Below are 56749 nucleotides of genomic sequence, written 5' to 3' on the forward strand. Positions count from 1 at the left end.
TACGTCGAGCGGTCCGGATACATCTCTTCGAGGAAGCGGATGCGTTCCTGCATCGGCGTCACCGGCGCGGTGCGGCGGCCCGGCAGGGCCTTGATCGCCTCGCCGCGCGGTGTGCCGCTCTTGCGCAGCGTCTCGATCGCAACCGCGAGCTTCTCGGCGGTGGGCGCTTCGAACAGCACGCGCAGCGGCACCGTCACGTCGAACTCACGGCTCAGCAGTGTCGCAAGCCGGGCTGCAAGCAGCGAATGGCCGCCGAGCGAGAAGAAGTCGTCATGGACGCCGAGGCCGGGCAGGTTGAGCACCTGCTCCATGTGGCCGAGCACCGCCTTTTCGCCTTCGTTGCGCGGCGCGACGCGCTCCACCGTGGTTTCGCGCACAGCGGCCGGCTTGGGCAGCGCCTTGCGATCGACCTTGCCGTTGGGCAGGAAGGGGATCGCGTCCAGCGTCACCACATGCTGCGGAAGCATGTACTGCGGCAGCCGCTCGCGCAGCCGGCGATCCAGTTCGTGCAAATCGATGCTTGCGCCCGATGAGGGGCTCACATAGGCCACCAGGCGCACATCGCCCGGCTGGTCTTCGCGCGTGATCACCACGCTGTTGCCGACGCCCGGGGCTTCGTTGCAGGCGGCTTCGATTTCACCGAGCTCGATGCGGTAGCCGCGAACCTTCACCTGGAAGTCGAAGCGGCCCATGTGTTCGAGCAGACCGTCGTTGCCCCAGCGACCACGGTCGCCGGTGCGGTAGAGGTACGCACCGGTCTCGCCCCACGGGTCGGCCACGAAGCGCTCGGCGGTGAGTTCGGGGCGGTCGAGGTAACCCAGCGTCACGCCGTCGCCGCCGATCACGATCTCGCCCGGCACGCCGATCGGGCAGCGCTGGCCGTTCGCGTCGAGCACCCAGACGGTGGTGTTGGCAATGGGCTTGCCGATCGACACGCCGCGCTGCGCGACGCGCGACGGCTCCACGCGCCAGAGGGTGGACCAGATCGTGGTTTCGGTCGGGCCGTACATGTTCCAGAGCTCGCCGCAGCGCTGCAGCAGCGACTGGGCGAGATCCGAAGGCAATCCTTCACCGCCGACCAGCGCCTTGAACTTCGGCGAACCCGGCCATTGCGCATCGAGCAGCAGGCGCCAGCCGCCGGGCGTCGCCTGCATCATGGTTGCGCCGCTCTGTTCGATCAGGGCGCGCAGCGCGTTGCCGTCCATCGTCGTGTCGCGCGAGACCAGGATCACTTCGGCGCCAACGGTCAGCGGCAGCATGAGTTCGAGCACCGCGATGTCGAAGGACAGCGTGGTGACGGCGGCCAGGCGATCGTCGGCCGTGATGCCGGGCGCCTCGCGCATGCTCATCAGGAAGTTCGCGACCGCGCCGTGCGGCACGCACACGCCCTTGGGCTTGCCGGTGGAGCCGGAGGTGTAGATCACATAGGCCGCATCGGCGGCCTGTGCATCCTGCGCGGAAGGCGCGAGTGCGGTGGCGGGCTTGCTCTGCCAGTCGGTGTCGCGGTCGAGCGTGAGCACGCGTTGCGCTGCGTCGGCGCACCAGTTCGCGGGCACCGCGGCGACGGTGGAGCTCGTCAGAAGCAGGCCGAGCTGCGCGTCTTCCGCGTAGTAGTCGAGCCGTGCTTGAGGGAAGGCGGGGTCGAGCGGCACGTACGCGGCGCCGGACTTCAGCACCGCCAGCAGCGCGACCATCATGTCGGCGCCGCGATCGAGGCACAGGCCGACGCGCTGGCCGCGGCCGATGCCGCGTTCGCGCAAGGCTTGGGCGAGGCGGTTCGATTGCTCGTCCAGTTCAAGGTAGCTCAGGCTGCGCGTGCCGTCGCGCAGCGCGGCGCGATCGGGCGTCTTCGCGGCCTGCGCGGCAAAGCCCGCATGCATCAGCGGCTGGCCGGCAAGCGGCGTCGGCGCCGGCTGCAAAGCGGTGATCGCCTTCGCTTCGGACTCGTCGAGGATGTTGAGCTTGCCGAGCGCCATCGAAGGATCGGCCGCGACCGAGCGCAGCAGGCATTCGTACATGCCGAGCCAGCGCTTGACGGTTGCGTCGTCGTACAGGTCGGCGTTGTATTGCGCCTCGATCTGCATGCCCTTCGCGACCGGCGCGATGTTGACGAACAGTTCGAAGTTCTCGTAGCGGCGCGGGATCGAGCTCTGCTCCGATTCGATCTCGGGGAAATTGCTCGTGACCAGCGCGCCGCTGTCCAGATTGAAGAGCACGTTCACCAGCGGCAGGCGGCTCGGGTCGCGCGGCACAGGCAGCTTGCGCAGCAGTGCGCCGTAGGTCAGCGTCTGGTGCTCAAAGGCATCCAGCAGTGACGTGCCCGAAGCGGCCGCAAAGGCCTCGAAGGACATCTGCGGCTCGACCGCGACGCGGATCGGCAGCGTGTTGACGCAGTGGCCCACCAGCGAAGGCATGTCGCTCGGCATCTGGCCGGCCGCGGCAATGCCGATCACCAGGTCGTCCTGTGCGGTCAGCCGGTGCAGCGTGGCCGCGAAGGCGCTGAACATCGTCGCGAACAGACTCGTGCCCGAGGCAGCGCCAACCTTGCGCAGCGAATCGATCAGGTCCCGGCCCAGCACGTGGTCGACACGGCGCGAGCTGAAGGTGCGCACCGCAGGACGCGGCCTGTCGACCGGGAGTTCGAGCACCGGCAGGCTGCCGCCGGCGAAGCGCGAGAGCCAGTAGTCGATATGACCCTGCATCTCGGGGCTGGACGCTTCTTGCGTCTCCCAGGCCGCATAGTCCGAGTACTGCGAGGGCGCTTCGAGCGCCGGGCCGAGGCCGATCTGCTCGGCATAGAGCAGGCCGAGGTCCTGGCTGATCACGCCCCACGACCAGCCGTCGCAGATCGCGTGGTGTGCGGTCATCACCAGCACATGTTCGAGCTCGGAGATCTTGTAGAGGCCGGCCCGGAAGAGCGGACCTTTCTCGAGATAGAACGGGTCGAGCACCGCTGCGAGGCTCTCGTCCTCGAGCCGGCGCTTCTGCGCCGCGGGCTCGAGCTGGCTCAAGTCGTGTTGCGCCATGTTCACCGACGCCGCTTCGCCTATCAGCATCTGCGTTCCGTCCGGAGAGATGGTCGCGCGAAGCGATTCGTGCCGCGCGACCAGCCGGTCGAGTGCGCCGGCGAGCGCGCCCGTATCCAGTGCACCCTTGAGTCGCATCCGCAGCGACTCGTTGTAGGCCAGCGAAGCTTCCGGACTCAGCCGATCGCCCAGCCAGACCTCTCGCTGCGCCTCCGTCGTCGGGACGATCCGCTCGATGAGGCCCGACGCGAAGGGATCGAAGTCGTCGGCGGGCGCGTTGTCGGCGGGGGTGAGGACGGCTTCAGTCATGCTTGGAACTTCGTGAATTTGCCTTGGGCGTTCGGATCAGGCACGAACCAGGCGGGCTGCCCATCCTTGTCGCGCCCGAGCCGGGCGTTGGGAACGGGCGGGTGCGATGCGTCGAAGGTCGACTGCACGACAGCACGGCGCGGAAGCAGTTCGGCTTCCTGCATCTCGGCGATCGATTCCTTGAATGCGGACTTGATCGTCGCGATGTCCTGCTGCGAATGCGCGGTCGTCATGAAGCAGGGGAAGTTGTCGAGGATGTGCACGCCGCGGCTGCGCATCATGGCGAACAGGAGGTCCTGCAGCGGATGGTCTTCGAGCCAGGTCACACGCCACAGCGACGAGAAGTAGCGGATCTCCAGCGGCGCGCCGACTTCGCGGCAGAACGCGGTCAGCTCGTCGGCCATCGCGGCGGTGTGCAGGTTGAGCTGGGTCTGCAGCTTGTTGTTGTCCTGCTTCAGGTGCTCCAGCGCGGCCTTCGACGCCGCGAGTGCGAGCGGATGGCGCACGAAGGTGCCCGCGAAGTAGGTGACGCCGACGGTCGGCACCGAGTCGTCGCCGTATTGCCATGCGCCGCCATCCAGCGCGTCCATGTAGGTGCGCTTGCCGGCGATCACGCCGACCGGGAAGCCGCCGCCGAGCACCTTGCCGTAGGTGGCCAGGTCCGCGCGGACGCCGAAGATCGCCTGCGCGCCGCCGAGGTCGCTGCGGAAGCCGGTGATGACCTCGTCGAAGATCAGGCAGGTTTCCGACTTCTCGGTGATCGCGCGCAGCTCGCGCAGGAATTCGCGCGGCTGGAAGTCGGGGCGACGGCTCTGCACCGGCTCCACGAGCACGGCGGCGAGGTCTTCCGCGTTGGCGCGGATGAATTCGAGCGACTCGGGCGTGCCGTAGTCGAGCACACGCACTTCGCCGAACATCGTCTGCAGCACGCCGGGTGCGGCGGACATGCCCTTGGCATTGCGGCCGGCGCGCACCAGCACTTCATCGAAGGTGCCGTGATAGGAGCCGGTGAACAGCACCACGGTGTTGCGGCCGGTCACGGTGCGCGCGATGCGCAGCGCGGCCATCACCGCTTCGGAACCGGTGTTGCACAGGCCAGCGCGGTCGAAGCCGGTGAGCTCGCACAGCAGCTTGGTCACTTCGGCTGCGAGCGGATGCTGCGGGCCGATCTCATAGCCCTGGTCGAGCTGCTTGTGCACCGCTTCGTTGATGAAGTCCGGCGTCCATCCGAAGAGGTTCATGCCGAAGCCGTTGAGCGTGTCGACGTACTCGTTGCCGTCGATGTCCCAGAGGCGCGAGCCCTTGGAGCGGTCGATGACGATCTGGTAGGTGATCTCCTTCGTCGCCGGGCGGAAGCCATTCACCACGCGCGGATCGGCCATGTGCGGGCGGTTCTGTGCGGTGAATTCCTTGCTCTTCTTCGTGCGCTCGGTGTAGCGGCGCATGAAGGCGGCGAGTCGTGCCTTCTGTCGCTCGGTCGGTTCCTTGGCCTGCGTGTGGATGCGGGCGATGGCGCCGAATGCCTTCTTGACGTCGTACTTGACTTCACTGGCGGGCGCTTCCGCGTCGGTCGCGGATGCGGCGGCTGCGGGCTGCGCGGCTTGCGCAGGTTGCGAATTGGACGCCGTGGCCGCGACGGAGGCCTTGGACGTGGGTTGCTCCACCACCGGTGCCGGCAGCGCGGGGCTGGCCGGCATCGATGGTGCCGCCGACAGCAATGCGAGTTGCTGTTGCATCAATTGCATCTGTTGCGCGATGAGCTGCTGCACCAGGGTGCCGGCGCCAGCAGGCAGGGCCATGGGCTGCATCGCGGGCATCACCTGCTGCACGGGCGTGATCACCGGTGCTGCGGCTTGCGGTGCTACCGCAGTGATCGTGGCCGCAGGCGCTGCGACCGGAGTGGCCGGTGCGGCAGCGGCAGGCTCGGCCGGCAGCGTCGCGTCGAGGAACTCGGCGAGCGCGTCGAAGCTGCGATAGCTTTCCATCAACTGGCGGAAGGTCAGGTTGACCTTGAAGGTCTTCTTGACCTGCAGCGCAGCCTGCGTGAGCGTGAGCGAATCGAGCCCGATCTCGACAAAGGGCGCCGAGCCGTCGACGCCGGCCATGTCGACGCCGGACAGGTTCTCGAACAACTCGCGAAGCCGGGTGACGAGAGATGCGCGGCGCGCGGGCGGTGCGGAAGTGGCTGCGACGGTCATTGTCAACTCCGGAAGCGAATTGGAAAGAAGAGGGGCGGAAGCGACGGAAGCCACCACGGGCGCGACCGTCGCGGCGGGTGCCGCTGCGATGTCGACCCAGAAGCGCTTGCGCTCGAAGGGATAGGTCGGCAGACGCACACGGTGCTTGCGTGCGCGCGTGTCGAGTGCGTTCAGGTCGAGCTCGATGCCTTGCGCCCAGAGGCGACCGGCGGCAAGACGCCAGGCGGCGTTCTCGCCTTGCGGCTGGTCCAACAGCAGCGAGACGGCGGGCGCGGGCACGGCCTTGGTCGCATGCTGGCGCACCAGCGTGGCGAGCGTGTTGCGCGGGCCGATCTCGATGAAGAGCGGGTGCGCGAGCTGCGCGAGCACTTCGCGCACGGCTGGCGAGAAGCGCACGGTTTCGCGCAGGTGGCGCGCCCAGTAGTGCGGGTCGGTCGCTTCTTCTTCGGTGAGGAGGCGGCCGGTGAGCGTCGAGTAGATCGGGAGCGTGGGCTGCGAGAGCTTCGTCTCGCGCACCAGCGCTTCGAAGGGCTCGACCGCCGGTTCCATCATGGCCGAATGGAAAGCGTGCGAAGTCTGGAGTGCCTTCGCGACGATGCCCTTGGCTTCTAGCGCAACGCGCAGGTTCTCGATCGCATCGCTCGGGCCGGCGGCCACGCACACGTTGGGGCCGTTATCGGCGGCGAGCGAGATGCCTTCGGGAAGGAGCGGCACCAGGTCGGCGGCAGGCATGCGGACCGAGAGCATCGTGCCCGCGGGCAGCGCCTGCATCAGTGCGCCGCGGCGTGCCACGAGGCGCGCGGCATCTTCGAGGCGCATGACGCCGGCCAGCACCGCAGCGGCGAATTCGCCGACGCTGTGGCCGACCATCGCGGCGGGCTGCACCCCAAGCGCCATGAGCTGGCGTGCCAATGAATATTCGAGCGCGAAAGTCGCAGGCTGCGTGACCGACGTGGGCGCGAGCGCCGAAGCGTCGTCCGAGAACATGCGCTCGCGCAGATCGAAGCCGAGCACACCGTCGAAGGCGCGCAGGCAATCGTCGAAAGCGGCGCGGAAGACGGCATCGTTCTCGTACAGCGTGCGGCCCATGCCGGCGTATTGCGCGCCCTGGCCCGGGAACGCGAACACCGGCTGCGGCACCCAGGCGTTGAGAGAAGCGCCTGCACGCGCGGGCGAATCGGCCGTGCGCAGCGCGGCAATGGCTTCATCGATCGAGCTGGCGACCACGCAGGCGCGGTGCGTGAAAGCCTTCCGGCCGACGCGGAGCGTGTGCGCGACATCGGCGAGCGACACGTCGCGATGTGCATCGAGGTGATCTGCCAGTCGCGTCGCGGCAGCGGCCAGTGCGGCGGGCGAACGTGCCGAGAGCGTCAGGAGATGCGGCCCGGACATCGGATCGGACGGCTCGCGCACCGGTGCTTCCTCGATGACCACGTGCGCGTTGGTGCCGCCCACGCCGAAACTGCTGACGCCCGCCCGGCGCGGTGCCACTTCGCGCGGCCACGGCAGGAGCTGGCTGTTCACGCGGAACGGCGTCGCCTCGAAATCGATCGCCGGGTTCGGCGATTCGTAGTGCAGGCTGGCCGGGATCGCTTCGGTATGCAACGACAGGGCGGCCTTGATGAGCCCCGCCGCGCCGGCGGCCGTGACCATGTGGCCCACGTTGCTCTTGAGCGAGCCGATCGCGCAGAAGCCCTTGTCGGCCGTGTGCGCGGCAAAGGCGCGTGTGAGGCCTTCGACCTCGATCGGATCGCCCATCGGCGTCGCAGTGCCGTGGGTCTCGATGTACGAGATGCTGCGCGCTTCGACGCCAGACGACGCGAGCGCGGCTTCGATCACAGCGGCCTGGCCGTCCACGCTCGGCGCGGTGAAGCTGGCCTTCGCGCCGCCGTCGTTGTTGACTGCCGCGCCGCGCAGCACGGCATAGATGGTGTCGCCGTCGGCGATCGCGTCGGAGAGCCGCTTGAGCAGTACCACTGCCGCGCCGTCGCTGAAGACGGTGCCCTTGGCCTTGGCATCGAAGCTGCGCGTGTGCCCGTCGGGCGAGAGCATCGAGCCCTCGTTGTAGAGATAGCCGCTGCGAGGCGGGCAGGTCACCGACGCGCCGCCCGCGAGCGCCATGCGGCATTGGCCGGTGCGCAGGGCATGGAAGGCCTGTGCGATCGCGACGAGCGATGTCGAGCACGCGGTATGCACGCTGACGGCCGGGCCGGTGAGGCTCAGCTTGTTCGCCACGCGGGTGGTGATGTAGTCCTTCTCGTTGGCCAGCATCACCTGGAACTCGCCGATCATCTCGACCAGGTCCGGACGCGTCGACACGTGCCGCTGGAAGTAGGTCGGGTTGTACATGCCGCCGTAGACGCCGACCGGGCCGGGCGCCTGGTCGGGCACGTAGCCGCCGCGTTCGAGGCATTCCCAGCAGATCTCGAGGAACACGCGATGCTGCGGGTCCATCAGCTCGGCTTCCTTCGGATTGATGCCGAAGAAGGCGGCGTCGAACTGTTCGATGTCGTCGATGACGCCGCGCGCACGCACGTAGAGCGGGTCCGCGCGAAGGGCAGCACTCACGCCGGCGTCGAGCGTCGCATCGTCGAAGAAGCTGATCGATTCGCGGCCGGCGAGGAGGTTGTCCCAGAACTGTTCGACATCCGCCGCACCGGGGAAGCGGCCGGCCATGGCGACCAGCGCGACGGGCTCCATCTCGGCGCCGATGCGGGACGCAGGCTTGGCGGCTTCACGCTTCGGCGAGACAGGCTCGTCGGCCTGCAGGCTTGCGGCGAGCGCGGCAGGCGTGGGCTGGCGGAAGAAGAGGTTGGTCGAAAGACGGCGTTCGCTTCCGCGCTGCAGGTCCTTCATCACCTTCAGCACCAGCAGCGAGTCGCCACCGAGGTCGAAGAAGTTGTCGTTGCGGCCGACCTGGTCGATGCCGAGTGCACGCGCGAAGGCCGCGCACACCGTGCGTTCGGCGTCGGTGCGCGCTTCTTCGAAGGCCTGTGCGAGATCAGGCCGCTGGCGCGGCGGCTCGGGCAGTGCGCGGCGGTCGAGCTTGCCGTTGGTCGTCACCGGCAGTTGGGGGAGCCACACCTGCGCCGAAGGCAGCATCGCCTCGGGCAGATGGTCGGCAAGGTGATGGCGCAACGTGGTCCACGGCACTTCGGCTGCGCGCGCGACGAGGTACGCCACGAGGCTCAACCGGCCCGAGGCGTCCTTGCGCGCGACGACGGCGCAGGACTTGACGCCCGGGTGCGTGAGCAGCGCCGCCTCGACTTCGCCGGTCTCGATGCGATGGCCGCGGATCTTGACCTGGCCGTCCACGCGGCCGATGTATTCGATGGTGCCGTCGGGCAGCCAGCGCACCTGGTCGCCGGTTCGATAGAGACGATCGCCGGGGCCACCGTACGGGTCGGCGACGAAGCGCTCGGCGGTCAGGTCGGGGCGCTGCAGGTAGCCACGCGCCAGTCCGCGTCCGCCGATGCACAGCTCGCCGACGAGGCCGGCGGGCAGCATTGCCATCGTCGGGCTCAGGACACGGAGCGTGGTGTCGTTGATCGGGCGGCCGATCGGCACCGAGCGCGCATCGGCCGGCAGGTCGCGCGGAATGCGGTGCGTGGCCGAGAAGGTCGTGCACTCGGTCGGGCCGTAGCCGTTGATGAGCGTCGTCTCTGGCAGCGCAGCCATCGCGCGGCGGATATGCGACACCGACAGCGCTTCGCCGCCCGCCAGCAACTGGCGCAGGCCCTTGAGCTGAAGCGGGTCGTCGTCGACCACCGCGTTGAAGAGGGCGGCGGTAAGCCATGCGGTGCGCACGGAATGTCGCTCGATGGCGCGCGCGAGTCCGGCGCCCGTCGGCACCTGCTCGTCGAGGACCACACAGATGCCGCCATTGAGCAGCGGGCCCCAGATTTCCAGCGTCGAGGCATCGAAGCCCAGCGGTGCCGCATGGAGCATCGCCTCGCCGGCCGGCAGGTCCACGTAATGCGCGTCGGTCACCAGCCGCAGGATCGACCGGTGGCAGATCTCGATGCCCTTGGGCGTACCGGTCGATCCCGAGGTGTACATCACGTAGGCGACCGATTCGCCATCGGCTTCGGCGGGTGCGAAAGGCGGGAGCGCGGTTTCCTCGGCCGCGCGCCCGTCATCGATTGAAAGCACCGGCCGCTCGCTGGGAACGAGCTGCCGGTGCGCGGCCTGGGTAACGACGAGACCGACGTCGGCGTGTGACAGCATGAACGCGATGCGCTCGGCGGGGAAGTCGGGCTGTACTGGCACATAGGCCGCGCCCGTTTTGAGGATGCCGAGCAGGGTGACGACGGCGGCGCTGGAGCGGTCGAGCATCACGCCCACCGCATGGCCAGCGCGAACGCCGCGCGATTGCAGCCGGCGCGCCATCACTTCGGCACGGCGCGCGACTTCGTTGTAGCTCAGGGGGCCGTCTTCGCCGACCAACGCCACGGCCTCTCCGCGCGCGGCGACCTGGCGGTCGAACATCGCGTGGACCGTCAGCGAGCGGTCATAGGGCGTGGGCGGGACGTTCCATGCGTCCGACTGGCGCTGGCGGTCTTCGGCGGTCAGGGTGCGGATGTCGCGCAGGTTGGCACCGGGGCGATCGAGAAGATCCGACGCGGTGTCGGCGATGGCGGTCAAGACCGTTGCTGCGAGGTTCGCGTCGAGCAAGGCGGCGGGGCCGCGCAGGCTCAGCACCGAGGTCGCTGGCGAGAAGGTCAGGTGGAACGCGTCGCCTTCACCGGCTGTGCTCTGGGTTTGGGCGAGCCAGTCGTTCGCGGTCGCGTCAGCTGGAATCGCGGTGCCGAGCCAGCGCGCCTGCAGCAGCGCCCATGCGGCCGCAAACAAGGTATCTGTGGAGAGCGTCGATTCGGATGCCTTGGCGGCCCAGCGCGCCGCGAGGTCCGCAACCTGCAGGTCGTATGTGGCCGGTTCCGGGGAAGATGCCGCGCCAGTGCGGGCCACGAAGAGATCCACTAGCGAAAGCGTTGCAGCCTCAACAGGGGAACTGGGTACAGGTGGTTGTTCCATGGACTGATAACTCCGCTGACGAGTGGCTGTGAACCTTCTGGTAACCCCTGGTTTGTTTCAGGATCGGCGCGCGGTTTGGCAACACATGTATCCGTTACGAACAGTAATCACAAAGCGTTCACTTTCCCGACTGGCTCGATATTGCCCTCTCAAAGACCTTTGTGCCACCCTCCGAAAGCCATGCTGAGCAGCCTATGCCGTTTTGGGGGGCTGCAACATTCGAAGCAATTCGTTGCTTTTGTCGTGTTGACAAAAGTTTCACACGGTCACGATTGTGCCAACGTTTACCAGAAATGAGTACGAAAAGCTGACGTCGGTCGTCAGATCCGACGAAAAGTGCATAGGAAAGTACTGTTTTTGCGACTCGACGGTCGCGGCGCCTCAGACGGTGGTTTCGTCGAGCACGTCGTCGCTGAGATGCCGGATGTCCGCCCAGCCGACGAGCGTGAAGCCCTGGGGGGTCCAGAGCAGGCGGTTGATGGCCGCATTGCCCAGTTCCCAGGTGCGCGGGGCCTGCAGGCCCTGACCGGTCGCGGCGCGGTAAAGCACGTCCATCACACCGCCGTGGGCCACCATCACGACCAGTTCACCGGGGTGCTGGGCTGCCAGCCGGGCCGCCGTGCTCGTGATCCGCTCGCGGAATGTGAGCAATGACTCTCCGCCTTCCGGCGTGAATTCGGGATCGCGCGTGCGCCAGAGGCGCGCCTGGTCCGGCAGCACCGCATCGATGTCCGCGAAGGTCCGGCCTTCGAAGTGCCCGAAAGCCCGTTCGCGCAGGCCGGTGTCGGTGGTTACTTCGATCTGGCGCAGGTCCGCGATCTCCCTGGCGGTCTGCCACGCACGGGCGAGGTCGCTGGCATAGATCGCCGCGATGGGTTCCTCGACCAACGCCTTGGCGACCCGGCGCGCCTGCCAGAGGCCGGTGTCGTTCAGTTCGATGTCGAGCTGTCCCTGGATGCGGGTATCGACGTTCCAAGCGGTTTCGCCGTGGCGGACTGCAATGACGCGGGTGGACTCCATCGGCGAAATTCTAGGGGGAACCCCTAGGCCGCCGCTGTCGGAGGGGGGCTCAATTGCGGGCGGTCGGGACTTCCAGGTTCACCCGCCGTTCGCCCTTGGGGGGATTCGGGAAGCCCTGGAGCGCCGCCTGGAACATCACCGGCAGGATCGCGCCGCTGTCGTTGTACGGCCCGTCGTTGCGCGCCCTTGTCTCGTAGACCACCCGGTTGGAAGGCAACTCGCGCAGCACGATGCTGACTTCCCGCGAATACCAGGGGTTGTAGGCCGGCGGTGGTCCCCACCAGCCCGGCCCGTACCAGCCGCGGCCGTAGCCCCATGCGCCTCGGTAGGGCCCCCACGGCCCCGGGCCACCCCAGGGACCGGGACCGTACCAGGGGCTGCCGAACCACGGATCGACCCACGACGAGAGCTCTGACGTCACGCGCGCGCCGATCTGCGCGGTGTAGTGCGGCGAGGCATCGTCGCGGCGCAGGCCGACGCCCTCGAGCGCCGGGCCGGCCATCGCTTCGAGCTGGAGCTGCGCAGCCTCGTCATATTGCTGGGAGGGCAGGCGTTCGAAGCGATAGGTTGCTTCGGCCGGTACGGTGCCGATCTCGGAGAAGGTCCGCACGTCGCTGTCGACCACCCAGCGCGTCGCGCAACCCGTGAGGCTCACGGTGAAGAGGAGGGCAGCCAGCAGCGATTTCATTGGGATCAGATCTGCACGATGCTGAGCGGCGACGCGGCCACCGGGAACTCGGGCGCGTCGAATGCCTTGTCGCCATCGTCGTCAGCCACGCCCGTCGCTTTCAGATCCTTGAAGTCGTACAGCGTTCCGTCGTGCAGATGCGAGGGAACCACGTTCTGGAGCGCGTTGAACATGTTCTCGATGCGGCCCGGATGCTTGCGCTCCCATTCGCGCAGCATCTCGCCGACCTGCTTGCGCTGGAGGTTCTCCTGGCTGCCGCAGAGCGTGCACGGGATGATCGGGAACTGCCGGTGCTGCGCCCAACGCACGAGGTCCTTTTCAGGCACGTAGGCCAGGGGGCGGATCACCACGTGCTTGCCGTCGTCGCTCACCAGCTTGGGCGGCATCGACTTGAGCTTGCCGCCGAAGAACATGTTGAGGAAGAAGGTCTGCAGCATGTCGTCGCGGTGATGGCCCAGCGCCACCTTGGTCGCGCCGAGTTCGTCCGCCACGCGGTAGAGGATGCCGCGGCGCAACCGGCTGCAAAGGCCGCAGGTGGTCTTGCCTTCGGGGATCACGCGCTTGACGATCGAGTAGGTGTCCTGCTCCTCGATGTGGAATGGGATGCCGAGCGCCTTCAGGTAGGTCGGCAGCACCTCTTCAGGGAAGCCGGGCTGCTTCTGGTCGAGATTGACCGCGACGATGTCGAAGTGGATCGGCGCACGGGCACGCAGCTTGAGCAGGATGTCCAGCATCCCGTAGCTGTCCTTGCCGCCCGAGAGGCACACCATGACCTTGTCGCCCGCCTCGATCATGTTGTAGTCGAAGATCGCGCGGCCCACTTCGCGGCACAGGCGCTTCTCGAGCTTGTGCGTCTCGCGTTCGATCTTCAGGCTGTTGGTGGACGAAGGCTGCTCGTCAATCCATACGGCACTCATTTACTTGCTCCTGAAAACTTCCACGCCCACTGCGTCGCAGTCGGGGTAGACGTCGGGTTTGGCGGTCGAGACGCGCGCGGCGTGCACCTTGGGGTGCGTCAGCACCTGCGTCAGGATGTCGTCGCACAGCGTTTCCTGCAAGTGGATGTGGCCCTTGCTCAGCCTCGTCGCGACGGTGCGGCGGATGAAGTCGTAGTCCACGACTTCGTCGAGGTCGTCCGCCTTGGGCGTCGACTGGTCCAGCGGCACGTAGAGGTCGACGTTGATGATCACGCGCTGCTCGGCGCGCTTCTCGAATTCGTGCACGCCGATGTTGATCCACACCTCGTAGTTGCGCAGGAAGACGCGACGGCAGTTGGTCAGAAGGGGATCGATGGAAGAGTGGCTCATGGCGCGGATGCTTTCAGCAGGTCGTCGACGACGAACATGATGTCGCGCGGCAAGGGCACCAGGTGCTGCCCGTTGTCGACGCAGAGAGTTGTGCCGGTCACGCTTGGCGTGCTGGCGAGGAAGACGCAGCTGCGGGCCACGTCGGCCGGGTCGATCGGCCGTCGCAGCAGGTTCGCGTGCGAGGCCTTGGCGAAATTCGCCTCGTTCTGCGGCCCGCTCGGATAGAGGATGCCCGGCGCGACGCCGCAGATCCGCACCGCCGGCGCGAGCGCCTGCGCCTGCAGGGCCACGGCCCGCTCCAGCGCGAGCTTGGAGACCGTGTACGAGAAATAGTCGGGGTTGAGGTTGTAGACCTTCTGGTCGAGCACGTGGATCGCCGAGCGGTCGATGCCGTCGTCCGGCTGGCCGGTCTTGGCCAGCAACCGCGCGAACGACAACGGCGCCACCAGGTTCACGCCGATCTGGCGCAGTGCCGCTTCGGCATCGAAATCGAGCGCGGTGTCGGGCTCGAAGGCCGAGGCGTTGTTGACGATGCACGCCAGCGGGCCATGGGCGGCGATTCGTGCGATCAGCGCACGCCGGCTGTCTTCGGTGCCGATGTCAGCTTCGACCGCAGTCGCGTCGTGCCCTTCGTCGCGCAGGCGCGCGCACAATGCGAGCGCCTGTTCGCGCGATGCGCGGTACTGGCACCACACCCGCCAGCCCGCGCGAGCGAAAGCCTCGCAGACCGCGGCGCCGAGCCTTTGGCCGCCGCCTGTCACGAGCACGCCCGGGCGTGGGGACGTTGGAGCCATCCTGATAGATTTCCTGTATGAACTTGGAGCAAGGCGCGCAGCGCGCCAACCCTTTGACCCGGATTATCGATGCCGCGCTGCAGCGGGACGGTGGCTGGCTGCCTTTCGACCGCTTCATGGCGCTGGCTTTGTACGCACCCGGACTGGGCTACTACGCCAATGCGAGCCGCAAGTTCGGCCGCATGCCCTCGTCGGGCAGCGACTTCGTGACGGCGCCTGAACTCACGCCACTTTTCGGTCGAGCGCTCGCCGTGCAGGTTGCCGAAGCGCTCGAAAAGACCGGTACCGACGAGGTCTGGGAATTCGGCGCCGGTTCCGGCGCGCTCGCGCTGCAGTTGCTCGATGCGCTCGGAGATCGGGTGGCGCGCTACCGCATCGTCGATCTCTCGGGCACGCTGCGCGAGCGCCAGCAGCAGACGCTGGCGAAGCACGCGGCCAAGGTCGAATGGCTGTCCGAACTGCCCGAATCCATGAATGGCGTCGTCGTCGGAAACGAAGTGCTCGATGCGATGCCGGTGCAGCTGTTGGCACGCTCGGGTGGCCAGTGGTTCGAGCGCGGCGTGGTTGCGCAAGGCGACGGCTTCGCGTGGAGCGACCGGCCGACCGACCTCCGCCCGCCCGTCGAGATCGAAGGCGAGCACGACTACCTCACCGAAATCCACCCGCAGGCCGAAGCCTTCATCGCCACACTGGCCGACCGGCTGGGGCGTGGCGCCGCCTTCTTCTTCGACTACGGTTTCCCGGAATCGGAGTACTACCACCCGCAACGCCACATGGGCACCGTGATGTGCCACCGCGGCCACCAGGCGGACGGCGATCCGCTCTCGGACGTGGGCGAAAAGGACATCACCGCCCACGTCAACTTCACCGGCGTCGCGCTCGCAGGCCAGAACGCCGGGCTCGAAGTGCTGGGCTACTGCAACCAGGCGAGGTTCCTGCTCAACGCCGGCATCCTGCCCATGATGGAACAGGCCACGCTGGCCGAGCGCAGCATGGCCGCGCGGCTCATTCATGAGCATGAGATGGGCGAGTTGTTCAAGGTCGTCGGATTCGCTGCGGGCGAGCCGTGGGACGCGATCGGCTTCGCCGAGGGCGATCGCAGCCACACGCTCTGAGTGCACATAAGCTAGCAACCAACGAATGGTTGGAAATCCATGGGGAGCGCCCTAAAGTGACTGGAATGACCGCTTCGATCGCTTCCGAATCCGCCACCCGCGACGCACCTCCCCAGTCATTCGACATCCGCCGCTTCGATGCGCCGGTCGGCGCCGAAGTCGTCGGGCTCGACATCTCCAAGCCCATCAACGATGCCGATTTCGCGCGAATCCATCGCGCGCATCTGGACCATCACGTGCTGGTTTTCCGCGACCAGGAGGTCTCGCCCGCAGACCATGTTGAGTTCAGTCGCCGCTTCGGCCCTCTTGAAATCCATGTGCTGCATCAGTTCCAGCTCAAGGGGCATCCGGAAATCCTGATCGTTTCCAACATCAAGGAAGACGGCGAGCCCATCGGCCTCGGCGATGCGGGCGTCTACTGGCATTCCGATATCTCGTACAAGGAAAAGCCCAGCCTCGGCTCTCTCCTGCACGCGCAGGAACTTCCGAGCGAAGGGGGTGACACGCTTTTCGCCGACCAGCACCTCGCATGGGAGGCGCTCGACCCGGCGCTGCAGCAGCGCATTCTTCCGCTCAAGGCCGAGCACAGCTATCTCGCCAAATACGAGGAATTGCGCGCCAAGAACCCGTGGCGCCCCAAGCTCTCGCAGGCGCAGATCGACCAGGTCGCGCCTGCCGTGCAGCCCGTAGTGCGCACGCATCCGGAGACCGGCCGCAAGGCGCTCTTCGTCAGCGAGCACTTCACGACTCGGATCGTCGGCCTGCCGCAAGAAGAGAGCGACGCGCTGCTGGCCGAACTCTTCGCGCACAGCGTGAAGCCCGAATTCGTCTACCGGCACACGTGGGCGCCGCACGACCTCGTGTTCTGGGACAACCGTTCCCTCATGCACCTGGCCGCAGGAACACCGGACCATCTGCGTCGCAAGCTCTATCGCACCACGATCCAGGGGGACACACCCTTCTGACGTCGGGTCTAATCGGGCTTTTCCTCCGCTGAAAAGCCCATGAGTTCCTCCTTCACGCCCGAAGACGACCTGCGCGTTGCCCACGCGCTCGCGGATGCGGCGGCCGCGCATTCGATGCGCCTGTTTCGTACGCCGCTCGACATCATCGCCAAGGCCGATGAGAGCCCCGTCACCCGGGCCGATCGCGAAGCCGAACAGGCCATGCGCGACATCCTGTCCGCCGAGCGACCCGCCGACGGCATCTTCGGTGAGGAGCACGGTCTGGAGCGCGTCGAAGCCGAACGCGTCTGGGTGCTCGACCCGATCGACGGCACCCGCAGCTTCATCACCGGATCGCCGCTCTGGGGCACGCTGATCGCGCTCGTGCGCGGCGGCCGGGTCGAACTCGGCATGGTCGACATGCCGGTGCTCGGCGAGCGCTGGATCGGCCAGCCCGGCGTCGGCGCACAGCGCAACGGGCAGGCAGTGCGCGTGCGCGGCTGCACCGCCATTGCCGAAGCCCGCATCGTCACGACCTCGCCCGATATCTTCAATGCCGCCGACTGGCAGGCATTCGACCGCCTGAGCCGCAAATGCGCGATGCGCCGCTTCGGCGGTGACTGCTACGGCTATGCGCAACTCGCGGGCGGCACCATCGACCTGGTCGTTGAAACCGGCCTGCAGCCTTACGACTACCTCGGCCCGACCGGCCTCATCGAGGCGGCTGGCGGCATCGTCACGGATTGGGAGGGTCGTCCGCTCGGCCTGCAATCCGACGGCCGCGTGGTTGCGGCCGCAACGCGAGAACTTCACCGACAGGCGCTCGCGCTTCTTGCGGCCTAAACTGCAACGATGATTCGCTGGCTGATCGTCGTCGTCCTCGCGCTCGTTCTGATGAGCGGGCTTACCGAGTGGCTGCGGCGCTTCGGCTTCGGGCGGCTGCCCGGCGATTTCGAGTTCCGTGCGTTCGGGCGCGAATGGCAACTGCCCATCGCGAGCACGGTGGTTCTCAGCATGATCGCGGCCCTGGTCGCACGATGGATCTGAATCGATGAAAGCCTGCGTCGACCTCGGCGGAACCAAGGTGGCGGTGAGCCTTGCCGCGAACAGCACCTCACCCCTCATCGGTCGCCGCAGCGAGCCGACCGCCAAGACCGGCGACAACGACGCGGTCGCGGTGCAGATCATTCGGCTCATCGACGACATCTGCGCCGAGCAGGGCATCGATCCCGGCACCATCGACCGCGTCGGCGTCTCGACCGCCGGGCCGTTCGAACTGCATGACGGCATGGTGGAGTTGGCCACGCCCAACATCTGCGGCGGTATCGCCGGGCCGGCGCGGGGGTTGCCCAACGAATGGATGACGGCCTTGCTCGAAGCCCCCTTGCGCAAGCGCTTCACGCAGGTGCGCGTCGAGAACGACGCGGTCGCCGCGCTGGAAGCGGAACGCCGCTGGGGTGCGCTCAAGGGCTTCGATCATTGCGCTTATGTCACCTGGAGCACCGGTGTCGGCGTCGGGCTTTGCGTCGATGGGCATGTGCTGCATGGCAAGAACGGCAATGCCGGCCATGCGGGTCACAGCTTCGTTTCGGACGACGACAACAACGCGCTGTGCGGCTGCGGCAATCGCGGCGACGTGGAGGCGCTCGCGGCGGGCAACGGGATCGCGCGGCGCTTCGGAGAACCCGCCGCCGACCTCTTCGCAGCCGCGGCTCGGGGCGAATCGAAGGCGCTTGCGACCACCGACGCGCTGTGCCGCGTCATGGGCCGCATGCTCTTCAACCTGATCGCCACGCTCGACCTGCAGCGCATCAGCCTTGGCGGCAGCGTGTTCTGGAACAACCGCGACTTCCTGCTGCCGCGCCTGCAGGCGCAGATCGACGGCAAGCTCGAAGCGCTCACGCGCGGCGCGCTGCTGGTGCCGGCCGGGCTCGGCGACAAGGTGGGCGACTACGGCGCGCTGGCGTTGGTCGACTAACTGCCCGACGCTCCGGCTTCCAAAGCGCGCGTCCTACGCGGCAATTCGGGGGCTTCTCACGGTTGAGTTGCACGTTCGTTCCCAGACTGCCGAGAACCTGCGCTCAGCCAGCAGCGGGGTGGTGCCTTGCCCAGATATTGCTTGAGAACGAGCGTCACGAAGCGAGACTTTTTTCGGCATCTCGACCGTGTTCTATAACTTTGGAGGGGGCAGGAAGTCAGTTCGGACTGGGTAAGATAGTGAAACTTTTGTTTAACAAAGAACGCTCGGTGGCCATGCTGCGGGGCTTGTCATGGACTCGGAGCATGCTTCATCAATGAGCACCGCCAACGAACCACTACTTGTCATCAAGCCACGCCGGCGTGGAAACCTGTTCCCTCTGCGCGATGTTCTCGAGTACCGCGACCTGCTGTACATCCTTGCGCTACGCGACATCAAGCTGCGTTATCGCCAGACAGCAGTGGGAGTGGCCTGGGTGCTGCTGCAGCCGCTGATCGGCGCCGGTCTCTTCACCTTCGTCTTCGGCGTCATCGCTGACATGCCCACCGGCGACGAGCGTGTGCCTTACTTCGTGTTCGGCTACACGGGGCTGCTCTTGTGGAATGCCTTCATTCAGATATTCCTGAAGACCAACGACTCGATGGTTGTCAACTCGGGCCTCGTCAGCAAGATCTACTTCCCGCGCATGGTGCTCCCGATATCCACTGTCTATGGCGTGATGCTCGACTTCGCCGTCGGGGCGGTGGTGATGGTGGTCCTGATGGTCGTCTATTCCATCATGCCCGGCCTGCCGTTGCTCTTCTTTCCCGTCGCCCTGCTATTGGCGATCCTGTTCGCGTTGGGGCTCGGGTTGTGCGCTGCGGCGTTGAACGTGAGCTACCGCGACGTGCGCCACGTGGTGCCTGTGTTCAGCCAGTTCCTGTTGTGGGCCAGCCCGGTCGCGTACGCAGCCTCGTCTATTCCGCAGTCGGTCAAGTGGCTGGTGGCGCTGAATCCGATGGTCGGCATCCTGGACTCGTTCCGTTGGGCGATTCTGGGCACGCCAGTCACCAGCTGGGGTTCGGTCGTCTGGAGCGCCGTGGCGTCGGTGCTGATGTTCATTGCCGGCCTGGTCATTTTCCAGCGCTCGGAGCGGAGGTTTGCGGATGTCATCTGATCTGGCGCTGTCGGTGCGCGGCTTGAGCAAGGAATACCGCATCGCACACCTGTCCCAGCGGCACGACAAGGTGACGGAAGCTGCGATGGCTGCGATGAAGAACTTCTTCCGCCCGCAGGAATACGAAACCTTCCGGGCGCTGGACGACGTGTCCTTCGACGTGAAGCAGGGCGATGTGGTCGGTGTGGTCGGCCGCAACGGGGCGGGCAAGAGCACGCTGCTGAAGATCCTCAGCCGGATCACCGAGCCGACCACTGGCGAGATCCGTCTCTACGGCAAGGTCGGCTCATTGCTGGAGGTGGGCACCGGTTTCCACCCCGACCTGACGGGGCGCGAGAACATCTACTTGAACGGCTCGATTCTGGGCATGCGCAAGCGCGATATCGACCGTCAGTTCGACGCGATCGTCGACTTCGCGGAAGTGGAGCGCTTCCTGGATACGCCGGTCAAGCGTTACTCCAGTGGCATGCACGTTCGCTTGGCTTTCGCCGTGGCGGCTCACCTGAATCCGGAAATCCTGATCGTCGACGAAGTGCTTGCCGTCGGCGACACGCAGTTCCAGAACAAGTGCCTGGGCAAGATGCGCGACGTCAGCACCCAGGACGGCAAGACGGTGCTGTTCGTCAGCCATAACATGGCGGTGGTCAAGTCGTTGTGCAACAAAGGCCTGCTGCTGACGAACGGGCGCCTGGCGTTCCAGGGTTCGGTACAGGAGGTGCTGGACGAATACGCGAAAAGGGTACCGATGGTGTCCCAGGTCGCCTACAAGAGCCCGATCGGCCTGCGCTTGCTGGAACTGACGGTCAACGGTGTCGAGACCAGCGTGAGTACCGTCGATTTCCTGGACCCCGTCGAAATCGAACTCGTGCTGGAGGCCAACGAGCCCACGCCATCCTGCGTGCCGCTCTTCCGATGGCACGACGCCAACGGCCTGAAGCTGTCCGATATCTGGGGGCCGGAGGAAGTGGTCGACTTTCAGCGGTATGAAGGGCGCTTTTCCTTTCGTCTGACGCTCGACTCGATGAATCTGCTGCCGGGACGCTACTTCATCGACTTCTATCTGTATGACGCCCGCAATGAGCTTTTTTCCGCGCCGCAATGCGTCGAACTGGAAGTCGTCCCTGTGGTTCTACCGGGTGCACCCCGGGCTTATCCGAGCGTGCACGAGGGCAGCCACGGCCTGCTGCGGCTCGCTTCCCGGCTGACGACCCGGAGCGAGGTCGCGCTCCTCCCTCGAGGCGCGGTGTCCCCGACCCCGGAAGACGCGGCATTGGCAAAGGAGTAAGCCTCGTGGGGCTGCCAACACTGGAGGCCCTGACCGCCTCGTACAACTCGGCGGCCACCCTCCCGCAGACGCTGACCTCTGCCTGGGATGACAACCGCATTCCTGTGCTGCTGGTGGACGATGGGTCCACGGACGGTTCGGCTGAGGACGCTGAACGCCATGAGGGTGTGCGCGTGCTGCGACAGCGCAATGCCGGCCCGTCGGTGGCGCGCAACCGCGCCATCATGGAAAGCCGCGCGGATTTCGTGCTGTTTCTCGACAGCGACGATCTCCTGCTGCCCGGCTATCGCGAGGCCTTCGAAGCGGCAGTGGCTGCGAATTCCGAGGCCGATGTGTTCATCTGTGGCATGCAGAGGATCGACGATCATGGCCACCCGCTCGACCGGCGCGCCGCGCCGAGTCTGCAGCCGACGCCGTTCCTCAGCTTGTTGAGCGCCGAAACCGTACCCACCAACGGCATCATCGTGCGGCGTGAACTGTTCGCGCGCAGCGGACTATTCCGGCCCGGGCTCCATCATGCGGAAGACTGGGACCTCTGGTTACGACTGGCCGCGGCCTCCGACCGCTGGGTACGCATGGACCATACCCTCGCCGTGTATCGCCAGCGCGGCGGCTCGCTCAGCAAGAACGGCCGCGCCATGTGGCGCGGCATCCGCCAGGTAGCGAATGCCGCGGCGCGCCTGCCGATCGGCGAGCCGGGCGCGCGCCGGGTGGCAGCGAAACGCGCATTGGCAGATGGAGCCAGTTACGTGTACTACAACGCTTTCGCCCAGCCGTTGCGTGAGCGCGCGCGCGTTTCCGTGGTGGGCGTCCTGCGCGACCTCGCACACATGCCGCTGCGCTTCTGGCCCATCCTGCTGGGCGACGTCGCCCGTAGCGCGCTGCGCCAGTCACGAAACCATTGATGGCGCAAGCGGTGGGCCACCCGATCCTGGAGGCGCTGACAGCCTCGTACAACTCGGCGGCCACGTTGCGCGCGACCCTGGCTTCTGCGTGGAACGACAACCGCATTCCCGTGCTGCTGGTGGACGACGGTTCAACCGATGGTTCCGCCGAGGATGCCGAGAGGCACGAGGGCGTCCGCGTGCTACGGCAGCGCAATGCAGGGCCGTCGGTGGCGCGCAATCGCGCCATCCTGGAGAGCCAGGCCGACTTCGTGTTGTTCCTCGACAGCGACGATCTTCTGGCGCCTGGCTACCGCGCGGCGTTCGAGACAGCGCTGGCTGCCAACCCCGAGGCCGATGTGTTCATCTGCGGCATGCAGATCATCGATGAAGACGGCCGGCCGATCGAGACAAGCGCCGCGCCCAGTCTGCGGCCGACGCCATTCCTCAGCGTGTTGAATGCCGAGACCGTTCCCACCAACGGCATCATCGTGCGGCGCACGTTGTTCTCGCACAGCGGTCTGTTTCGGCCCGATCTGCATCACGCCGAAGACCTCGATCTCTGGCTTCGCCTGGCTGCAGCGTCCCCCCGCTGGGTGCGCATGGACCATACGTTGGCGGTGTATCGCCGTCGCCAGGGCTCGCTCAGTCGCAACGGCCCAGCCATGTGGCGCGGCGTGCGCCAGGTGGTGGACGCTGCCGTTCGGCTGCCCATTGGCGAGCCCGGTCCGCGCCGGGCGGCGGGGCGCAAGATCCTCGCGTCCTATGCGAACTGGCTCTACTGGACGGCCGTGGATTCACCATTGCGCGAGCACGCATGCGCCTCGTTCGCAGGCGGCTTGCGTGAACTGGCGCAGTTGCCGCCGCGCTTCTGGCCCATGGCCCTGCGCCATGCGATTGTGGGTTCGTTCCGCCAGCGGCTGTCGAACGACTGATGCTCGAACGGCGCGCGGCGCCCAGAGACAAGATCAGCAGTTGTGGAGATGCCCGCCGTTCAGCGCGACATGTCGCACGTAGTTGCGCCATGCCTCTTGCGCGGCGCGAGCGCTGGCCTTCGCGGTTTCGATGGCCTGGTCGGGTGCGACGGCGCCGTCCTCTTTCAGAAACACCCTGAACGCTTCGTCGGCCGCTCGCTTCGCCCGTCGAGCCAATGCGTCTGCCTTCGTTGCTTCTGCCCTGAGCCGGGCCGCATCGTCGTTGGTCGATTCCATGACACCCCCTTGATGTCTGAATGAATGTACGAATTAGGTATTCATTCGGTGGGGTCCAGTGTAGGACTGTTGCCAAATGTGAGAAGCCGCCTGAAGTTGTAGACGGGACGGACTACTGCATGCACATACAGCGCGCCGCGCGCCTAGGCCGCTTTCCGCTGCATCGCCGCGCATTCGCTCGCAATCTCGCCCAACCGGCGCAGCCCGCCTTCGATCGTCTCGGTGATCGGCCATCCGCAGTTGAGGCGCAGGTAGTGGTCGAAGCGCGACGAGTTCGAGAACAGCGTGCCGGGCGCGACGAAGATCTTGTCGCGCAGCGCGAGGTCAAAGACGGTCATCGACGAAAGCCGGTCCGGCAACTCCACCCACAGTTGCAGCCCGCCCGGCGGGTAGTTCAGCCGCGTGCCGGACGGAAAGTACGCCGCGATCGCATCGGCGGTCTGCTCGCGCTGCTGGCGCAGATGCTCGCGCAGGCGACGCAGGTGGCGGTCGAAGGCGCCGGTGTTCATGTATTCGCCCGCTGCCCATTGCGACAACTCCTCGTTGCTGCGCGTCTGGGTGTACTTGAGCATCTCCACGCGGCTGTGCCAGCGCCCGGCCGAGATCCAGCCGAGTCGCATGCCCGGCGCGAGGATCTTGTGCAGCGACGCGCAATGGATCACGTTGCCGCTGCGGTCCCACGACTTGATCGCGCGGGGCGGCGTGTCCATGTCGAGCAACTCGCTGTAGGTGTCGTCCTCGATGAGCGCGACGCCATGGCGCTCGCAGAGCGCGACGAGGCGCTCCTTGTGCGCGTCGGGCATCACGCTGCCGAGCGGGTTCTGCAGGTGCGGCACGGTGACGACCGCCTTGATGTTGTCGTAGGCGTCGAGCGCCATCTCCAGTGCCTCGATCGACAGACCGGTCTGCGGACTGGTCGGGATCTCCAGCGCGCGCATGCCAAGGCTTTCGAGCACTTGCAGCAGGCCGTAGAAGGTCGGCGATTCAACTGCGACGGTGTCGCCCGGCTGTGCGACGGCCCGCAATGCAAGGTTGAGCGCTTCAATGCAGCCGTTGGTGGTCAGCACTTCGTCGGGCGAGAGCGTCATGCCCACCCTGAGGCCGCGCCGCGCAGCGGCTTCGCGCAGGGGATTGAGGCTGCGCGATGGCGCCGCGGTGGTGAGCAGCGCGGGCTTCTGGCGCAGCAGCCGCATCATGATCGTGCGCAGCGCATCGCCGGGGTAGAGCTCCGGTGAGCCGCGCGCGGTGGAGAAATCGATTCGCACCTCGCCCTGTCGCCGTCGCGCGACGAAGTCGGAGACCTTGGCGTGGATGCCGACGTATTGCGCCGGATCAGGCGCGATGTGGGTGACGGGCTCTTCCATCGCCGCGATCGCGAGGCGCCGCGGGCGCTTCACGAAATAGCCCGAGCGGTCGCGCGCCTCGACCCAGCCTTCGCTTTCCATCGCGCGGCACAGCTGCAACGCGGTGGACAGGCTGATGTCGTGCATCCGCATCAAGCTGCGCAGCGACGGCAGCCGATCGCCCGGCTTGAGCGAGCCGGCGCCGATCGCGTCGATGTAGTGCGTGGCGAGCTTCCGGTAGAGCGGCGGCGAATCCATGGGGTGATGCTCCCTCGTCGCGCATCCTGAAAACAGATGCAGATCCGAGGCAAAGGGACCATAACAGATGGTCGCGGGCACATCTGTTTCGCTTCGTATGTCGCTTTGCTGTGCCTGTTTTTTGAGCGCCCGAATTCCTACGATGAAGCCATCTTCAACCGACTCAACGAGGTGTCTTCATGACGAGCGAATCTTCCGAAATCACCTGCCTCCAACCGGGCCAGACGCTGCGCGTGGCCGTGGACGAGGGCTTTGCAGTGCGTGTGGTGGAGGGCAGCGTCCAGGTGGTCTCGCCGCCGACATGGTTCGGCGAGAACGTCTTCAACGTGAAGTCCACCGTGCGTGCGGAAGAGCTGCACGTGGTGGAGCGCGGCGGCTGGATCGAGATCGTGGCGATGTCGGCCGCGCGGGTGCAGGGGCTGCCGCGCCCGGCGCCGGTGAGCTACGTGAACACCTCGCGGGTGGGGCGGCTGGTCCAGCTCCTGACGGACGGCCTCGCCTTGAAGGGCTGATGGCGAAAAGTGAACTGCGTCACTCGGGCGCAGCGAACTCGTCACTCGCGTCGAGGTGAGCGCCTGCCTACATTGATGCATGGGCTCGAATTCTTCGCGCCCTGCACAGGGAAGGCAGACACCATGAACCCTCGTGACCTCCTCTTCGCGATCTCGATGCTCCTGGTGATGATCGGCATGGCCCGCACCGGCGTGGCGTTTGCCGACAGCCCGGCGGACCCGACGCGTTCCGAGGTCGAGGACGGCTTGATGAACAAGGGAGTGCTGTCGCAGAACGTCGAGAACGCCATGCTGTCACACCGGGAGTTCAGCCGCGACGGTAGCGTCGCGGCCAGCCGAGTCGGCTGAAGAGAGCGCTGCCGGCTCAGGCCGGCAGCGCGCGATGCGCGAATTCCTCGCGCAGCATCTTCGCCGCCGCGACCATCGAGCGCAGCTTGCCGATGGCCGATTCGCGCGGCAAATACTTCATCCCGCAATCGGGCGCGAGGATCACGTTCTCGGGCTCGATGTGGGGCAGTGCGCGGCGGATGCGCCCCGCAATCGTCTCGGGCGATTCGACCACCGGGTCCGACAGGTCGATGCAGCCCACCATCACGCGCTTGCCTTCGAGCTGCTTGAGCACCGAGCAGTCGAGGTTCGATTGCGCCGTCTCGATCGACACCTGCTTGCAACTGCATTGCGCCAGTTCGGGCAGGAATGAATAGCCGCTCGGCCGCTGATGAATGATGGCCGCGTAGCCGAAGCAGATGTGCACGGCCGTGGTGCCGGTGATGCCTTCGAGCGCGCGGTTGAGCGCGGCCAGCCCGTACTGCCGCGCCTTCTCGGGCCGCGCCTGCATGTAGGGCTCGTCGATCTGCACCACGTCCGCGCCGGCCGCGAAGAGATCGCGGATCTCGGCGTTGACCGCGGCGGCGTAGTCCATCGCGGCTTCTTCCTCGCTCGCATAGAAGTCGTTCTGCGCCTGCTGGAGCATGGTGAAGGGGCCCGGCACGGTGATCTTGACTTGCCGGTCGGTGTGCGCGCGGAGGAACTTGAGATCGCCCACTTCCACCGCATGCCGCCGCACGATCTTGCCGACGATGCGCGGCACCGGGTTCGGATGGCCGGATCGGTCCAGCGCACTGCCGGGGTTGTCCAGGTCCACGCCGTCGAGTGCGGTCGCGAAGCGGTTCGAATAGCTCTCGCGGCGGATCTCGCCGTCGCTCACGATGTCCAGGCCAGCTTCTTCCTGTGCGCGGATCGCCATGATGGTGGCGTCGTTCTGCGCCTCTTCGAGGAACTCCGGTGGAATGCGCCACAGCTCGCGCGCCCGCACGCGGGGCGGAAAGCGGCCCGCGAGCTTCGCACGGTCGATCAGCCACTCAGGCTGCGGAAAGCTGCCGACGATGGTGGTGGGGAAGAGCATGGTTTCCTCCGGGCTTGGATTTCAGACGCCGAGATAGGCGCGTTGGATCTCAGGGCGGGCAAGCAGGTCTTGCGGCGCGCCTTCGGCCACGACGCGGCCTTCTTCGAGCACATAGGCGCGGTGCGACACATCCATCGCCATGGTCACGTTCTGCTCGACGAGCAGCACCGACATGCCGCTGGCGTTGATGCGCCGGATCGCTGCAAACATGTCGTGCACGATGAGCGGCGAGAGGCCGAGCGATGGCTCGTCGAGCAGCAACAGGCTCGGCCGTGCCATCAGCGCGCGAGCGATCGCGACCATCTGCTGCTGCCCGCCGGAGAGCTCGCCGGCCGGGCTCGCGAGTTTCTCGCGGATCACCGGAAAGAGAGAGATCACTTCGTCGAGCGTCTCGCGCCGCTGCGCCTTCGCGCGCGGCAGGTAGCTGCCGAGTTCGAGGTTCTCGAGCACGGTCATGCCCGTGAAGAGCCGGCGCCCCTCGGGCACCAGCGCAATGCCGGCCTCGCAGAAGCGGTGTGGCGGCAGGCGGGTGATGTCCTGCCCGTTGAAGCGGATGCTGCCGCCGCGTGCGCGCAGGATGCCTGCGATGGTGTTGATCAGCGTGGTCTTGCCCGCGCCATTGGGCCCGACGACACAAAGCAGTTCGCCGGGCCGCACGTCGAGCGACACGCCCCACAGGGCCGGCGCGGCGCCGTAGGCCACTTGCAGGTCGCGGACTTCAAGCATGGGCCTTCCCCAAGTAGGCGGTCATCACTTCGGGCCGGCGCATCACGTCGGCCGCAGCGCCCTCCGCCAGCAGCTCGCCGTGGTTGAAGACCACGATGCGGTCGGTCAGCGCCATCACCGCGCGCATCACGTGCTCGACGAAAACGATGGTCGAGCCCTGGTCGCGAATGCGGCGGATGAGCGCCACCGCATCGTCGATCTCGCTCGGCGTGAGGCCGCAAAGCACTTCGTCGAGCAACACCAGTCGCGGCCGCGAGGCGAGGGCGCGTGCGAGTTCGAGGAACTTGCGCTGGTGCAGGTTGAGATCGTCGGGCCGCGCATCGGCCTTGTCCTGCAGGCCGGTGAATTCGAGCCAGGTCATCGCCTGCCTGCGTGCGGTGTCCGGGTCGCGGATCGCGCCGCCGAACATCGTCGCGATCGCCACGTTCTGCAGCACGCTCAGATGCGCGAAGGGGCGGGGGATCTGGTAGGTGCGCGCAATTCCGCTGCCGGCGATGCGGTGCGCGGGCAGGCCGTCGAGCGACCGGCCTTCGAACGCGATCGTGCCGCCGCTCGGCGTGTAGTGGCCGCTGACGACGTTGATGAAGGTCGACTTGCCAGAGCCGTTCGGCCCGAGCAGGCCGAGGATCTCGCCTTGATGAACATCGACGTCGACGCCTGCCAGTGCGCGCACGCCCCTGAATGACTTTGCCAGGCCGCGCACCCGCAACAGCGGTTCGCCCTGGGAAGCCACGATCGGTGCGGCCCGCGCAGGTACTTCCGGCGTCTGGATCGCGCTCGGCGTGGCAACCGGCCCTGTCGATGGCACCGGCCGGCGATGGCGACGGAAGCGCTCCAGAATGCCCTCCGGCATGAACAGGATCGCCGCGATCAGGATCACCCCGATCAGCGCCTTGCCTGCCACTGCATGGTCCGCGGCGGTAAAGCTGTAGAGCAGCCCCGTGATCACGACCGCACCGATGGCCGGCCCGGCCCAGTGGCGCGTGCCGCCGAGCACGCTCATCAGCACCACGGTCAGCGGCACCGTGATCGTGAAGACCTCGCCCGCGGTCACGTACGAGAGAAAGAGCGCGTGGATGCCGCCCGCGACACCCGCCAGCGCGCAAGAGATCGCGAGCGCGTAGAGCTTGTAGCGGTAGGTCGGCACGCCCATCACCTCGGCGGCATCCTCGTCGTCATGGATCGCGAACAGGCCGGCACCGAACTTCGAGACCTGGATGCCCCAGGCGATCAGCAGCGTGACGACGGCCGCTGCGAGTGCGAGCAGGTAGAAGGTCGACGACTGCGTCGGTCCGATCTTCGGCACCGGCACGCCGGAAAGCGGCACGCCCGACCCACCGTCGAGCGGTGTGTTGACCACGATGGTGCCGATCACGAGCGTGATCGCGAGCGTCAGCAGTGCGAACAACTCGCCGCGCACGCCCTTCACGCGGAACACGATCGCACCGAGCGCAACCCCGACCAGCGCGGCCATCAGTGCGGCGACGGGTAGCGTCCACAGGAAGGGCCAGTCGTAGCGCGCCATCAGGTTCGCGCTGGTGTAGATGCCCGTGCCGAAGAACGCGCCGTGGCCGAATGAGAAGTAGCCCGAATAGCCCGAGAGGATGTTCCACGAGGTCGCGAGCACCACCCAGTGCAGCACGAGGTAGAGCAGCGAGTCGTAGAAGGCGGGCAGGCCCAGTTGCGGGATGAAGGCCAGCGCCACGCCGGCCGCGAGGATCGCGAGCGGCGTGCGCTTCGTGAACCGTCCTGCGGCGCGCGGCGTGGTGGTCGCGGCCGGCAGCGTCGGCGATGTCTGTGTGAGCGTGCTCATGTTCTGGGTCGGAAGAGCAGGATGAAGATGAGCAGGGTGAAGGACACGATCGGCGCCCACGATGGCGCGGTGACGGCCATGGTCACAGCTTCGCTCACGCCGATCAGCGTGCCGGCGACCAGCGGCCCGAGCGCACTGCCGAGGCCGCCGAGCATCACCGCCGCGAACACCACGCCGACCCAGGCGTACATCTGCGAGGGCGCGAGCGTGAAGCTCAAGGCGAGGCAGACGCCGGCCACGCTCGCGAGTGCGGAGCAGGTGCCGGCGAGCAGCAGCCCGAGCGCCTTCTCGTTGACGCCGAAGGCCGCCGCAACCGGCGCGTCCTGTGCAGCCGCACGCATCGCCTTGCCCAGATCGGTGAAGCGCAACGCACCCCACACACCGAAGGCGATGCCGATCGCGAGCAGCAGCGTGATGAGCTCCGGCACCGGCACGAACAGCTCGCCGATCTTGAACTTCTGCTGCCCATAGCTCGATTCGAGCTTGCGGAAGTCGGCCGTCCAGATCGACTGGATGATGCTTTCGACGATGCCCATGAGCCCGAAGGTCAACAGCAGCGAGTTGAACGGCGTGACCGCGAAGCGCGCCATCACCCAGTGCAAGGCGGCTCCGAGTACGAAGAAGAACGGCACGATGACCGCGAGCGTGAGCAACGGGTCCATGCCCATCGTCGCCAACTGGTAGCAGATGTAGGCGGCGAGGAAGGCGAACGCGAAGTGGGCGAGGTTGATGAGACGCAGCAGGCCCCAGCTCAGACTGAGGCCGAGTCCCATCAATCCATACAGCGCACCGACGAAGATGCCTGACAGGATCGATTGGGACAGCAGCGAAAGGCTTGGCAGCGTGAAGCCCGACATGTCAGGGAGTGAGTAGCTTCGCGCCGCCCGAAGTGACTTCCTTCGGCCAGACCACCACCCACTTGCCGTCCTGGATCTGCTTGATGCGCATCAGGTCGTCGCCGAAGTTGCCCACCCCGTCGAAGCGCAGCTTGCCCTGGATGGTGTCGACCTTGTTCGTCTTCAGGTAGTTGGCGATGGCTTTGTCATCCAGGCTCTTGGTGCCGACGATGCCCGCTTCGAGGATCTGCCATGCGGTGTACGAGGCGGCGGCCTGGGTTTCGACCGAGGTGTCGGTGAAGCCGGCCTTGGCGGCGCGCTCGCGGTAGAGCTTCACGAACTCGGCGGCGCCGAAGTTGCTGGTGAAGGGCGGCTGGTCCTCGAAGATGGTGGCAGACAGCGCGTTCTTCGCTTCCGGTGCAGCCAGGAGCGGGCCGGGCGACGGGTAGAGGTAGAAGTGCTGCGGCGGCACATAGTCGATCTTCTTCATCGCATCGAGCAGCAGGTTGCCGTCGAGGCCGATCGCGCCGACCCAGACGAAGTCGGGCTTCGCATCCTTGATGCGGTTGGCGATGGGGCCGAAGTCACGATTGCCGAAATCCCATTCGAGGAACAGCACTTCGTTGAGGCCGCGCTTCTTGAGCACCTCGCGCGCGCCCGCGCTCATGAACTGGATCGAGGGGAACTTGCTGGTCACCACCGCCACCGTCTTCGGCGGCTTGGGAGAGGCAGCGAGCGCATCGAAGAGCGTGTTGGGCACGGTGTTCGCCGGGTCGGAGCCGATCGACCACGCCGGGAATTGCATGTCGTACTTGGCGAGCGACGGAATGCCCAGGGTGTGATGCACCAGCACCTTGTTGTAGCGCTGCGCCACGCCCATCGCGGAGAGGATCGCGCCGGTGGCATACGGGCCCATCAGCAGGTCGACCTTATCGGCGGTGACGAGCTGTTCGTAAAGCGTGCGTGCGAGATCGGGCTTGGACTGGTCGTCCTTCACCACCCACTCGACCGGCCGGCCCAGCAGCCCGCCGCGCTTGTTGACCTGCTCGATATAGATGTCACCCACCAGCTTGTGGATCTGCGCCGTGGCCGAAAGCGGCCCGGTCAACGCGAGCGTGCTGCCGATGCGGATCGGCTGCCCGGTGGGCGTCTGCGCCATCGAGATGCCGGCCGCCGCGAGTGCGATCGCGGCCACTGCGCTGCGCCGTCCGATGCCATTACATGTCTGCGTCTTCATGGTTCCTGTCTCCTGTGGTTTCTTCTAGCGGAATCAGTCGACCTGTGCGCCGGAGCGCTTGACCAGCTCGGCCCACTTGCCCAGCTCGGTCTTGTTGAAAGGCAGCATCTCGTCGGCGCGCAGGTTGCGCGACTCGATGCCCTGGTCGCGCAGGCGCGCCATCACCTCGGGTTGGGCCAGTGCGGCGCTTGCGCCGGTGCGCAGTTGCGCGAGCGTGGCCGCGGGTGTCGCGGCGGGCGCATACAGCATGAACCACGCGACCAGATCGAAGTCGGCGACACCCTGCTCCATCAGGGTGGGGACGTCGGGCGCCGCGGCACTGCGCACCGCGCCACTTGCACCGAGCGCGCGCAGCTTGCCGGCCTTGATCTGCGGCAGCACCGCGGCCGGGTGATAGAACATGAAGTCCACCTGCGAGCCCATCACGCTGGTAAGCGCGACCGCGCCTTCCTTGTAGGGCACGTGGATCATCTTGCCGCCCAGCCGCTGCGCAAGCAGTTCGCCCGCGAGATGCCCCGAGGTGCCGTTGCCGGCGGATGCGAAGGTGATGCCGGCGGGTTTCGTCGCAGCCTGCGCAAGATCCTTCAGCGACTTGATCGGCGAATCCGCGGCGACCACCAGCAGCGTCGGCGTGTAGCCGATGAAGGCCACCGGCGAGAAGTCGCGCACCGGGTCGTAGGGCAGCTTGGTATAGAGCGCCGCGTTGATCGCATGCGTGCCGACCGTGCCCATCACCAGCGTGCGGCCGTCGGGGGGGGCCTTGGCGACGAGATCGGTTCCGGTCGATCCGCCGGCGCCCGCGCGGTTGTCGACGATGACGGGTTGCTGCAGGTTCTTGCCGAGTGCTTCGGCGACGACACGCCCGACGGTGTCGGTGGTGGTGCCCGCGCCGAAGGGCACGACCATGCGGATCGGTGGGCGGTCCTGGGCCTGCGCGACACCGGCCATCAAGGCGCCGATCACCAGTGCGGCAACGAACGGACGTCTTGTGCTGAGCAGATTCATGCCGCGTCTCCTTGCTTTCCGGCGCGACCCCGCAGCGCAGCGCGGATCTCGTCGTTGTGTTCGCCAAGCACCGGCGGCGGCCGCACATCGAGCGAGCGCTGCCCGTCGAAGCTCACCGGCGAGCGCACTGTGCGGAACAGGCCCATCACCGGATGCTCGGCCGAGGTCATGAGTTGCAGGTGTTTGGCCTGCGGGTCTTCGAGGGCTTCGCTGGTGTCGTACATCGGCGCGTTGGGAACGTCCTCGCGCTGCAGGCGGCGGCACCATTCGTCGCGCGGCTGCGTTCGGAAGCGCTCCCCGAGCAGTTCGATCAGCGTTTCCTGGTTCGCGATGCGCGCCTCGCGCGTGGCAAAGCGCGGGTCTTCGAAGATGTCCGGCTGCTCGATGGCGGTCGCGAGCCCGCGCCAGAACTTCTCGGGCGAAGACATGTGCAGCGCGATCCATTTGTCGTCCGCGCATCGCAGCACATACGACTGCGAGACGCTCGGCCGGCTGTACGGCCCCATCACCTCGTCGACCTGGAAGAAGTGCGTGAAGGCGTCGAGGTTGAAGTGCGCCATCGCCTCCAGCATCGAGACTTCGACGATGCGGCCCTGGCCGGTGCGGCTGCGCTCGAACAGCGCGCCGAGCACACCGTAGGCGGCATAGAAGCCGGTGAGCGAATCCGCGATCGCGGGGCCGACCACGCGCGGGTTCTCGGGGTTGATCAGCAGGTTGAGGAAGCCGCTCGCGGCCTGTGCGACGGTGTCGTAGGCGGGGCGGTCCGCGGCCGGCCCCGTCGCGCCGAAGCCGCTGATCGAGCAATAGATGAGCTTCGGGTTGAGCCTGCGCAGGCGCTCCGAACCCACGCCGAGCTTCTCGGCCACACCGGGGCGGAAGTTCTGGATGTAGACGTCGGCATCGGCGATCAGCGCATCGAGCACTTCGCGATCGTCGGCGCTCTTGGTGTCGAGCGTGATGCTGCGCTTGTTGCGGTTGTAGGTCTGGAAATGCGGGCTGTAGAGGCCGTCCTTGAAAGCGCGGAACGGGTCGCCGGTCTTCGGCTGCTCCACCTTGATCACGTCCGCGCCGAGATCGCCGAGCAGCATGCCGGCCGCCGGCCCCGTGATGAAGGTGCCCTGTTCGACAACCTTGAGGCCTTGCAGCACCTGGATCATTCGTTCATCCCGAAGCCTGCAGGCAGCGTGCCTTCGTACTCCATCTCGCGCGTGGCCTGGTAGGACAGCGCGAAGCCGATGGGTTGGCGGACCTCTTCGTACAGATGCGCGATCAGTCCTGCGGTGCGTGCAAGGATCGGTATGCCCCTGAGCGCTTCGACCGGGAAGCCCGCGCCGAGCAGCACTGCCGGGATCGCGCCCGAGACGTTCAGCTTGAGCGGCTTGCCGAGCACGTCGGGCATCAGCGCCTCCACCGCCGCGGCGATCTCGATGAAGCGCTGGTCGGTGCGCGCGGATCTCGACACCGCGAAGAGCGCATCGACACGGGCGTCGCGCTCTTTGTGCTGCGGATGGCCATACCCGGGAATCGAGCGACCGGCGGCGCGCCATGACTTCATCACCTCGTGCGCTGCCGAGCCGAGCGGCTTGCCGGCGGTTACCAGTACGTCGATCTCGCTGTACATGCGGCCGGCGGTTTCCGAGGCGCCGAGGATCACCGATCCGCAGCCGAGGATGCCCGCCGCGACCGCACCCTGCAGCGCATCGGGCGCAGCCGCGAAGGTCATGCGCGCGGCCTGCACGCTCGGCACCAGGCCATGGTCCGCGATCGCCACCAGCGTGGCGTTCAGGACTTCGGACTGGCCGGACGTGGGGTACTTGCCGGTGAGCAGGAAGAAGAAGTGGTCGACGAACGAGATCTTGCCGATCAGGTCCTTCGAGAGATCCTGCCCGCGGATGACGATGCTGTGCGCGTCCGACGTGCTGATGGCCGTGCGCGGCACGGTCGCCTTTCCGATCTTCATGGAGTAGTCCTCTTCAGGCTGTAGCGGGTGCGAGCCGCACGTCGAAGCTCGCCGAGTGGTAAGGCGTGCGCATCTCGCGGCCGTCCACCGCCTTGCCCGGGGGATGGGTCTCGAAATCCACCACGAGGCTGTCGCGCTTGCCGAAGACCGCGTCTGCGTCGATGTAGGGGCTGCCGCCGACGAAGACCTGCGTCGTCAGCGTGACGTAGCCGGGCGCCGAGACCTGCAAGTGCAGATGGCCCGGGCGGTAGATGCTGCGGTCGGTGGCGCGCATCATGTCGCCGACAGGGCCATCGTCCGGGATGGGGTAGTAGTTCGGCCGGATCGACCAGAACCAGTAGCGGCCCTGGGCGTCGGTGCGGAAGCGTCCGCGGGCCTGCATCGATGGTTCGGTGCTGAGCTGCACGTCGTACTTGCCGTGCCCGTCGCCCGACCACACATCGAGCAGCGCGCCGGCGAGCGGCTGGCCGTCGCAGTCGGTCACGCGGCCCATGTAGAAGGTCGGGTCGCCCGTCGCGCCGTTCGCGATGTCGCTGCCCAGTTCGACGTCGGGCGCGCCGGCCCAGTAGAACGGGCCTTCGACGGTCGCCTCCGTCGCTTCGGTTGCGCCCTTCGCCTTGCTGGCTCGGGACTGGGCGAGCGCGACCACCATCATCGAGAGGCCGAGCGTGTCCGACAGCAGGATGAACTCCGGCCGCTTGTCGGTGGAGATCTGCCCCGTGGCATTGAGGAAGTTCAGCCCGGCGAGCCACTCTTCCGGCTTGAGGTCGACTTCCCGCGCGAAGGCGTGGAGGTGCTTGACCAGCGAAGTCATCAACTCGCGGAGGCGCGGGTCGGGGGTCTTGGCGAAGGCATCGAGCACGTCGCGCGTGATGCCGTCCTGGTTGTATTCCGACATGGTGCTTGTCTCCTGTCCCGGCGTCATCGAGCGCCGATGGCCGGCACGATAGGGCGGCGACCCGCCTGCGACAAATGATGAATTTCCATCGATATCATCGATGGCATCGATCATTCGTGGGGGTTTCCATGGAGATGAGGCATCTGCGCTATTTCGTCGCGCTCGCCGACTGCCTGAGCTTCACGCGGGCGGCGGAGCGGGTCCACGTCACGCAGTCGACCCTTTCGCACCAGATCCGCCAGCTCGAGGAAGAGCTCGGCCAGCCGCTCTTCGAGCGCATCGGCAAGAAGGTGGTCACCACCGAGGCGGGCGAATTGCTGCGGGGATTTGCGTCACGCGCATTGCGCGAGGTCGATCAGGGCGTGGCGCTGCTCAAGCCCGACGCGGGCAACCTCACCGGGCAGGTGCGCATCGGCGCGACGCACACCTTCAACATGGGGCTGATTCCGGAATGCGTGGCGCTCTTCCTCGCGCGGCATCCGACGGTCCTCATCAGCGTGGAGGAGCTCTCCGCCGAAGTGATCTGCTCGCGGCTGCGCGCGGGCGAGCTCGATCTGGGCATTGCCTATCGCCCGGAAGACCCGACCGATCTCTGGTTCGAGCCGCTCTACAACGAGGAGATGGTCCTCGTCGTGTCGAACACCCATCCGCTCGCGGGCCGCAAGCGCATCCGCATGGTGGAGCTGCATCGGCAGGACCTCGTGCTGCTCGCCAAGTCGTTCTCGACGCGCACCATGATCGACGAGTGCTTCAGCGCCTGCGGTGCCGAGCCGACGGTGGTGGCGGAAATGTCGACCGTTGCGCCGATGCTCGGACTGGTCGCGCGCACGCGGATCGGCACCATCGTGGCAATCAATGCGGTGCCGGACGGCATGTCGGGCCTGGCCGTGATCCCGCTCGAGAGCCCCACGCCGACGCGCACGCCGGGCATCCTCTGGCGGCTGGGCGAGACCAAGCCGGTGTTCATTCAGTCATTCGCTGTGATCCTGCGGAAGACTGCGCTGGGGAACAGTCTTCGGCGCGAAAAGGTGGGTGTGCGGGTGGGCGAGAAGCGGGCCGGGCGGCGGGTGCCTGACAAGGTGCGCTGAGCGCCCGTTGGCCTTAACGCACGCTCTCGGCCGCGCGAAGGGCATCCAGAAAGCCGTTGCGCCACCAGTGCACATCCTGCTCGCGGATGCATGCGAGCAGCTTCTGGTGCCGCTCGCGTCGCTCGTCCAGCGGCATCTGCAGCGCCTGCTGCACGATCTCCGCGGTGCCGTGCGTGTCGTAGGGGTTCACCAGCAAGGCTTCCTTCAGCTGCTCGGCAGCGCCCGCGAAGCGCGAGAGCACGAGCACGCCCGGGTCCGCCGGGTCTTGTGCGGCGATGTATTCCTTGGCGACGAGATTCATGCCGTCGCGCAGCGGCGTGACGAGGCCGACCGCAGCGGCGCGGCACAGGCCCGGCACTCGCTTGCGAGCGACCATGCGGTGGATGTAGCGCACCGGCATCCAGTCGAGTTCGCCGTAGTCGCCGTTGATCGCGCCGCACAGCGATTCGAGTTCGCGGCGGATGTCGGCATAGGCGTCAACGGTCTCGCGCGTGGGCGAGGCGATCTGGATCAGCGTTGCGCTGCGGCGGTTCTCCGGGTAGTGCGCAAGCAGTTCGCGGAAGGAGCGCACCCGCTGCGGAATGCCCTTGGAGTAGTCGAGCCGGTCGATGCCCAGCAGCAGGCGTCGCGTCGAATACTCGCGCTTCATGGTCTCGTACATGTCGCGCGATTCCTTCGCGTGCGTGAGCGCGGCGAACTCGTCGACGTCGATGCCGATCGGGAAGGCATCGCAGCGCACTGTCTGGCCGAAGGCGCGATAGAGGTGATCGTCCAGCACCTCACCCCGGGCTTCGTAGCGCACGTAGTCCTCGAAGTGCTGCACGTCCTGCCGGGCCTGGAAGCCGACGAGGTCATACGCGAACAACGACCGCATCAGCCACTCGTGCTGCGGCACCGCCGCGAGGATGATCTGCGGCGGCAGCGGAATATGAAGGAAGAAGCCGATGCGTTGCCTGCACCCCATCGCGCGCAGTTCGGCTGCGAGCGGGATCAGGTGGTAGTCGTGCACCCAGATGATGTCGTCGTCCTTCAGCAGCGGCAGCAGCTTGCGCGCGAAGAGCTGGTTGACGCGCCGGTAGCCGCCGACAAAGCCCGCCTCGAAGTGCGCGAGGTCGAGTCGGCCATGGAACACCGGCCAGAGCACGTCGTTGCTGTAGCCGAGGTAGTAGCTGTCGTGGTCCTCGCGGCTCAGGTCGATCGTCGCGAGCGTGACCTTGCCGGCCTGCTGCCGGTGCATTTCGCCTTCGCCGGTCGGGCCCTCTTCGACGATCGAGCCGCTCCAGCCGAACCACAGGCCGCCGCTTTGCTGCAGGCTGTCGCCGAGTGCCACGGCCAATCCGCCGGCCGCCGGCTTGCGCGGATCGGCCACGCGGTTCGAAATCACCACCAATCGACTCATATGCAGGAGTCCCAAGGGGCGGAGAGCCTCACTGCAGCGTTGATGATCCCCACCATCGAATAGGTCTGCGGAAAGTTGCCCCACATCTCGCCGGTGACCGGATGCGTGTCCTCCGACAGCAGGCCGAGCGGGTTGCGCGCGGCGAGCATGGTCTCGAAGATCTGCCGCGCCTCGGCCTTGCGGCCGATCTTGGCGAGCGCATCGATGCGCCAGAAGGTGCAGATGTTGAACGCGGTCTCGGGTTTGCCGAAGTCGTCGGCCGCCTCGTAGCGGCGCATATACGGGCCGTCGCAGAGCGACTTCTCCATCGCGTCGACCGTGGAGATGAAGCGGGGGTCGCGTGCGTCGATCAACCCGACCTCGACCATGAGCAGGATGCTCGCGTCGAGCTCATGGCCGCCGAAGCTTTCGGCGAAGGCTTGCCGTTCTTCGCACCAGGACTTGGCGAGGATCTCTTCGCGCATGCGCGACGAATGGTCATGCCAGTAGGCTGCTCGCTCGGGCAGCCCGATCGTGCGCGCGATCTTCGCGAGGCGGTCGCAGGCGGCCCAGCTCATCAGCGCCGAACTGGTGTGCACGCGCGCACGCGTGCGCAATTCCCACATGCCTGCGTCGGGCGTGCCGTAGACGCGGATCGCCTGCTCACCGACTGCTTCGAGATACGGAAACTCGGCAAGCCCGGCCCGGCTCAGCAGCCGGTGGTCGTGGAAGGCCTGCGCTGCGCCGAGCACGATGTTGCCGTACACGTCGTGCTGGAAGTGCTCCTGTGCCTGGTTGCCCACGCGCACCGGTCCCATGCCGCGGTAGCCCGGAAGGCCGTCGACGAAGGACTCCGGCAGTTCGCGCTCCAGCCCGATGCCGTAGAGCGGCTGGATGTGCTCGCCGCGCGAGCCGATCACCACGTTGGAGAGCCAGCGGAGGTAGTCCTCCATCGTGCCCACTTCCGAGAGGCTGTTGAGGGCGCGCACCACGAAGAAGGCGTCGCGCAGCCAGCAGTAGCGGTAGTCCCAGTTGCGCTGGCTGCCCGGCGCCTCGGGGATGCTTGTGGTCATCGCAGCGACGATCGCGCCGGTGTCCTCGTAGAGCGAGAGCTTGAGCGTGATCGCGGCACGGATCACCGCGTCCTGGTATTCGAACGGGATCGCGAGCCGCTTGCTCCAGGTGCGCCAGTAGGCGATGGTTTCCTGCTCGAAGTGGCGCGCGGTGTCGGCGATGCCGTCATTCAGCGTCTCGTCGGCGCCGAGCACGAAGTTGTGCTCGCGCGAAAGCACGAAGGGCTGGTGCGACAAGATGTGCGAGACCGGTGCATCGGTGTTGAGCCGCAGCGCGAACTCGGGGCCGACATAGCGGATGTGATTGCTGCCACGCGTGATGGTCGGCGGCGCCGCACCCCACTGGAAACGCGGCGCGAGCTTGACGCGAATGCGCGGCGCGCCGACGACCGGCTTCACTCGGCGCACCATCGTCAGCGGCCGGAAGTAGCGCGAGCGGCTGTGGAAGCGCGGCGCGAAGTCGGTGATCTCGATGCACTGCCCCGCGGTGTCGAAGAGCTGCGTGCGCAGCACCGCGGTGTTCGGCTCGTACCACTGCTTGGACGAGGCGAAGTCCTCGAGCTCGATGCTCCACGCGCTCGCTTCCTCGCCCGGATGCAGCAGCGCATTGAAGACCGGATCACCGTCGAAGCGCGGCAGGCAGCACCACACTACTCGGGCGCGGGAATCGATGAGCGCGCTGTACGCGCAGTTGCCGATCACACCGACTTCGAGCGATTGCCCGGCCGGGGGGCCGAATCCGGGTCGTGCGGTGGGGCGGGTCAGCGCTTCGTCGTGGGGCGGCGCCTCGTCGCTCACTCCGGCGGCGCCGGCGATCGACTGGCCGGCGCGATCCTCGACGGTTTCGGTGTCTTTCTGAAGGGTTGTCAAACCGGCCTCCTCGGGGTTGTTGTTGCGGGCGCTGCGAGCAGGTCGCGCGTGGCCACGAGCCATTCGAAGACCGCGCGCGGCGAATCGAGTCGATGCAGCGCCAAGCTGGGCCCCGAGCCGACCTTGACGCCGACGCCGCCGCGCGGCTGCACGATCGCGAAGCCGTTTTCGTCGGTGGTGTCGTCGCCCGCGAAGATGGGCACACGGCCCGCGAAAGGCGCCTCTTTCATGAAGGCGTCGATGGCGATGCCCTTGTTGATGCCAGCGGGCTTCACTTCGAAGACGAATTTGCCGTGCATCAGTTCGAGCTGCGGCTGGCCTTCGATCACGCGCTGCATGGCGTCGCGGCATACCGCTTCTAGCTGCGGCGCGAGCCGGTAGTGCAGCGCGATGGCAGCATGCTTGCGCTCGACCAGCAGGCCTTCATGCACGCCGGCGAGTTCGTTGGCGGCTTCGAGCACCAGCGTGAGATCGGGTGGACGCTGCTCCTGCATGTGGCCTTCGGCGTCGCGACGCTGCACGCCGTGTTCGCCCGCGGCCGGCAATCGCAGTGGGGCGAGAAAGCGATCGATCACGTCGATCTGCCGTCCCGAGACGACTGCGAGCGCACCGCCAAGCAGTTCGGCGAGGTCACTCAGAAGCGGGACGAGCGCGGCGGGCACATGCACCGCCTCGGGCGTTTCGGCGAGATCGACCAGCGTGCCGTCGAAGTCGAGGAAGAGCGCCGCGTCGTGTGTGAGTCGGGGGGGCTGCTGCATGGAAGAAAAACCATAGCAGACTCCCGCCGCGCGCCGCGTCGGCCAAAGCCGTCAAATCAACTTTGGGAGGAGGGTTGAAGCGCCGCATCGACGGCGGCCACTCGCGCGCGTGAGATCGCCTCGCCGATCTTCGGGCCGACCGCGCCGGCGTCGCGTGCCGCGCGGGCGATGGGTTCGGTCGCCACCGATTGCGCGGCTCCCAGCGCTGCGAGCAGGCGTTGGCGTGGCGCATAGGGACGGTCTTCGAGGCCGAGCCTTCCGCGCGCATCGCATTCGCAGGCCTGCAGGACTTCGTCGAAGCGCTCGGGCTTGCGGAAGGCATCGCAGCGTTCCAGCAGGCGCACGACGGCGGCCGCGTTGAGGTCGCCGCTGCGATGGATGTTGCCGTGTTCGCGCGCGACCACGTCGGCGAGCTCGCGGATGTCGACCGGCACGCGCCAGCGGTCGCACACATCGCGCAGCAGCTTGGCACTGCGCTGCTCGTGGCCGTGATGGCGCGGCAGGATGTCCGCGGGCGTGGTGCCCTTGCCCAGGTCGTGGACGAGGCACGCGAAGCGCACGGCCAGCGATGTCTTCATGTGCGCGGCCATGTCGAGCACCATCATCAGGTGCACGCCGGTGTCGATCTCGGGGTGATGCGCCACGGGCTGCGGGACGCCCCAGAGCCGTTCCACCTCGGGCAGCAGCACCGCGAGTGCGCCGCATTCGCGCAGCAGTTCGAACATGCGCGAAGGCTTGACCTCCATGAGGCCGCGCGAGAGCTCCTGCCAGACGCGTTCGGGTACCAGCGCATCGACCTCGCCGGCCTCGACCATCTCGCGCATGAGGACCATCGTCTCGGGGGCCACGCTGAAGTCGTCGAAGCGCGCGGCAAAGCGCGCCACGCGCAGGATGCGCACCGGGTCTTCGCGGAAGGCGTCGGTGACGTGACGCAGGCGCTTCTCGCGCAGGTCGCGCTGGCCGTCGAAGGGATCGACGAGGTCGGCGGGATCGACGTCGAGGCGGTCGGAGGCGCCGATCCTGTCCTCGGGCAATGCGATCGCGTTGATGGTGAGGTCGCGCCGTGCGAGATCCTGTTCGAGCGTCACGTCGGGCGCTGCATGCACGACGAAGCCGCGGTAGCCCGGTGCGCTCTTGCGCTCGGTTCGCGCGAGGGCGTACTCCTCGCGCGTCTCGGGATGAAGGAAGACAGGAAAGTCGCGACCCACCGGGAGGTAGCCGCGCGCGATCATCTGCTCGGGCGTCGCGCCCACGACGACCCAGTCGTGGTCGCTGCCGGGACGCCCCAGCAGCGCATCGCGGATCGCGCCGCCGACGAGATAGGTTTGCATCGCGCGAGTGTAGGACGCTGATGCGCCCCAGCGCCCGCGAGGGTCAGCGCTGCAGGCGGTAGGGTTCGTCGAAGAGGACGAACTCCTTCTCCGCGAGTCCGCCGTCGATCCAGGCCTTGACGCCGGGCAGTGCGAGGACGCGGTCGATGTAGGCGGAGATCGGCGCGGGCACCGGCAGCCCGTAGGTGCGGATGCGAGTGCACACCGGCGCGTAGTACGCGTCGGCAATGCTGAACTCGCCAAAGAGCATGGGGCCGCCGTAGCTTTCGAGCAGGCCGCCCCAGAGCTGCACGAGGCGCGCGAGGTCTGCGCGTACGCCGGCCTGGTCGCGCAGGATGAGCTGCCCCTGCTGGCGCAGGTCGGCCTCGATGTTCATCGTGCAGTGGTTGCGCAGCGATCCGAACCCAGCGTGCATTTCAGCGCACGCGCTGCGCGCCCGTGCACGGCGGGCACGGTCGGCAGGCCAGAGCTTCTTGTCGGGATGGGTCTCGGCGAGGTATTCGCAGATGGCGAGCGTGTCGTAGACCACGATGTCGCCGTCCTTCAGCACGGGCACGGTGCCGGTCGCGTTGAGCGGGAGGATCGTGTGCTTGAACTTCGAGTCGGCATCGAAGGAATCGAAGCGGACCATGACTTCCTCGAAGGCGATGCCGGCCTGCTTCATGAGCACCCACGGCCGCATGGACCAGGACGAGTAGTTCTTGTTGCCGATGTAGAGCTGGGTCATCGCGTTCTCCGGTGGGGTGCTGCAAAGCTCTCCATGCTAGCCGCAGGTAGCCCGACGATTGATGCGGAACGCAGCGGAAATTGATGCTCAGCGCGCGGTGCGATCGTCTTTTCGGGCAGAGGCTCCATGCGCGCCGTCGCCATCTGCGGTGGGCGGGCCCACCACATGTTCGACCAGCGCCACCAGCCGGGGGACCAGCGCCAGCACCACGAGCGCCATCAACGCGCTGATGATCGCGGTGAGCTCGCGCCCGAGGCCGCAGGCCATGCCGATCGCGGCGGTCATCCACAGCCCGGCTGCGGTGGTCAGGCCCTCCACATGCCGCTCATCGCGGCCGCGCTTGAGGATCGTGCCCGCGCACAGGAAGCCGATGCCCGCCACCAGGCCCTGGATCACACGGCTCATGTCCGCCGATGTGGAGCCGCCCTGTTGCGGCACGAGCACGAAGAGCGCCGAGCCGAGCGCCACCAGCATGTGGGTGCGCACACCCGCGGCCTTGCCGTGCTGTTCGCGCTCGAAGCCGAGCATGAAGCCCAGCACCGCGGCGAGCAGCAGGCGGATGAGGATGCGCAGCGCCTGCGTGATCTCCCCGACATCGGAGAACTCGGCGGCGAACACCTCGTTGATCTTCTCCCAGAGCGAATCGGCCATGGTGAACCGGCGGTAGTGGAAGCTGGCCGAGTTTTGCGCGACTGCCGTCCGGTCCGCTGTAGGACTGCGGCACTTCGCCGGCTCAGCGCGGTGCGGTATCCACCGGCGGATGCGGCGCCGGATACGGTGCAAGGCTTTGCGGCAGGGGCGGCGAGCTGCCGTGCCAGCGGCGTACCGCGCGCTGGAAGAACATGCTGTTGGGGATCTTCAGCGTCGTGCCTTGCCGCGTGTCGCCGGTTTCCTCGAGCGTGGTGAAGACGAGGTTGATGTCCAGCACGCGGCCCTTGAGGCCCGGCTTCTCGCCGTTCTCGAGCACCTCCACCGTGTCGCCGGGCCAGAACATGCGCGTCGTGAAGATCAGCAGCGCGCAGAACATGTTCGACAGCACGCTCCAGGCGGCGAAGAAGGCCACCGCACCGACGGTGGCGAAACCGGTGAACGCGGTCCAGAGCACGGTGCCCGAGGCGCCAAGGCGCTCCAGTGCCCAGAGCGTGGCGCCGCCGTAGATCAGGAAGCCGGCCGTGCGGCGGGTGACCATGGCCACGTTGTGAGGAAGCGTGTAGCTCCTCGTCACGCGCTCGATGAGTCGGCGCACGAAGCGGTACAGCAGCCACGCACCCAGCATGATGAGCGCGACCTCCGCGATCGGGACGATGATCTCCAGCCATTCGTTCGCCCAGTTGGGCAACTGGGCGCGCAGGCTCTGCAGGGTCCGGTTCAGGGCAGGTCCTTGTTGGGTTCAGGCTCTGCGAGATCGCGCGGGCCGACGCGGCCGAGCTTGTCCTTGATCGATTGCGGCCGCCCGGTGATCAGGGCCGCGTAGTTGGTGGTGTTGGCGAGCACCTTCTTCACGTAGTCGCGCGTCTCGTTGAACGGCACGTTCTCGGCCCAGATCGCGGCTTCCATGCTCGGCCCGTTGCGCCAGCTGCGAGGGCGGCCGGGGCCCGCGTTGTACGCGGCGGCGGCGAGCGGCATGGAGCCGTCGAAGTCGTCGAGCGCAAGCTTGAGGTAGTTGGTGCCGATCGTGATGTTGGTGTCCCGGTCGGTGATCTGGCCCGGGGTGAAGTCGGACATGCCGATCTTCTTCGCGGTCCAGCGTGCGGTGGCCGGCATGACCTGCATCAGGCCCGACGCGCCGACGCCCGAGCGCGCGTCCATGACGAAGCGGCTCTCCTGGCGGATCAGGCCGTAGACATAGGCGGGATCGAGGCCGATCTCCTGGCTCTTGCGCACCACGGTGTCGCGGAAGGGCATCGGGAAGCGCTGGTCCACGTCGATCATGCCCTTGGTGCGCTCGCTGGTGTTGATGCAGCGGTCCCACACCTCGCGCTGGCACGCGAAGTCGGCGGCGGCGAGCAGCTCGCGGTCGCCCATGCCGCCGCGATCGTGCAGGTTGGTGGCGTAGTTCCATTCGCGCGTGCCTTCGGGGCGCAGGCCGATCGAGATGGCGTAGAGCGCGCGATTGAGCGCAGGGTTGTTGCGCGCGGCTTTCTTTTCCTCGGCCGTGAGCGGCGCGGGGCGCGTGGGCACGGCGGCGCGCTGTCCCATTTCTTCGAGTGCGAGCAGTTCGTAGAAGCCGCGCGTGCCGGCGATGCTTTCGTACAGCGCACGGGCCTGCGCGCGGCGTTCGTCGCCGCCGTAGGCCGCCAGCGCGCGGGCCTTCCAGTAGACCCAGGTCGGGTCCTGCTGCTGCGTTTCGCTCATCGCGTCGATCGAGGCGTGCACCACCTTCCAATCGCCGGTGCGCATCGCGGCGCGGGCCTTCCAGGCGAGCATTTCGTCGGAGAGGTCGCTGTTCTTCGTGACGTACGAGAAATAGGTGTTGGCCGTCGGGGAGAGCTTGGTGGCCGCCTGTCGACCGATGGTGCCCCAGAGCCAGTTGCGCTCTTCCGCGGACAGCATCGGGCCCCACTTGCCGTCAAGCTGCGATGCGGCCATCTCAGGGTCGGCAATCGCGAGCTTGATCAGCGCGAGCACCACGATCTCGCGGCGCGACTTGGCAGCGACCACTGCGCGGCTCGCCAGGAACTTGCCGACGTTGGCGTTCATGTCGTCGAACAGCGGAATCGCATCGGGCGCCACGATCATCACCGCGCGGCGTGCGGTTTGCGGGCGATTGGCCTCGATCGACAGACGCGCCTTCTTCCATGCGTCGTTGGGCGACATCTGGCCCGCGCTGATCATGCGGTCGGCGGCGGTGAGGCAGCCGTCGTCGAGATCGCGCTGGGCGAACCAGTTGCGGCGCACCTCTTCCACCTGGCCCTTTGTCGCGGTGCCGGACTGCAGCGTCTCGATCAGCACCGCATAGCAGCGGACCTGCGCGTCGTCGTTCATGCGGAAGGCGGGATGCATGCTGGTGAAGCCGCTCCAGTCGCGGCGCTGGCCGGTCAGCAGAAGCCAGTCGTTGCGCAGGCGGTCTTCCTGGTAGGTGCCTGCGTATTGCGCGAGGAAGGCCTGAACCTCATCCTGGCTTGCCTCGAACAGGCGGGCCTTGAGTTCCCAGTAGGCGGCCCAAGGTTCGAGCACATGGCCGCGCGCCTGCGGCAGGAGTGCGGAGAGACGCGCTTTGTCGCCGCGCTGGGCGGCCTGTTTCATCTGCAGGAGAACGTCGTCGTTCGTGTTCTGCGCATGCGCGGACTGGGTTGCACCAACGGCAGCGAAGAGCGAAAAAACAAGGGAAGAAAGGGCGGCGCGGGGCCGGCGGCGGACCGGTGCCAAAATGCTCGCGAATTGCATCGGGGGATTATGGACAAGTCAAACGGTGCCGACACCTCGGCAACTGCCAACTTTCTCAAAACTCAGTTACGTAGTGCACTGGTGGAGCAGCGTCTTGCGATGCCGGACAGGCTCGCGCGCGCCGATCTGCTCCAGCGCGTGATGCGCATCTGGCTCGTCGGACGACCGGACACGGTGATCGGTGCCTACTGGCCGATCAAGGGCGAGTTCGATCCGCTGCCTGCGCTGCATCGCTGGAAGGAAGACGGCGAACTGCTCGACGAGCCGCAGCGACGGCGCATCGGACTGCCCGTGGTCGACCGGGTGCACAAGACGCTGACGTTTCATGCGTGGTATCCGGGCTGCCCGATGGAGAACGATGCCTACGACATCCCCAAGCCCAAGGACACCGAACTGATCGTGCCGACGCTGCTCTTCGTGCCTTGCCTGGGCTACAGCGCCGGGGGGTATCGGCTAGGTTACGGTGGCGGCTTTTATGACCGCACGCTGGCGGCCCTGGAGCCGAGGCCGTTCACGGTTGGGCTGGGTTTCACGAATGGCTTCATCGAAAGCTTCGAGCCGGAAGCGCATGACGTGCCTCTGGACGCCATCCTCAACGACAACGGCGTCGTCTGGCCGATCGGCTGATCAATCCAGCTGATCGATCGTGTCGGGGTCCGGCACTTCGCCGATCGTCTCGCGTGTGATCGCGGCCTGGCCCTGCAGCCATTCGCAGAACGCCTGAATCTCCGGGCGCGGCGCGCTGCGCGGTCCGGTGATGAGCCAGTAGCCCATCGGTGAATCCATGCGGTGGTGCGGCAGCACCTCCACGAGGTCGCCATTGGCAAGGCTTTCGGCGATCAGCGAGCTGCGGGCGAGCACCAGCCCCTGCCCGGTGAGCGCGGCCTGCACCATCTGGTAGGCGTAGTTGAAATAGAGCCAGCGCCGCGGTTGCGCCCGCGCCATCTCGTGGACCTCGAACCAGCGGCGCCACGTCAGCCATTCGAGGTGCGTGCGGTGTGCGTCGCCGGCCTCGATCAGCGTGAAGCGCGCGATGTCCGCCGGACCCTTGATCGGCGGGTTGGTCTTGATCAGCCAAGGGCTGGCGACCGGCGTGATGGTCTCGCCGAACAGGCGCACCGAACCCCTGGGCATGTTCTCGGCCGGCCCGTAGCGCAGGGCGAGGTCGACGTCGGCGACATCCATGTCCAGCGCCATGTCGCTTGCGTCGATGCGGATGTCGATTTCCGGGTTGTCGCGCTGGAAGGCCTCCAGCCGCGGAATCAGCCACATCGACGCGAAGGACGCGAAGGTGGTGAGCGACACGCTCTTGCGTCCCGCGTTCTGCCGGATCTGGCGCACCGTGCCGTCGATGCGCGGCAGCGACTGCTGCACCGCCAGCAGCAGTTGCGCGCCAGCGCTGGTGAGTTCCACGGCCCGCGTGTGTCGCAGGAACAGACCCACACCCACTTCTTCTTCCAGCGACTGGATCTGCCGGCTCACGGCGGATTGGGTCAGCGCCATTTCCTCGGCGGCGGCGCGGAAGTTCAGGTGACGGGCGACGGCTTCGAAGGCGCGGAGGTGGCCGGCGGAGATCGGCCGGGAACGCAGGTGGGTCTGGGAATGCAGCATCGGGGGTTGGCTTCGGCGGCGGGTTGATTGATGCGAAACCGGAATCAGTAGGCTACCGCGTTTTCATTGGACTGCCAACGGCGGCAGGAAGATCATTCATTCCCGAAGCGCGCCATTCGCGAGCTCACCACCAGGAGATCATCATGTCCGCCGTTGCCACCACCACCACGCTTTCGTCCGTTGCATCGACCCGTCCGGTCGCGGTGCCGTCGGCCGTGCGCCGCGGTGCATGGCAGCTTGAGGCCGGGCATGCGATGAGCCTCAAAGCCTCCAGCGCGAGCGTTCTGCGCATCCGGCAGGGCCGGGTGTGGGTTACCCGCGATGCCACCGCCAATTGGGGCAGCGAAGACTTGGTGCTTGCACCCGGCGAATCGCTGACCGTTGCCGCGGGCGAGCGCATCGTGATGGAACCGTGGGACAGCCACGGCGCCACTTACAGCTGGGACGCCGTCCAGCCGACCGCCCGCGCGGGCTGACCCGCGCTCCGGCGATCAGCCGGAGATGTCGAATCGGGAGCGCAGCGCGATGAAATATTCGAGCGCTGCGCGCCCGTCGAGCGCATCCACGTCCACGAGATCTTCGTGGACGTCGACTTCGGCAAGCCCCATCTCGAAGCGCTGATAGCGCCGCTGCGCCAGTACGCCGTCATAGAGCACGCGGAGCGCCACATGCCGCGGATCGGCTTCCAGCCGTGCCAGCAGCGCCTGCACCGCGGCGGGCGGCCCTTCCAGGTGCTGGCAGAAGCGCATTCCGTCGAATACCAGGAGCCCGGTGATTCCATCGCGCAGGTTGCGTGCGCGCGCGAGGGTCACGATCTGACCGACGACGGTCGTGGACTGGTCAGTGGCGAGGAGGCTGATATAGAGGACTTCCCGAAGAGGCGGCATCTGTCATCGTGTGTAGGGCGAAAGCAGTTTAGGAGGCAGGAGGAATCCTCGAAATGTCAAAAGACATGCATGGGCGACCTATAGTGAATTGGTGAATTTCGAGGATCACCCGTCTCCGGTTTCGCCGCCCGATTGCCCGCATCCGTGCGACGCATGCGGCCTGCGTCGCAACCCGGCGTTCCTGCCGATGTCGGCGGACGAGGTGCGGGTCATCGAATCGTTCCGCATCGGAACGCGGGCCTTCGAGGCCGGTCGTCCGGTCATCGACGAGTTCCGGCTGAGCGGCCAGCTCTTCACCCTCTATTCCGGCTGGGCGTTCCGCTTCAAGACGCTGGCGGATGGGCGGCGGCAGATCCTGAGCTTCCTGCTGCCCGGCGATTTCATCGGTTTGCAGGACGAATTCGCCGACGGCCACACCCACGGCGTCGAGGCGATGACCGCGGTCACCCTTTGCGCGTTCGAGCGCGAGCGGCTCTGGGAGCTCTTCCGGGCGCATCCCAAGCTGGGCTACGACATCACCTGGCTGGCCGCGCGGGAGGAAAAGATGGTCGATGACAACCTCGTGACCACCGGCCGCCGCAGCGCGAGCGAACGCGTGGCGATGTTGCTGATGCATCTCTATCGCCGCGCCGAGCGGCTCGGCATGGTGCGCGATGGCTGGGTGGAGTTTCCGCTGAGCCAGCAACACATCGCCGACGCCCTGGGCCTCTCCCTGGTTCATACCAACAAGACGCTGCGGCGACTCCGGCAGCTCAACCTTCATCGGCTCGAAGGCGGCTGGCTGCGCATCATGGAGCCCCACGCGCTCGAAAAGCTGGGCGACTACTTCGAGCGGCCGATGCAGCCGACGCCGCTGATTTGAGAGCGTCACGCCTGCCCTGCAGTCAACCCGGCGTTCGGCAGATACTGCGAGAGTCATAGGACCGTGGCGTTTCGCACAGTTGGCCGAATGGTAGTAGTTAAGGCTTAATCCTGATGTGTATCATCCTGCAACTAATGTCTCTGGGGCCGTGATGTTTCGCGACAAGTTTGAGCAATGGGCTCGTTGATCCTGGAAGCCCTCACGGCCTCCTACAACTCCGCCGCGACGCTGTCGGAAACCTTGGCCTCGGCCTGGGAGGACAACCGCGTTCCGGTGCTGCTGGTGGACGACGGCTCCAGCGACGGCTCTGCTGACTACGCCGAGCGCTGTGAGGGCGTGCGGGTCATCCGCCAGCGCAACGCCGGCCCTTCGGTGGCGCGAAACCGCGCGATCCTCGAAAGCCGGGCGGATTTCGTGCTGTTCCTCGACAGCGACGATCTGCTCTTGCCCGGCTATAGGGCGGCGTTCGAGTCGGCGCTGGCCGCGAATCCGGACGCCGATGTGTTCATCTGCGGCATGCAGGTGGTGGACGACGAAGGCCGTCCGGTCGACCGCCATGCGGCGCCCAGCCTGCAACCGACGGCCTTCCTGAGCGTGCTGGGCGGCGAACCGGTGCCGACCAACGGCATCATCGTGCGGCGCGATGTCTTCGCGCGCAGCGGTGTGTTCCGGCCGGGGCTTCATCACGCGGAAGATCTGGACCTCTGGCTGCGCATCGCGGCGGCGACCGACAAGTGGGTCCGCATGGACCACTCGCTCGCCGTGTATCGCCTGCGCGGCGGCTCGCTGAGCAAGAACGGGCCGGCGATGTGGCGGGGCATCCGGCAGGTGGTCGGCATGGCGTCGCGCCTGCCGGTCGGGTCGCCGAGATTGCGCCGCGTCACCGCGCGCCACGCACTGCAGGGCGGTGCGCGCTACGTCTACAACATGGCCTTCGCGCCGATGCTGCGCCAGCGCGCGCGTTCGTCGGTCGCCGAAGCCCTGCGTGAAGTGGCGCGGTTGCCGGTGCGCTTCTGGCCGCTGGTGCTGCGGGACGGTTTTTCCAGCCTGCGGCGGCGGCAAGGGTCGCATTGATGCCGGAGTTCAGCGTCGTCATCCCTTGCTACAAGCAGGCGCATCTGCTGCCGGCGGCGATCGAATCGGCGCTTGCGCAGGCGCGCGACGTGGATCTCGAAGTGATCGTGGTGGACGACGGTTCGCCAGACAACGCTTCCGAAGTCGCGAGCCGCTACGAAGGCGTGATCGTGATCCGCCAGCCCAATGCGGGCCTGTGCGCGGCGCGCAATCGCGGCATCCTGCGCTCTAGCGGGCGCTTCCTGCTTTTCCTCGATTCGGACGATTACCTTCGCCCCGGCATGCTCGCCGCGGCCGCGCGTGCCTTTGCCGAATCGGATGAGCTCGACGTGGTCCACGGCTATGCCGACGTGGTGGACGAAGGCGGCGAGAAGGTCATCGGCGAATATGGCGGGCAGGACATCAGCCGTGATGCGCTGCACAGGCTGCTCCGGAAGAACATCGGTCCGCCGAACACCTTCGTCGTGCGGCGCGAGGTGCTCTCGCAGGTCGGCCTCTTCGACGTCGGCCTGCGTTCCTGTGAAGACTGGGACCTCTGGCTTCGCATCGCCGGACGCGGGGGCAAGTTCGGGCTCGCGCGCGATATGCGGAGCGTCTATCGGATGGTGCCCGGCAGCATGAGCAAGAACGTGGAAGTGATGTGGCGCGCCGGGCGCGCGGTCATCAACCGCAATGCACGCACCCATGCGGACTGCCGTTCGTGCCGCAAGGCGAGTCATGTCGGCATCGTCGGCTTTTCGCTGTCGTTGCGGCCGCTGCTGCGGGATCTGGTCCGCTCGCCCGGCGGCAAGTCGCGCGCGGCTGGCATCCTGCTTCGCAACCCCAGCCTGCTGGGCTGGCAACTACGACGGTTTCTTCGGATCGACAGATGAATAGCGAAATCAGCAGCGACAGCGCCACTGAAGGCAAGGCGGAGCTTCCGCTCAAGGTGCTCATCATCGGCTGCGGCGCGGTGGTGGAGGAATACCAGGGGCCGGCGGCACGCGAGGCAGAGCGCCAGGGATGGCTCGAAGTCGTCGGTCTGGTGGACCGCAGCGAAGAGCGGCTGGCGCGCTGCCAGAGCCTCTTTCCCTCCGCAAAGTGCTATACCGACCTCGACCGTGCGCGCGAAGCCGACATCGCGCTGATCGCCACGCCGGCGCGCAGCCATGCGGATCTCGCGATCTCGCTTCTCGGCCGCGGCTACAACCTGCTGGTCGAAAAGCCGATCTGTGCCACCGCCGCCGAGGCGCGCACCATGCGCAGCGAAGCGGATCGCCTCGGTCGCATGCTGGCAGTGGGCCACTTCCGGCGCTTCTTCCCGGCCATCGAAACCATCCGCACCATGATCACCTCCGGCGTGTTCGGGCAGGTGCGTCGCGTCGTGGCTGACGAGGGTGGCACGTTCCGCTGGCCGGCTGCATCGGCTGGATTCTTCACGCGGCAGGAGGGCGGCGGCGGTGTCACTCTGGACATCGGCATCCACATGCTCGAGATCCTGGTGTCATGGCTCGGCATGCCCGAGGTCGTGGACTACGCCGACGACGCCATGGGTGGCGTGGAGATCAACAGCGCCGCCAAGCTGCGCTGGCCGGGCGGAACCGAGGCGGACATCCGCCTGAGCTGGGACGTGGAGCTGGCCAACCGCTATCGGGTCGAGTTCGAAAAGGCGACCGTCACCTGGCGCACCGGGCAGGCGACCGATCTCGTGATCGAGATCGACGGCGTGGCCATCCCTCAGCTCGCGACGGGCCGCCAGCAATACGGCAGCACCGCTGAATATTCGACGCCGGCACACGGCTATCTCGGCGCCTTCACCGCGCAATGGAAGGACGTGGTGGACGCGGTCCGCGAGAACCGCAAGCCCCGCGTCAGCGGCGGCACGGCCATGGCCGCGCTGTCGCTCGTCGAAACGATGTACGCCCGCAAGCGGCTGATGGACATGCCTTATTTCGATCCGGAAGAGTCCGCCCGCGCCCAGCAGCTCGTGGAGGCCGCGTGACCATGCAAGTCGCAGTGCTCGGAGGTTCCGGATTCGTCGGCACCCGCCTGATGGAGAAGTGGGTGCTGGGCGGCACGCACGATGTGCGCGCGATCGTGCGCAGCCCCTACAGTCTTGCCCGCATGGCGCGCTTCGCGCTGCCCTCATGGAAGCAGGCCGACGTCTTCGACGCAACCGCGCTGGCCGAAGCCGTTCGCGGCTGCGATGCGATGGTGCACGCCATTGTCGGAGACCCCCGACAGATCGTTTGTGCCGCGGAGGCCGCGGTGGAGGCGTGCAAGACGGCGGGCGTCCGGCGGCTCGTCTACCTCAGCAGCGCCTCGGTGCATGGGCAGAACCCGGCGGCCGGCACCAACGATGCCACCCCGCTCAAGGACGACCAGCCCAATGACTACAACAACGCCAAGGTGCGGGCCGAGCGCGTGCTGCGCGAAGCCTCGGGCGTGGAAGTCTGCATCCTGCGCCCCGGCATCGTCTACGGACCGCGCTGCCAGTGGTTTGGCGGGCTGCCGCGCGCCCTGCATTCGAAACAGGCGTTCCTGGTCGAGGGCGGACATGGGCTGTGCAACCACATCTACGTCGACAACCTGATCCACGCGATCGAGCTGGGTCTTGCGCATCCGCGTGCGACCGAGGGCGCGTTCTACGTCGCGGACAGCACCTGCATGACGTGGCGCGAGTTCTACCAGCCGCTCGTGCAGGCGCTGGGCTTCGAGTTGTCGGACTTCCGCGACGTGCCCGCGGCGGGCGTCCCGGCTCGATCGTTGCGTGAGCGCGTTGCGTGGGCCAAGCAGGTGCCGGCATCGCGAATGATTCTTCCGATGTTCAGCCGACGCCTCAAGGACGCGGTCAAGGCCGGCCTCGAGCGCTACACGGCGCCGCCGATGGCGAACGGCTTCGTATTGCCGCAGGCGCCTTCGCCTTCGCCGGACTACGAGATCAGCCAGCTGCACACCTGCGCGACGCGACTGCCGATGGATCGCGCGGTCGAGGTACTCGGCTACGCGCCGCCGCTGAGCGCCGCCGAGGGGCTCGAGCGCAGCGCGCGCTGGCTTGCGGGCCTCTGGGTCACGGCACCCGCCACGAAGAAGTGAGGGCGCGAGCGTGGCCGGTTCAGGCCGAGCGGTAGATGCGGCCGATCGCGGCCGCGATCTTCAACTTGAGTCGCCGCCGGGCGAAATCCCGATCCTCGTACGCCTTGATCGGTGCGTTGGCGAACCGGTAGTACCACTTCGTGGCCGGCGCCGGTGGACGCCCGCGCAACGCCAGCTGGATGTGCTTGCCGTGCCACGGCTTGATCGCACCGATGGCATGCGAGAGGTAGTAGCCGCCGGGCACGAAATCCATCGCGTCCGGGCCGGCGGTATTCAGCGGCGCCTCGTAGACGGTCAGCGCGAAGTTCATCGCGTCCTGGTCCGTCGAATGGAAGAGATCGAAGCTCTCGCCCACCTTGAGGTTTTCCGTGCCTTGGTTCTGGTTGAGCACCAGATCGCAAAGGTGCACCCACAGGTCGAGGAAATCCATGTGTGCGCGCGGCACCACGATGAAGCCCGAGTTGTAGTAGCGATCGAGCTCGCGCTTCGGCACGACGCCATGCGGTTCGAAGAATCGGTTCCAGAGCAGACGCTTCGGATGCCGTGCCGGAAAGGCCCAGTTGACGTCTTCGATCAGCGAAATGCCGTCGTCGGTGAACCAGCCCGAGAAGGCAGCCCAGTTGCACTTCATGACGATGTCGGGGTCCAAGTACGCCATCGCCATGACGTCCGGCGCGTGCTTTTCGAGCAGCTCGCGTATGAAGGTGGGCTTGTAGTAGGCGAAGTGCACCGGCGTGTCCAACGCCACCATGCGCAAGGTCACGCCGGGCGCGGCCTCGAGCTTGCCGGAGGCTGCATCGAATCCTGCTGCGCCCGTGATCCAGGCCGGAAGCGCACCCCGATAGCCGACCCACAAATCTCCTTGGTACCCGGCCGCGATGAGCGAATTGGCCAGTGCGGCGACGCCATAGTGATGGGTTTTTTCGAAGAGCGTGCAGAGGCTGATATTCATGAAGTCGATCGGTCGGGGCACGGAAGGCGAGTCATTAAGTGTAAACAAATGTTGTACTTTGAGGCGAAGTGCGACCTGTGCCATTTGCCATAGTTCGGCCGCTCAGAGTGACGACGCCAGTTCGCGCAGATCGTCCTCGTAGCCCTGCAGCCGCTGCCGGGCCTTGCTTCGTTGCGCCGCTGTCGTCTGGTTGTGAAGCTCGGCGATGTTGCGGCACGACTCTTCCTGGAGAGCCTCGCGCCGCAGCCGCACCGGGCCAGTCGGCTCGGCCACGCGCAACACGTAGGCGCGCACCGCGGCTTGCGCTTCGGCAGGAGCCGCCTTCTCGGCTTGCAGGCGCCGGAGCAGCGCGATGATCTCCTGCTGGCGGGTCTTGCGGTTGGCGTCGATCTCGCGCGGGTCGAAGCTGGATTGCGCGATCTGTCGCCGCAGCAGGTCGCGCTGTGACGGATCGAGCCGGCCATAGAAGTCCTCGCTGCGGTCGAGGAACTGCTCGTACCGCTTCTCCTGCTGGTCTTTCGGGGTCAGCGCGATCCACTCCTTGCGGTAGTCGGCATTGATCCGCGCGTACTTGCGCTCCAGGTGGCCGAGTTGCGCATCGTCCAGGCTCAGGGCCAGCTCGCTGCTGGCCGGCACTGCGCGCTCGGCCACCGCGAGCAACCGCGCCTGGATCGACTCGACCAGTTCGCAGGCCTGCGCGGGCGTGACGTCATCGCCCGCCAGCGTGCGCGTCTGCCGCAGCAGGTCGACGACCTTCGGCAATTCGTTCTGCCGGTGCCACTCCAGAAGCTGTGTGAGCCCGTCGCGCACGCGCGGCGTCTGGGTGCTGTCGAAATCCACGTAGCTGTCGAGCCACCAGTAGCTCACCTCGGGCAGGTTGTTGTAGGCGAGCTTGATCGCGCTGCAGGCGGCAAGGCAGCCGGCCACCAGGACTGCCGCGACCAGCGCCCCGATAATTCGCGCCAGCCTTGCGCAACGTATCCGGAAAAGTGGCATGAACCAGACCTCTCAGCAGAATCAGGAACCCATCGACGTCGTCATCATGGCGGCCGGCAAAGGCACGCGCATGAAAAGCAGCATGCCCAAAGTGTTGCATCGATTGGGCGGCCGCGCGCTGGTGGCGCATGTGATCGACACCGCGACGCGCATCGGTGCCCGCAACATCGTGGTCGTGACCGGCCACGGCGCTGCCGACGTCGAAGCGGCGCTCGAAGGCGCGGCAGCCGGCGCGACGCCCTCGTTCGCCAGGCAGGTGCCGCAGCTCGGCACCGGCCACGCGGTGCAGCAAGCGGCGCCGCTTCTGCCGGACGACGGCACGGTGGTCGTGCTGTCGGGCGATGTGCCGCTGATCGGCGAATCCACCCTCCGCGCGCTGGTCGCCCAGAGTGCCGGGCGCCGGCTCGCGCTGCTGACCATCCGCACCCCAAACCCGAAAGGCTACGGCCGGATCATTCGCGCCGAAGGTCAGGACGACGGCGAGGTGCTCGCGATCGTCGAAGAAAAGGACGCCACCCAAGCCCAGCGCGCCATCGACGAGGTCTACACCGGCGTGATGGCGGTGCCGAGCCGTCTGCTCAAGGCGTGGCTCGCGCGCCTCGACAACAAGAACGCGCAGGGCGAGTACTACCTGACGGACGTGGTCGGCTTTGCCTCGGTCGACGGCGTGCCGATCGTGGCGCACCGCACGGACGACGCAATCGAGGTGCTCGGCGTCAATTCGCCCTCGCAGCTGGCGGCGCTCGAACGGGCCTTCCAGCTTCGCCAGGCCGAGGCGCTCATGGACCAGGGCGTGCGCCTGGCCGATCCGGCGCGCTTCGACCTGCGCGGCACGCTGGCCTGCGAAGCGGACGTGGAGATCGACATCAACTGCGTCTTCGAGGGCGCGGTCTCGCTCGGCGCCGGCGTCACCGTGGGCGCGAACTGCGTGATCGCCAATGCGCGCATCGAGACCGGCTCGGTGATTCATCCCTTCACGCACATCGACGGCGAGAAGGCCGGCGTGACGGTCGGCGCGGGTTCGCTCGTGGGACCCTTCGCACGGTTGCGTCCTGGCGCTCGCCTGGGGGCCGAGGTGCACATCGGCAACTTCGTCGAGGTCAAGAACTCCACGCTCGCGGCCGGTGCGAAGGCGAACCATCTGGCCTACCTCGGCGACGCCACGGTGGGCGAGCGAGTCAACTACGGCGCCGGCAGCATCACCGCGAACTACGACGGCGCCAACAAGCACCGCACGATCATCGGCGACGACGTGCACGTGGGCAGCAACTGCGTGCTGGTGGCGCCGGTCACCATCGGCGCGGGCGGCACCGTCGGCGGCGGTTCGACGGTGACCAAGAGCACCGAGCCCGGTGCGCTGACGATCTCTCGTGCGCGCCAAACCAGCTTTCCGAACTGGCAGCGCCCGAAGAAGGCACCAAAGGCCTGAACGGCCTCAGTCAAGCCCGGGCAGCGGCACGCGCGGCGAGAACTTCGCGCGCTTGACGCTGAAGAAGGCCTTCACGTTGCGCACGTTGGCATCGTTCGTGAAGAGCCGCTGCGCCAGTGCGTGGTAGCCCGGCATGTCGCCCACGGTGACCATCAGCACGAAATCCGGCCCCGGCGATACGCGGTAGCACTGCTGCACCGCATCCTCAGCCACTGCGCGCTGCTCGAAAGCATCGAGCGCCGAAGCGTCCTGCCTGTCGAGCGAAACCTCCACGATCGCGGTGAGCAGCGGCGCGATGCGGCCGGCGTC

Annotated in this window: 51 protein-coding genes (2 of these 51 only partly in view); 20 read left to right on the top strand and 31 right to left on the bottom strand. The window is 66.8% G+C overall.

Translation table 11 applies throughout. From position 1 onward, the window contains the following. The 7 genes from FHW64_RS07565 to FHW64_RS07595 form a co-directional block, all read right to left on the bottom strand. Positions 1 to 3335: the 5' portion of a non-ribosomal peptide synthetase gene (locus FHW64_RS07565; protein WP_184524691.1), read on the bottom strand. It extends 1687 nt beyond the left edge of the window; only the first 3335 of its 5022 coding nucleotides appear in the window; the start codon lies at positions 3333 to 3335; the stop codon falls past the left edge of the window. Then, complete coding sequence (locus tag FHW64_RS07570; protein WP_184524693.1) at positions 3332 to 10567, bottom strand: polyketide synthase; 7236 nt, start codon at positions 10565 to 10567, stop codon at positions 3332 to 3334. The genes FHW64_RS07565 and FHW64_RS07570 overlap by 4 nt, the downstream gene beginning before the upstream one ends. A 381-nt stretch (positions 10568 to 10948) precedes the next feature. Continuing rightward, positions 10949 to 11587, bottom strand: coding sequence for a histidine phosphatase family protein (locus FHW64_RS07575; protein ID WP_184524695.1), 639 nt, complete (start codon positions 11585 to 11587; stop codon positions 10949 to 10951). A 49-nt stretch (positions 11588 to 11636) separates the two neighbouring features. After that, positions 11637 to 12275, bottom strand: a complete 639-nt coding sequence (locus FHW64_RS07580; protein WP_184524697.1) for a DUF4136 domain-containing protein — start codon at positions 12273 to 12275, stop codon at positions 11637 to 11639. A 5-nt stretch (positions 12276 to 12280) separates the two neighbouring features. Then, positions 12281 to 13192 carry a tRNA 2-thiocytidine(32) synthetase TtcA gene (gene ttcA, locus FHW64_RS07585; protein ID WP_184524699.1) on the bottom strand — a complete coding sequence of 304 codons (912 nt, stop codon included), beginning with the start codon at positions 13190 to 13192 and terminating at the stop codon, positions 12281 to 12283. Then, complete coding sequence (locus tag FHW64_RS07590; RefSeq protein ID WP_184524701.1) at positions 13193 to 13582, bottom strand: dihydroneopterin aldolase; 390 nt, start codon at positions 13580 to 13582, stop codon at positions 13193 to 13195. After that, positions 13579 to 14376, bottom strand: coding sequence for an SDR family oxidoreductase (locus tag FHW64_RS07595; protein WP_184524703.1), 798 nt, complete (start codon positions 14374 to 14376; stop codon positions 13579 to 13581). Before FHW64_RS07595 ends, FHW64_RS07590 begins: the two co-directional genes overlap by 4 nt. Before the next feature lie 17 nt (positions 14377 to 14393). On the opposite strand from FHW64_RS07595, the gene FHW64_RS07600 reads away from it, so the two are divergent. The 9 genes from FHW64_RS07600 (at position 14394) to FHW64_RS07640 (ending at position 22673) form a co-directional block, all read left to right on the top strand. Further along, complete coding sequence (locus tag FHW64_RS07600) at positions 14394 to 15491, top strand: class I SAM-dependent methyltransferase (RefSeq protein WP_184524705.1); 1098 nt, start codon at positions 14394 to 14396, stop codon at positions 15489 to 15491. A 65-nt stretch (positions 15492 to 15556) separates the two neighbouring features. After that, a complete protein-coding gene (locus FHW64_RS07605; protein ID WP_184524707.1) occupies positions 15557 to 16456 on the top strand; it encodes a TauD/TfdA family dioxygenase in 900 nt (299 codons plus the stop codon). A gap of 39 nt (positions 16457 to 16495) precedes the next feature. Further along, a complete protein-coding gene (gene hisN / locus FHW64_RS07610; RefSeq protein WP_184524709.1) occupies positions 16496 to 17278 on the top strand; it encodes a histidinol-phosphatase in 783 nt (260 codons plus the stop codon). Between the two features lie 9 nt (positions 17279 to 17287). Beyond that, positions 17288 to 17482, top strand: a complete 195-nt coding sequence (locus FHW64_RS07615; RefSeq protein WP_184524711.1) for a DUF2905 domain-containing protein — start codon at positions 17288 to 17290, stop codon at positions 17480 to 17482. Positions 17483 to 17486: 4 nt separating this feature from the next. Then, on the top strand, positions 17487 to 18413 hold the full coding sequence (locus FHW64_RS07620; RefSeq protein ID WP_184524713.1) for an ROK family protein: 927 nt from the start codon (positions 17487 to 17489) through the stop codon (positions 18411 to 18413). A 316-nt stretch (positions 18414 to 18729) separates the two neighbouring features. After that, positions 18730 to 19569, top strand: a complete 840-nt coding sequence (locus FHW64_RS07625) for an ABC transporter permease (RefSeq protein WP_184524715.1) — start codon at positions 18730 to 18732, stop codon at positions 19567 to 19569. Further along, entirely contained in the window at positions 19559 to 20854 is a 1296-nt protein-coding gene (locus FHW64_RS07630) for a polysaccharide ABC transporter ATP-binding protein (protein WP_184524717.1), read from the top strand. The genes FHW64_RS07625 and FHW64_RS07630 overlap by 11 nt, the downstream gene beginning before the upstream one ends. 5 nt (positions 20855 to 20859) lie before the next feature. Further along, positions 20860 to 21759: a glycosyltransferase gene (locus FHW64_RS07635; RefSeq protein WP_184524719.1), complete on the top strand. Its 900-nt coding sequence runs from the start codon at positions 20860 to 20862 to the stop codon at positions 21757 to 21759. Further along, entirely contained in the window at positions 21759 to 22673 is a 915-nt protein-coding gene (locus FHW64_RS07640) for a glycosyltransferase (protein ID WP_184524721.1), read from the top strand. Before FHW64_RS07635 ends, FHW64_RS07640 begins: the two co-directional genes overlap by 1 nt. A gap of 33 nt (positions 22674 to 22706) precedes the next feature. On the opposite strand, the gene FHW64_RS07645 is transcribed toward FHW64_RS07640, so the two are convergent. Together FHW64_RS07645 and FHW64_RS07650 are read right to left on the bottom strand one after the other, a co-directional pair. Further along, positions 22707 to 22949, bottom strand: coding sequence for a hypothetical protein (locus FHW64_RS07645; protein ID WP_184524723.1), 243 nt, complete (start codon positions 22947 to 22949; stop codon positions 22707 to 22709). 143 nt (positions 22950 to 23092) lie between these two features. Further along, a complete protein-coding gene (locus FHW64_RS07650; protein WP_184524725.1) occupies positions 23093 to 24550 on the bottom strand; it encodes a PLP-dependent aminotransferase family protein in 1458 nt (485 codons plus the stop codon). A 179-nt stretch (positions 24551 to 24729) separates the two neighbouring features. Between FHW64_RS07650 and FHW64_RS07655 the strand changes: the two genes are divergently transcribed. Next, the gene (locus FHW64_RS07655; RefSeq protein ID WP_184524727.1) at positions 24730 to 25062 is read left to right on the top strand and encodes a hypothetical protein; all 333 of its coding nucleotides are present in this window, start codon (positions 24730 to 24732) and stop codon (positions 25060 to 25062) included. A gap of 123 nt (positions 25063 to 25185) precedes the next feature. Beyond that, entirely contained in the window at positions 25186 to 25410 is a 225-nt protein-coding gene (locus FHW64_RS07660; protein ID WP_184524729.1) for a hypothetical protein, read from the top strand. 16 nt (positions 25411 to 25426) lie between these two features. Here the strand turns inward: FHW64_RS07660 and FHW64_RS07665 are convergent, their stop codons facing one another. From FHW64_RS07665 to FHW64_RS07705, 9 genes are read right to left on the bottom strand one after another with little or no spacing between them, the layout of a single operon-like run. After that, entirely contained in the window at positions 25427 to 26467 is a 1041-nt protein-coding gene (locus tag FHW64_RS07665) for a uroporphyrinogen decarboxylase family protein (protein ID WP_184524730.1), read from the bottom strand. Between the two features lie 21 nt (positions 26468 to 26488). Then, a complete protein-coding gene (locus FHW64_RS07670; protein WP_184524732.1) occupies positions 26489 to 27193 on the bottom strand; it encodes an ABC transporter ATP-binding protein in 705 nt (234 codons plus the stop codon). After that, positions 27186 to 29006 carry an ABC transporter permease subunit gene (locus tag FHW64_RS07675; protein ID WP_184524734.1) on the bottom strand — a complete coding sequence of 607 codons (1821 nt, stop codon included), beginning with the start codon at positions 29004 to 29006 and terminating at the stop codon, positions 27186 to 27188. Before FHW64_RS07675 ends, FHW64_RS07670 begins: the two co-directional genes overlap by 8 nt. Further along, positions 29003 to 29863, bottom strand: a complete 861-nt coding sequence (locus FHW64_RS07680) for a branched-chain amino acid ABC transporter permease (protein WP_184524736.1) — start codon at positions 29861 to 29863, stop codon at positions 29003 to 29005. Before FHW64_RS07680 ends, FHW64_RS07675 begins: the two co-directional genes overlap by 4 nt. 1 nt (position 29864) lies before the next feature. Then, complete coding sequence (locus tag FHW64_RS07685) at positions 29865 to 31079, bottom strand: amino acid ABC transporter substrate-binding protein (protein WP_184524738.1); 1215 nt, start codon at positions 31077 to 31079, stop codon at positions 29865 to 29867. Positions 31080 to 31112: 33 nt separating this feature from the next. Then, on the bottom strand, positions 31113 to 32084 hold the full coding sequence (locus FHW64_RS07690; RefSeq protein WP_184524740.1) for a tripartite tricarboxylate transporter substrate binding protein: 972 nt from the start codon (positions 32082 to 32084) through the stop codon (positions 31113 to 31115). Then, positions 32081 to 33241, bottom strand: a complete 1161-nt coding sequence (locus FHW64_RS07695) for a CaiB/BaiF CoA-transferase family protein (RefSeq protein WP_184524742.1) — start codon at positions 33239 to 33241, stop codon at positions 32081 to 32083. The genes FHW64_RS07690 and FHW64_RS07695 overlap by 4 nt, the downstream gene beginning before the upstream one ends. Then, entirely contained in the window at positions 33238 to 34044 is an 807-nt protein-coding gene (locus FHW64_RS07700) for a citryl-CoA lyase (RefSeq protein ID WP_184524744.1), read from the bottom strand. The genes FHW64_RS07695 and FHW64_RS07700 overlap by 4 nt, the downstream gene beginning before the upstream one ends. A 13-nt stretch (positions 34045 to 34057) precedes the next feature. Next, the gene (locus FHW64_RS07705) at positions 34058 to 34942 is read right to left on the bottom strand and encodes a dioxygenase (RefSeq protein ID WP_184524746.1); all 885 of its coding nucleotides are present in this window, start codon (positions 34940 to 34942) and stop codon (positions 34058 to 34060) included. A gap of 128 nt (positions 34943 to 35070) precedes the next feature. Here FHW64_RS07705 and FHW64_RS07710 point away from each other — a divergent pair, with 128 nt between their 5' ends. Further along, entirely contained in the window at positions 35071 to 36030 is a 960-nt protein-coding gene (locus tag FHW64_RS07710) for a LysR substrate-binding domain-containing protein (protein ID WP_184524748.1), read from the top strand. Positions 36031 to 36043: 13 nt separating this feature from the next. On the opposite strand, the gene FHW64_RS07715 is transcribed toward FHW64_RS07710, so the two are convergent. From FHW64_RS07715 to FHW64_RS07750, 8 genes are all read right to left on the bottom strand, one after another. Next, positions 36044 to 37429, bottom strand: a complete 1386-nt coding sequence (locus FHW64_RS07715; RefSeq protein ID WP_184524750.1) for a trehalose-6-phosphate synthase — start codon at positions 37427 to 37429, stop codon at positions 36044 to 36046. Beyond that, positions 37426 to 39246 carry a glycoside hydrolase family 15 protein gene (locus tag FHW64_RS07720; RefSeq protein WP_184526246.1) on the bottom strand — a complete coding sequence of 607 codons (1821 nt, stop codon included), beginning with the start codon at positions 39244 to 39246 and terminating at the stop codon, positions 37426 to 37428. The genes FHW64_RS07715 and FHW64_RS07720 overlap by 4 nt, the downstream gene beginning before the upstream one ends. Positions 39247 to 39347: 101 nt before the next feature. Beyond that, on the bottom strand, positions 39348 to 40109 hold the full coding sequence (otsB, locus tag FHW64_RS07725; protein ID WP_184524752.1) for a trehalose-phosphatase: 762 nt from the start codon (positions 40107 to 40109) through the stop codon (positions 39348 to 39350). Between the two features lie 56 nt (positions 40110 to 40165). After that, on the bottom strand, positions 40166 to 41440 hold the full coding sequence (locus FHW64_RS07730; protein WP_184524757.1) for a multifunctional CCA addition/repair protein: 1275 nt from the start codon (positions 41438 to 41440) through the stop codon (positions 40166 to 40168). Positions 41441 to 41483: 43 nt separating this feature from the next. Continuing rightward, the gene (locus FHW64_RS07735) at positions 41484 to 42167 is read right to left on the bottom strand and encodes a glutathione S-transferase family protein (RefSeq protein WP_184524759.1); all 684 of its coding nucleotides are present in this window, start codon (positions 42165 to 42167) and stop codon (positions 41484 to 41486) included. 87 nt (positions 42168 to 42254) lie between these two features. After that, a complete protein-coding gene (locus FHW64_RS07740; protein WP_184524761.1) occupies positions 42255 to 42818 on the bottom strand; it encodes an MgtC/SapB family protein in 564 nt (187 codons plus the stop codon). Between the two features lie 82 nt (positions 42819 to 42900). Beyond that, positions 42901 to 43506: a mechanosensitive ion channel family protein gene (locus FHW64_RS07745; protein WP_260303713.1), complete on the bottom strand. Its 606-nt coding sequence runs from the start codon at positions 43504 to 43506 to the stop codon at positions 42901 to 42903. Positions 43507 to 43535: 29 nt separating this feature from the next. Continuing rightward, positions 43536 to 45554 carry a lytic transglycosylase domain-containing protein gene (locus tag FHW64_RS07750; RefSeq protein WP_184524763.1) on the bottom strand — a complete coding sequence of 673 codons (2019 nt, stop codon included), beginning with the start codon at positions 45552 to 45554 and terminating at the stop codon, positions 43536 to 43538. 9 nt (positions 45555 to 45563) lie between these two features. Between FHW64_RS07750 and FHW64_RS07755 the strand changes: the two genes are divergently transcribed. Next, complete coding sequence (locus FHW64_RS07755; protein WP_184524765.1) at positions 45564 to 46181, top strand: 5-formyltetrahydrofolate cyclo-ligase; 618 nt, start codon at positions 45564 to 45566, stop codon at positions 46179 to 46181. Here the strand turns inward: FHW64_RS07755 and FHW64_RS07760 are convergent, their stop codons facing one another. Next, complete coding sequence (locus FHW64_RS07760; protein WP_184524767.1) at positions 46182 to 47165, bottom strand: LysR substrate-binding domain-containing protein; 984 nt, start codon at positions 47163 to 47165, stop codon at positions 46182 to 46184. It abuts the gene before it with no gap. Positions 47166 to 47308: 143 nt separating this feature from the next. On the opposite strand from FHW64_RS07760, the gene FHW64_RS07765 reads away from it, so the two are divergent. Next, positions 47309 to 47641, top strand: coding sequence for a DUF2917 domain-containing protein (locus FHW64_RS07765; RefSeq protein WP_221210235.1), 333 nt, complete (start codon positions 47309 to 47311; stop codon positions 47639 to 47641). Between the two features lie 15 nt (positions 47642 to 47656). Here the strand turns inward: FHW64_RS07765 and FHW64_RS07770 are convergent, their stop codons facing one another. Then, the gene (locus FHW64_RS07770) at positions 47657 to 48052 is read right to left on the bottom strand and encodes a BLUF domain-containing protein (protein ID WP_184524769.1); all 396 of its coding nucleotides are present in this window, start codon (positions 48050 to 48052) and stop codon (positions 47657 to 47659) included. 91 nt (positions 48053 to 48143) lie between these two features. Here FHW64_RS07770 and FHW64_RS07775 point away from each other — a divergent pair, with 91 nt between their 5' ends. From FHW64_RS07775 to FHW64_RS07795, 5 genes are all read left to right on the top strand, one after another. Further along, positions 48144 to 48914 (top strand): Crp/Fnr family transcriptional regulator, encoded by a 771-nt coding sequence (locus FHW64_RS07775; protein ID WP_311733269.1) that lies wholly within the window; start codon positions 48144 to 48146, stop codon positions 48912 to 48914. A gap of 174 nt (positions 48915 to 49088) precedes the next feature. Beyond that, positions 49089 to 49988, top strand: coding sequence for a glycosyltransferase (locus FHW64_RS07780; RefSeq protein ID WP_184524771.1), 900 nt, complete (start codon positions 49089 to 49091; stop codon positions 49986 to 49988). After that, positions 49988 to 50860, top strand: a complete 873-nt coding sequence (locus FHW64_RS07785; protein ID WP_184524773.1) for a glycosyltransferase — start codon at positions 49988 to 49990, stop codon at positions 50858 to 50860. Before FHW64_RS07780 ends, FHW64_RS07785 begins: the two co-directional genes overlap by 1 nt. Next, positions 50857 to 51969, top strand: coding sequence for a Gfo/Idh/MocA family protein (locus FHW64_RS07790; RefSeq protein WP_184524775.1), 1113 nt, complete (start codon positions 50857 to 50859; stop codon positions 51967 to 51969). The genes FHW64_RS07785 and FHW64_RS07790 overlap by 4 nt, the downstream gene beginning before the upstream one ends. 2 nt (positions 51970 to 51971) lie before the next feature. Next, positions 51972 to 53063, top strand: a complete 1092-nt coding sequence (locus tag FHW64_RS07795; RefSeq protein WP_260303755.1) for an NAD(P)-dependent oxidoreductase — start codon at positions 51972 to 51974, stop codon at positions 53061 to 53063. A gap of 19 nt (positions 53064 to 53082) precedes the next feature. Here the strand turns inward: FHW64_RS07795 and FHW64_RS07800 are convergent, their stop codons facing one another. Continuing rightward, positions 53083 to 54015 (bottom strand): hypothetical protein, encoded by a 933-nt coding sequence (locus FHW64_RS07800; protein WP_184524779.1) that lies wholly within the window; start codon positions 54013 to 54015, stop codon positions 53083 to 53085. A gap of 102 nt (positions 54016 to 54117) precedes the next feature. Next, the gene (locus tag FHW64_RS07805; protein ID WP_221210236.1) at positions 54118 to 55011 is read right to left on the bottom strand and encodes a DUF6279 family lipoprotein; all 894 of its coding nucleotides are present in this window, start codon (positions 55009 to 55011) and stop codon (positions 54118 to 54120) included. Between FHW64_RS07805 and glmU the strand changes: the two genes are divergently transcribed. Next, complete coding sequence (gene glmU, locus FHW64_RS07810) at positions 55010 to 56440, top strand: bifunctional UDP-N-acetylglucosamine diphosphorylase/glucosamine-1-phosphate N-acetyltransferase GlmU (RefSeq protein ID WP_184524781.1); 1431 nt, start codon at positions 55010 to 55012, stop codon at positions 56438 to 56440. The two genes, FHW64_RS07805 and glmU, sit on opposite strands and share 2 nt — an antisense overlap. Before the next feature lie 6 nt (positions 56441 to 56446). Here glmU and FHW64_RS07815 read toward each other — a convergent pair whose 3' ends face one another. Beyond that, a protein-coding gene (locus FHW64_RS07815) for an Lrp/AsnC family transcriptional regulator (RefSeq protein WP_184524783.1) crosses the window boundary here: on the bottom strand, positions 56447 to 56749 show its 3' portion. Its footprint extends 177 nt past the window's final position; 303 of the gene's 480 nt are visible here — the last part of the coding sequence; its start codon lies off the right edge, out of view; the stop codon is at positions 56447 to 56449.

Origin of the sequence: Variovorax sp. Sphag1AA, from assembly GCF_014192575.1 — a bacterium.
Lineage (GTDB): Bacteria > Pseudomonadota > Gammaproteobacteria > Burkholderiales > Burkholderiaceae_C > Variovorax.

Coding starts and splice junctions, on each gene's coding strand:
- FHW64_RS07615 (WP_184524711.1), top strand. CDS start 17,288: ATGATTCGCTGGCTGATCGTCGTCGTCCTCGCGCTCGTTCTGATGAGC.
- FHW64_RS07680 (WP_184524736.1), bottom strand. CDS start 29,863: ATGTCGGGCTTCACGCTGCCAAGCCTTTCGCTGCTGTCCCAATCGATC.
- FHW64_RS07770 (WP_184524769.1), bottom strand. CDS start 48,052: ATGCCGCCTCTTCGGGAAGTCCTCTATATCAGCCTCCTCGCCACTGAC.
- FHW64_RS07735 (WP_184524759.1), bottom strand. CDS start 42,167: ATGACCCAGCTCTACATCGGCAACAAGAACTACTCGTCCTGGTCCATG.
- FHW64_RS07805 (WP_221210236.1), bottom strand. CDS start 55,011: ATGCCACTTTTCCGGATACGTTGCGCAAGGCTGGCGCGAATTATCGGG.
- FHW64_RS07660 (WP_184524729.1), top strand. CDS start 25,186: ATGAACCCTCGTGACCTCCTCTTCGCGATCTCGATGCTCCTGGTGATG.
- otsB (WP_184524752.1), bottom strand. CDS start 40,109: ATGCAGCAGCCCCCCCGACTCACACACGACGCGGCGCTCTTCCTCGAC.
- FHW64_RS07685 (WP_184524738.1), bottom strand. CDS start 31,079: ATGAAGACGCAGACATGTAATGGCATCGGACGGCGCAGCGCAGTGGCC.
- FHW64_RS07655 (WP_184524727.1), top strand. CDS start 24,730: ATGACGAGCGAATCTTCCGAAATCACCTGCCTCCAACCGGGCCAGACG.
- FHW64_RS07750 (WP_184524763.1), bottom strand. CDS start 45,554: ATGCAATTCGCGAGCATTTTGGCACCGGTCCGCCGCCGGCCCCGCGCC.
- FHW64_RS07605 (WP_184524707.1), top strand. CDS start 15,557: ATGACCGCTTCGATCGCTTCCGAATCCGCCACCCGCGACGCACCTCCC.
- FHW64_RS07710 (WP_184524748.1), top strand. CDS start 35,071: ATGGAGATGAGGCATCTGCGCTATTTCGTCGCGCTCGCCGACTGCCTG.
- FHW64_RS07595 (WP_184524703.1), bottom strand. CDS start 14,376: ATGGCTCCAACGTCCCCACGCCCGGGCGTGCTCGTGACAGGCGGCGGC.
- FHW64_RS07625 (WP_184524715.1), top strand. CDS start 18,730: ATGAGCACCGCCAACGAACCACTACTTGTCATCAAGCCACGCCGGCGT.
- FHW64_RS07740 (WP_184524761.1), bottom strand. CDS start 42,818: ATGGCCGATTCGCTCTGGGAGAAGATCAACGAGGTGTTCGCCGCCGAG.
- FHW64_RS07695 (WP_184524742.1), bottom strand. CDS start 33,241: ATGATCCAGGTGCTGCAAGGCCTCAAGGTTGTCGAACAGGGCACCTTC.
- FHW64_RS07760 (WP_184524767.1), bottom strand. CDS start 47,165: ATGCTGCATTCCCAGACCCACCTGCGTTCCCGGCCGATCTCCGCCGGC.
- hisN (WP_184524709.1), top strand. CDS start 16,496: ATGAGTTCCTCCTTCACGCCCGAAGACGACCTGCGCGTTGCCCACGCG.
- FHW64_RS07645 (WP_184524723.1), bottom strand. CDS start 22,949: ATGGAATCGACCAACGACGATGCGGCCCGGCTCAGGGCAGAAGCAACG.
- FHW64_RS07665 (WP_184524730.1), bottom strand. CDS start 26,467: ATGCTCTTCCCCACCACCATCGTCGGCAGCTTTCCGCAGCCTGAGTGG.
- FHW64_RS07705 (WP_184524746.1), bottom strand. CDS start 34,942: ATGTCGGAATACAACCAGGACGGCATCACGCGCGACGTGCTCGATGCC.
- FHW64_RS07785 (WP_184524773.1), top strand. CDS start 49,988: ATGCCGGAGTTCAGCGTCGTCATCCCTTGCTACAAGCAGGCGCATCTG.
- FHW64_RS07620 (WP_184524713.1), top strand. CDS start 17,487: ATGAAAGCCTGCGTCGACCTCGGCGGAACCAAGGTGGCGGTGAGCCTT.
- FHW64_RS07765 (WP_221210235.1), top strand. CDS start 47,309: ATGTCCGCCGTTGCCACCACCACCACGCTTTCGTCCGTTGCATCGACC.
- FHW64_RS07670 (WP_184524732.1), bottom strand. CDS start 27,193: ATGCTTGAAGTCCGCGACCTGCAAGTGGCCTACGGCGCCGCGCCGGCC.
- FHW64_RS07575 (WP_184524695.1), bottom strand. CDS start 11,587: ATGGAGTCCACCCGCGTCATTGCAGTCCGCCACGGCGAAACCGCTTGG.
- ttcA (WP_184524699.1), bottom strand. CDS start 13,192: ATGAGTGCCGTATGGATTGACGAGCAGCCTTCGTCCACCAACAGCCTG.
- FHW64_RS07590 (WP_184524701.1), bottom strand. CDS start 13,582: ATGAGCCACTCTTCCATCGATCCCCTTCTGACCAACTGCCGTCGCGTC.
- FHW64_RS07570 (WP_184524693.1), bottom strand. CDS start 10,567: ATGGAACAACCACCTGTACCCAGTTCCCCTGTTGAGGCTGCAACGCTT.
- FHW64_RS07580 (WP_184524697.1), bottom strand. CDS start 12,275: ATGAAATCGCTGCTGGCTGCCCTCCTCTTCACCGTGAGCCTCACGGGT.
- FHW64_RS07795 (WP_260303755.1), top strand. CDS start 51,972: ATGCAAGTCGCAGTGCTCGGAGGTTCCGGATTCGTCGGCACCCGCCTG.
- FHW64_RS07700 (WP_184524744.1), bottom strand. CDS start 34,044: ATGAAGATCGGAAAGGCGACCGTGCCGCGCACGGCCATCAGCACGTCG.
- FHW64_RS07600 (WP_184524705.1), top strand. CDS start 14,394: ATGAACTTGGAGCAAGGCGCGCAGCGCGCCAACCCTTTGACCCGGATT.
- FHW64_RS07690 (WP_184524740.1), bottom strand. CDS start 32,084: ATGAATCTGCTCAGCACAAGACGTCCGTTCGTTGCCGCACTGGTGATC.
- FHW64_RS07730 (WP_184524757.1), bottom strand. CDS start 41,440: ATGCAAACCTATCTCGTCGGCGGCGCGATCCGCGATGCGCTGCTGGGG.
- FHW64_RS07715 (WP_184524750.1), bottom strand. CDS start 37,429: ATGAGTCGATTGGTGGTGATTTCGAACCGCGTGGCCGATCCGCGCAAG.
- FHW64_RS07630 (WP_184524717.1), top strand. CDS start 19,559: ATGTCATCTGATCTGGCGCTGTCGGTGCGCGGCTTGAGCAAGGAATAC.
- FHW64_RS07780 (WP_184524771.1), top strand. CDS start 49,089: ATGGGCTCGTTGATCCTGGAAGCCCTCACGGCCTCCTACAACTCCGCC.
- FHW64_RS07790 (WP_184524775.1), top strand. CDS start 50,857: ATGAATAGCGAAATCAGCAGCGACAGCGCCACTGAAGGCAAGGCGGAG.
- FHW64_RS07640 (WP_184524721.1), top strand. CDS start 21,759: ATGGCGCAAGCGGTGGGCCACCCGATCCTGGAGGCGCTGACAGCCTCG.
- FHW64_RS07755 (WP_184524765.1), top strand. CDS start 45,564: ATGGACAAGTCAAACGGTGCCGACACCTCGGCAACTGCCAACTTTCTC.
- FHW64_RS07675 (WP_184524734.1), bottom strand. CDS start 29,006: ATGAGCACGCTCACACAGACATCGCCGACGCTGCCGGCCGCGACCACC.
- FHW64_RS07650 (WP_184524725.1), bottom strand. CDS start 24,550: ATGGATTCGCCGCCGCTCTACCGGAAGCTCGCCACGCACTACATCGAC.
- glmU (WP_184524781.1), top strand. CDS start 55,010: ATGAACCAGACCTCTCAGCAGAATCAGGAACCCATCGACGTCGTCATC.
- FHW64_RS07800 (WP_184524779.1), bottom strand. CDS start 54,015: ATGAATATCAGCCTCTGCACGCTCTTCGAAAAAACCCATCACTATGGC.